General features: G+C 63.9%; 53 protein-coding genes (1 of these 53 only partly in view). 46 read left to right on the top strand and 7 right to left on the bottom strand.

What is annotated here, in order from left to right:
- From aceE to Q6D67_RS12675, 6 genes are all read left to right on the top strand, one after another.
- Window positions 1-1,686 carry the 3' portion of a pyruvate dehydrogenase (acetyl-transferring), homodimeric type gene (gene aceE, locus Q6D67_RS12700; RefSeq protein ID WP_304705991.1) on the top strand. 966 nt of this gene lie to the left of the window's left edge, so the window shows 1,686 of its 2,652 coding nt (coding positions 967-2,652); its start codon lies off the left edge, out of view; the stop codon is at window positions 1,684-1,686.
- A gap of 20 nt (window positions 1,687-1,706) precedes the next feature.
- A complete protein-coding gene (aceF, locus tag Q6D67_RS12695; RefSeq protein ID WP_304705990.1) occupies window positions 1,707-3,449 on the top strand; it encodes a dihydrolipoyllysine-residue acetyltransferase in 1,743 nt (580 codons plus the stop codon).
- Between the two features lie 119 nt (window positions 3,450-3,568).
- The gene (locus Q6D67_RS12690) at window positions 3,569-4,486 is read left to right on the top strand and encodes a hypothetical protein (protein ID WP_304705989.1); all 918 of its coding nucleotides are present in this window, start codon (window positions 3,569-3,571) and stop codon (window positions 4,484-4,486) included.
- Window positions 4,483-4,929: a mannosyl-3-phosphoglycerate phosphatase gene (locus Q6D67_RS12685; RefSeq protein ID WP_304705988.1), complete on the top strand. Its 447-nt coding sequence runs from the start codon at window positions 4,483-4,485 to the stop codon at window positions 4,927-4,929. The genes Q6D67_RS12690 and Q6D67_RS12685 overlap by 4 nt, the downstream gene beginning before the upstream one ends.
- 81 nt (window positions 4,930-5,010) lie before the next feature.
- Window positions 5,011-5,241 carry a hypothetical protein gene (locus Q6D67_RS12680; RefSeq protein ID WP_304705987.1) on the top strand — a complete coding sequence of 77 codons (231 nt, stop codon included), beginning with the start codon at window positions 5,011-5,013 and terminating at the stop codon, window positions 5,239-5,241.
- A complete protein-coding gene (locus Q6D67_RS12675) occupies window positions 5,208-5,888 on the top strand; it encodes a hypothetical protein (RefSeq protein WP_304705986.1) in 681 nt (226 codons plus the stop codon). The genes Q6D67_RS12680 and Q6D67_RS12675 overlap by 34 nt, the downstream gene beginning before the upstream one ends.
- Before the next feature lie 58 nt (window positions 5,889-5,946).
- Here Q6D67_RS12675 and Q6D67_RS12670 read toward each other — a convergent pair whose 3' ends face one another.
- Window positions 5,947-7,803 (bottom strand): choice-of-anchor I family protein, encoded by a 1,857-nt coding sequence (locus tag Q6D67_RS12670; RefSeq protein ID WP_304705985.1) that lies wholly within the window; start codon window positions 7,801-7,803, stop codon window positions 5,947-5,949.
- A gap of 229 nt (window positions 7,804-8,032) precedes the next feature.
- On the opposite strand from Q6D67_RS12670, the gene fabV reads away from it, so the two are divergent.
- From fabV to acs, 3 genes are all read left to right on the top strand, one after another.
- Window positions 8,033-9,223, top strand: coding sequence for an enoyl-ACP reductase FabV (gene fabV / locus Q6D67_RS12665; protein ID WP_304705984.1), 1,191 nt, complete (start codon window positions 8,033-8,035; stop codon window positions 9,221-9,223).
- 4 nt (window positions 9,224-9,227) lie between these two features.
- On the top strand, window positions 9,228-10,061 hold the full coding sequence (locus tag Q6D67_RS12660) for an MBL fold metallo-hydrolase (protein WP_304705983.1): 834 nt from the start codon (window positions 9,228-9,230) through the stop codon (window positions 10,059-10,061).
- Between the two features lie 108 nt (window positions 10,062-10,169).
- Window positions 10,170-12,110, top strand: coding sequence for an acetate--CoA ligase (gene acs, locus Q6D67_RS12655; protein ID WP_304705982.1), 1,941 nt, complete (start codon window positions 10,170-10,172; stop codon window positions 12,108-12,110).
- 9 nt (window positions 12,111-12,119) lie between these two features.
- Here the strand turns inward: acs and Q6D67_RS12650 are convergent, their stop codons facing one another.
- From Q6D67_RS12650 to Q6D67_RS12630, 5 genes are all read right to left on the bottom strand, one after another.
- A complete protein-coding gene (locus Q6D67_RS12650) occupies window positions 12,120-12,785 on the bottom strand; it encodes a 3'-5' exonuclease (RefSeq protein WP_304705981.1) in 666 nt (221 codons plus the stop codon).
- Window positions 12,785-14,665, bottom strand: coding sequence for a DUF294 nucleotidyltransferase-like domain-containing protein (locus tag Q6D67_RS12645; RefSeq protein ID WP_304705980.1), 1,881 nt, complete (start codon window positions 14,663-14,665; stop codon window positions 12,785-12,787). Before Q6D67_RS12645 ends, Q6D67_RS12650 begins: the two co-directional genes overlap by 1 nt.
- A 12-nt stretch (window positions 14,666-14,677) precedes the next feature.
- Window positions 14,678-16,408, bottom strand: a complete 1,731-nt coding sequence (locus tag Q6D67_RS12640; protein ID WP_304705979.1) for a sodium:solute symporter family protein — start codon at window positions 16,406-16,408, stop codon at window positions 14,678-14,680.
- 3 nt (window positions 16,409-16,411) lie between these two features.
- Window positions 16,412-16,678, bottom strand: a complete 267-nt coding sequence (locus Q6D67_RS12635; RefSeq protein WP_304705978.1) for a DUF4212 domain-containing protein — start codon at window positions 16,676-16,678, stop codon at window positions 16,412-16,414.
- 78 nt (window positions 16,679-16,756) lie between these two features.
- Window positions 16,757-18,238, bottom strand: a complete 1,482-nt coding sequence (locus Q6D67_RS12630; RefSeq protein ID WP_304705977.1) for a phospholipase D-like domain-containing protein — start codon at window positions 18,236-18,238, stop codon at window positions 16,757-16,759.
- A gap of 169 nt (window positions 18,239-18,407) precedes the next feature.
- Between Q6D67_RS12630 and Q6D67_RS12625 the strand changes: the two genes are divergently transcribed.
- The 34 genes from Q6D67_RS12625 (at window position 18,408) to Q6D67_RS12460 (ending at window position 53,858) form a co-directional block, all read left to right on the top strand.
- Complete coding sequence (locus Q6D67_RS12625) at window positions 18,408-20,036, top strand: long-chain-fatty-acid--CoA ligase (protein ID WP_304705976.1); 1,629 nt, start codon at window positions 18,408-18,410, stop codon at window positions 20,034-20,036.
- Between the two features lie 315 nt (window positions 20,037-20,351).
- Window positions 20,352-21,935: a FadD3 family acyl-CoA ligase gene (locus Q6D67_RS12620; protein WP_304705975.1), complete on the top strand. Its 1,584-nt coding sequence runs from the start codon at window positions 20,352-20,354 to the stop codon at window positions 21,933-21,935.
- Complete coding sequence (locus tag Q6D67_RS12615) at window positions 21,935-22,441, top strand: Lrp/AsnC family transcriptional regulator (protein ID WP_304705974.1); 507 nt, start codon at window positions 21,935-21,937, stop codon at window positions 22,439-22,441. The genes Q6D67_RS12620 and Q6D67_RS12615 overlap by 1 nt, the downstream gene beginning before the upstream one ends.
- Window positions 22,438-22,908 (top strand): Lrp/AsnC family transcriptional regulator, encoded by a 471-nt coding sequence (locus Q6D67_RS12610; protein ID WP_304705973.1) that lies wholly within the window; start codon window positions 22,438-22,440, stop codon window positions 22,906-22,908. The genes Q6D67_RS12615 and Q6D67_RS12610 overlap by 4 nt, the downstream gene beginning before the upstream one ends.
- Before the next feature lie 11 nt (window positions 22,909-22,919).
- Window positions 22,920-23,792 carry a CoA transferase subunit A gene (locus Q6D67_RS12605; protein ID WP_304705972.1) on the top strand — a complete coding sequence of 291 codons (873 nt, stop codon included), beginning with the start codon at window positions 22,920-22,922 and terminating at the stop codon, window positions 23,790-23,792.
- 21 nt (window positions 23,793-23,813) lie between these two features.
- A complete protein-coding gene (locus Q6D67_RS12600) occupies window positions 23,814-24,617 on the top strand; it encodes a CoA-transferase subunit beta (RefSeq protein ID WP_304705971.1) in 804 nt (267 codons plus the stop codon).
- A gap of 10 nt (window positions 24,618-24,627) precedes the next feature.
- Complete coding sequence (locus Q6D67_RS12595; protein ID WP_304705970.1) at window positions 24,628-25,713, top strand: nitronate monooxygenase family protein; 1,086 nt, start codon at window positions 24,628-24,630, stop codon at window positions 25,711-25,713.
- A gap of 1 nt (window position 25,714) precedes the next feature.
- Entirely contained in the window at window positions 25,715-26,467 is a 753-nt protein-coding gene (locus Q6D67_RS12590; RefSeq protein ID WP_304705969.1) for an enoyl-CoA hydratase family protein, read from the top strand.
- Between the two features lie 15 nt (window positions 26,468-26,482).
- Window positions 26,483-27,646 carry an acyl-CoA dehydrogenase family protein gene (locus tag Q6D67_RS12585; RefSeq protein ID WP_304705968.1) on the top strand — a complete coding sequence of 388 codons (1,164 nt, stop codon included), beginning with the start codon at window positions 26,483-26,485 and terminating at the stop codon, window positions 27,644-27,646.
- 2 nt (window positions 27,647-27,648) lie between these two features.
- A complete protein-coding gene (locus Q6D67_RS12580; RefSeq protein ID WP_304705967.1) occupies window positions 27,649-28,695 on the top strand; it encodes an acyl-CoA dehydrogenase family protein in 1,047 nt (348 codons plus the stop codon).
- A 21-nt stretch (window positions 28,696-28,716) separates the two neighbouring features.
- Entirely contained in the window at window positions 28,717-29,865 is a 1,149-nt protein-coding gene (locus Q6D67_RS12575; protein WP_304705966.1) for an acetyl-CoA C-acetyltransferase, read from the top strand.
- Between the two features lie 362 nt (window positions 29,866-30,227).
- The gene (locus tag Q6D67_RS12570) at window positions 30,228-31,115 is read left to right on the top strand and encodes an SDR family oxidoreductase (RefSeq protein ID WP_304705965.1); all 888 of its coding nucleotides are present in this window, start codon (window positions 30,228-30,230) and stop codon (window positions 31,113-31,115) included.
- 10 nt (window positions 31,116-31,125) lie between these two features.
- Window positions 31,126-32,292, top strand: coding sequence for an acyl-CoA dehydrogenase family protein (locus Q6D67_RS12565; protein ID WP_304705964.1), 1,167 nt, complete (start codon window positions 31,126-31,128; stop codon window positions 32,290-32,292).
- A complete protein-coding gene (locus Q6D67_RS12560) occupies window positions 32,289-33,479 on the top strand; it encodes an acyl-CoA dehydrogenase family protein (protein WP_304705963.1) in 1,191 nt (396 codons plus the stop codon). The genes Q6D67_RS12565 and Q6D67_RS12560 overlap by 4 nt, the downstream gene beginning before the upstream one ends.
- 12 nt (window positions 33,480-33,491) lie before the next feature.
- Entirely contained in the window at window positions 33,492-34,283 is a 792-nt protein-coding gene (locus tag Q6D67_RS12555; protein ID WP_304705962.1) for an SDR family oxidoreductase, read from the top strand.
- A 496-nt stretch (window positions 34,284-34,779) separates the two neighbouring features.
- On the top strand, window positions 34,780-35,982 hold the full coding sequence (locus tag Q6D67_RS12550) for an acetyl-CoA C-acyltransferase (RefSeq protein WP_304705961.1): 1,203 nt from the start codon (window positions 34,780-34,782) through the stop codon (window positions 35,980-35,982).
- An 86-nt stretch (window positions 35,983-36,068) separates the two neighbouring features.
- Window positions 36,069-36,722: a CmcI family methyltransferase gene (locus Q6D67_RS12545; RefSeq protein WP_304705960.1), complete on the top strand. Its 654-nt coding sequence runs from the start codon at window positions 36,069-36,071 to the stop codon at window positions 36,720-36,722.
- Between the two features lie 16 nt (window positions 36,723-36,738).
- Window positions 36,739-38,439 carry a GspE/PulE family protein gene (locus Q6D67_RS12540; protein ID WP_304705959.1) on the top strand — a complete coding sequence of 567 codons (1,701 nt, stop codon included), beginning with the start codon at window positions 36,739-36,741 and terminating at the stop codon, window positions 38,437-38,439.
- A 52-nt stretch (window positions 38,440-38,491) separates the two neighbouring features.
- Complete coding sequence (locus tag Q6D67_RS12535) at window positions 38,492-39,745, top strand: type II secretion system F family protein (protein WP_304705958.1); 1,254 nt, start codon at window positions 38,492-38,494, stop codon at window positions 39,743-39,745.
- A 39-nt stretch (window positions 39,746-39,784) separates the two neighbouring features.
- Entirely contained in the window at window positions 39,785-40,213 is a 429-nt protein-coding gene (gene gspG / locus Q6D67_RS12530; protein WP_304705957.1) for a type II secretion system major pseudopilin GspG, read from the top strand.
- Between the two features lie 44 nt (window positions 40,214-40,257).
- A complete protein-coding gene (locus Q6D67_RS12525; protein WP_304705956.1) occupies window positions 40,258-40,740 on the top strand; it encodes a GspH/FimT family pseudopilin in 483 nt (160 codons plus the stop codon).
- Window positions 40,737-41,129: a prepilin-type N-terminal cleavage/methylation domain-containing protein gene (locus Q6D67_RS12520; RefSeq protein WP_304705955.1), complete on the top strand. Its 393-nt coding sequence runs from the start codon at window positions 40,737-40,739 to the stop codon at window positions 41,127-41,129. The genes Q6D67_RS12525 and Q6D67_RS12520 overlap by 4 nt, the downstream gene beginning before the upstream one ends.
- On the top strand, window positions 41,122-41,706 hold the full coding sequence (locus Q6D67_RS12515; RefSeq protein WP_304705954.1) for a prepilin-type N-terminal cleavage/methylation domain-containing protein: 585 nt from the start codon (window positions 41,122-41,124) through the stop codon (window positions 41,704-41,706). The genes Q6D67_RS12520 and Q6D67_RS12515 overlap by 8 nt, the downstream gene beginning before the upstream one ends.
- Window positions 41,707-41,720: 14 nt before the next feature.
- On the top strand, window positions 41,721-42,623 hold the full coding sequence (locus Q6D67_RS12510; RefSeq protein ID WP_304705953.1) for a type II secretion system protein GspK: 903 nt from the start codon (window positions 41,721-41,723) through the stop codon (window positions 42,621-42,623).
- A 6-nt stretch (window positions 42,624-42,629) separates the two neighbouring features.
- Window positions 42,630-43,670 carry a PilN domain-containing protein gene (locus Q6D67_RS12505; RefSeq protein WP_304705952.1) on the top strand — a complete coding sequence of 347 codons (1,041 nt, stop codon included), beginning with the start codon at window positions 42,630-42,632 and terminating at the stop codon, window positions 43,668-43,670.
- The gene (gene gspM / locus Q6D67_RS12500) at window positions 43,670-44,239 is read left to right on the top strand and encodes a type II secretion system protein GspM (RefSeq protein WP_304705951.1); all 570 of its coding nucleotides are present in this window, start codon (window positions 43,670-43,672) and stop codon (window positions 44,237-44,239) included. The genes Q6D67_RS12505 and gspM overlap by 1 nt, the downstream gene beginning before the upstream one ends.
- Window positions 44,236-44,817, top strand: a complete 582-nt coding sequence (locus Q6D67_RS12495; RefSeq protein ID WP_304705950.1) for a hypothetical protein — start codon at window positions 44,236-44,238, stop codon at window positions 44,815-44,817. The genes gspM and Q6D67_RS12495 overlap by 4 nt, the downstream gene beginning before the upstream one ends.
- Window positions 44,818-44,837: 20 nt before the next feature.
- Window positions 44,838-47,018: a type II secretion system secretin GspD gene (gene gspD / locus Q6D67_RS12490; RefSeq protein ID WP_304705949.1), complete on the top strand. Its 2,181-nt coding sequence runs from the start codon at window positions 44,838-44,840 to the stop codon at window positions 47,016-47,018.
- A gap of 167 nt (window positions 47,019-47,185) precedes the next feature.
- Complete coding sequence (locus Q6D67_RS12485; protein WP_304705948.1) at window positions 47,186-47,515, top strand: hypothetical protein; 330 nt, start codon at window positions 47,186-47,188, stop codon at window positions 47,513-47,515.
- 258 nt (window positions 47,516-47,773) lie between these two features.
- Window positions 47,774-49,177: a hypothetical protein gene (locus Q6D67_RS12480; protein WP_304705947.1), complete on the top strand. Its 1,404-nt coding sequence runs from the start codon at window positions 47,774-47,776 to the stop codon at window positions 49,175-49,177.
- Window positions 49,178-49,458: 281 nt separating this feature from the next.
- On the top strand, window positions 49,459-50,127 hold the full coding sequence (locus tag Q6D67_RS12475; RefSeq protein ID WP_304705946.1) for a hypothetical protein: 669 nt from the start codon (window positions 49,459-49,461) through the stop codon (window positions 50,125-50,127).
- 100 nt (window positions 50,128-50,227) lie between these two features.
- The gene (locus Q6D67_RS12470) at window positions 50,228-51,145 is read left to right on the top strand and encodes a peptidylprolyl isomerase (protein WP_304705945.1); all 918 of its coding nucleotides are present in this window, start codon (window positions 50,228-50,230) and stop codon (window positions 51,143-51,145) included.
- A 38-nt stretch (window positions 51,146-51,183) separates the two neighbouring features.
- The gene (locus Q6D67_RS12465) at window positions 51,184-52,596 is read left to right on the top strand and encodes a bifunctional 2-polyprenyl-6-hydroxyphenol methylase/3-demethylubiquinol 3-O-methyltransferase UbiG (protein ID WP_304705944.1); all 1,413 of its coding nucleotides are present in this window, start codon (window positions 51,184-51,186) and stop codon (window positions 52,594-52,596) included.
- Complete coding sequence (locus Q6D67_RS12460; RefSeq protein ID WP_304705943.1) at window positions 52,593-53,858, top strand: glycosyltransferase family 2 protein; 1,266 nt, start codon at window positions 52,593-52,595, stop codon at window positions 53,856-53,858. Before Q6D67_RS12465 ends, Q6D67_RS12460 begins: the two co-directional genes overlap by 4 nt.
- Before the next feature lie 41 nt (window positions 53,859-53,899).
- Here the strand turns inward: Q6D67_RS12460 and Q6D67_RS12455 are convergent, their stop codons facing one another.
- Window positions 53,900-54,646: a hypothetical protein gene (locus Q6D67_RS12455; RefSeq protein WP_304705942.1), complete on the bottom strand. Its 747-nt coding sequence runs from the start codon at window positions 54,644-54,646 to the stop codon at window positions 53,900-53,902.
- 214 nt (window positions 54,647-54,860) lie between these two features.
- On the opposite strand from Q6D67_RS12455, the gene Q6D67_RS12450 reads away from it, so the two are divergent.
- The 3 genes from Q6D67_RS12450 to Q6D67_RS12440 form a co-directional block, all read left to right on the top strand.
- Window positions 54,861-56,072, top strand: coding sequence for a hypothetical protein (locus tag Q6D67_RS12450; protein ID WP_304705941.1), 1,212 nt, complete (start codon window positions 54,861-54,863; stop codon window positions 56,070-56,072).
- Window positions 56,072-57,052: a putative capsular polysaccharide synthesis family protein gene (locus Q6D67_RS12445; RefSeq protein WP_304705940.1), complete on the top strand. Its 981-nt coding sequence runs from the start codon at window positions 56,072-56,074 to the stop codon at window positions 57,050-57,052. The genes Q6D67_RS12450 and Q6D67_RS12445 overlap by 1 nt, the downstream gene beginning before the upstream one ends.
- 4 nt (window positions 57,053-57,056) lie before the next feature.
- A partial coding sequence (locus tag Q6D67_RS12440) for a hypothetical protein (protein ID WP_304705939.1) occupies window positions 57,057-57,338 on the top strand: 282 nt, incomplete at its 3' end.

The raw sequence follows: 57,338 nt of genomic DNA, 5'->3' as shown, positions 1-57,338 counted from the left end.
TACAACGGCGGCGCCTATACCCGCGAGCATTTCTTCGGCAAGTACCCGGAGCTGCTGGATCTGGTCAGCGACCTGTCCGACGATGACATCATGTACCTGAACCGCGGTGGCCACGACCCCTACAAGGTGTACGCGGCCTACGCCCAGGCGGTAGCCCAGCACGAGCGACCCACGGTGATCCTGGCGATGACGGTGAAGGGCTACGGGACCGGCGAGGCGGGGGAGGCGAACAACGAGACCCATTCGCTGAAAAAACTCGATCTGGACAGCCTCAAGGCCTTCCGCGACCGCTTTGCCATTCCCATCTCGGACTCCGAGCTGAAAGACGTGCCCTATTATCGTCCGGCACCGGACAGCCCGGAGATGCGCTATATGACGCAGCGCCGGGAGGAGCTGGGCGGTCTAATCCCGGCCCGGCGCAGGGACATGGAGCTGCTGGAGGCACCGTCACTGGCGGCCTTCGACAATCAGCTCAAGGGCAGCGGCAAGCGGGAAATCTCGACCACCATGGCCTTCGTGCGCATGCTGTCCACCCTGGTCAAGGACAAGCAGATCGGTGAGCGCGTGGTGCCCATCGTGCCGGATGAGGCGCGCACCTTCGGCATGGAAGGCATGTTCCGCCAGCTCGGAATCTACTCCTCCGTGGGTCAGCGCTACACGCCTCAGGATGCGGGCCAGATCATGTTCTACAAGGAGGACCAGAAGGGCCAGATACTGGAGGAAGGCATCAACGAGGCCGGCGCCTTCTCGGCCTGGCTCGCCGCGGCGACCTCCTACAGCACCAGTGGCTATTCCATGGTGCCGTTCTACATCTTCTACTCCATGTTCGGCTTCCAGCGCATTGGCGACCTGGCCTGGGCGGCCGGTGACAGCCAGGCGCGCGGTTTCCTGATCGGCGCCACCGCCGGCCGCACCACCCTGAACGGCGAGGGCCTGCAACACCAGGATGGCCACAGCCACCTGCTGGCCAGCACTATTCCCAATTGCGTCAGCTACGACCCGGCCTACGCCTATGAGCTGGCGGTGATCATCCAGGATGGCCTGCGGCGCATGTATCTGGAGGGTGAGAACAAGTTCTATTACATCACCACCATGAACGAGAACTACGTGCAGCCGGAGATGCCGCAGGGGGTGGAAGAAGGCATCGTCCGGGGCATGTACCAGCTGAAACGCTCCAGCCGCAAGAAAGGGCCGCGGGTCCAGCTGATGGGCGCGGGCACGATCCTGCGGGAAGTCGAGGCCGCGGCCGCAATGCTGGAGCAGGACTACGGCGTGGCCGCGGATATCTGGAGCCTGACCAGCATCAACGAGCTGCAGCGAGAGGGCAAGGCGGCGGCGCGCTGGAACCTGTTGCATCCGGGGGAAAAGCCCCGGGCAGCCTGGCTGACTGCTCAGCTCGAGGGTCACGATGGCCCTGTGGTGGTAGCCACGGATTACATGAAGGCCCATGCCGAGCAGCTGCGCCAGTTTATCCCGCGCCCGTTCATGGTACTTGGCACCGACGGCTACGGCCGCAGTGACACCCGCGAGCGGCTGCGCCGCTTCTTTGAGGTGAGCCGCGAGTATGTGGTGCTGGCTGCGCTCAGGGCGCTGGCCGATGAGGGCGCAGTGAAACCTGCTGTGGTAGTCGACGCGATGCAGGCTCTCGGAATTTCCCCCGACAAGATCGACCCGCTGACGGTATAACGGTACAGGATACGAAGCGCATGGCTAAGAAACAGGTAACGGTACCGGATATTGGCGGCGCCGAGGGCGCGGAAGTGATCGAGTTGCTGGTGGCGGTTGGCGACGAGATCGAACTGGAGCAGGGCCTGCTCGTGCTCGAGTCGGACAAGGCGTCGATGGAGATTCCCTCGGACGTGACCGGCAAGGTGCTGGAGGTATTGGTCAAGGTTGGCGATGAGCTGGCCGAGGGAGCCCCGATCCTGATGGTGGAGACGGCGGACAAAGAGGCCGGGGAGACCGAGCAACCAGAGGAGGCGGAAGAACCGAAGAAGGAACCGAAGAAAGAACCGAAGAAGGAACCGAAAGAGCCAGCCAAGCCCGCCGCTGCGCCCGCCGCCGACAAAGAGAAGGAGCAAGCGCCGGCCTCTGATGAAGCAAGTGAGGATGACAGCGCCTCCGCGGATGCGAAAGGCAGCGCTGTCGAGGAAATCACCATCACCGTGCCGGATATCGGCACCGAGGATGACGTGGACCTCATCGAACTCAGCGTCAAGGTGGGCGATGAGGTTGCCGAGGGCGACTCGCTGGTGGTGCTGGAGTCCGACAAGGCATCCATGGAGGTGCCCTCCACCCACGCCGGCACGGTGCTGAAGTGGCTGGTCAAGGAAGGTAGTGCGGTGCGCCAGGGCGATCCTCTGGTGGTGCTGGAGTCCGCGGCCGCGGGCGACGGCGGCAGCGAGCCCGAAGCAGAGAAAGACTCCACGCCGGCCACGTCGGACGAGAGCGACGGGCAGGCGGCAGCTGAACAGCCCGCCAGGCGCTCGGCAACGGACCGGGTGACCCCCGCGGAGGCGACTCAGCCCCGGGCAGCGGCGGACGATCAGCTGGTTTACGCGGGTCCGGCAGTGCGCAAGATGGCCCGGGAGCTGGGGGTGGAGCTCAGCAAGGTAACCGGCAGCGGCCCCCGTGAGCGGGTGCTCAAGGAAGATGTGCAGAGCTTTGTGCAGCGTGCATTGAGCGGCAAGTCGGCCGCGGTGACCTCGGGTTCGGGAATCCCCGCGGTGCCGGAAGTGGATTTCAGTGCGTTTGGCGACATCGAGGAGGTGCCCCGCACCAAGCTGGATAAACTCACCGCGGCGAACATGCACCGCAGCTGGCTCAACGTGCCCCATGTCACCCAGTTTGACGATGCCGACATCACCGAGCTGGAGGACTTCCGCAAGGGGCTCAAGGCCGAGGCGGAACAGCGCAACACCAAGCTCACGCCCATGCCTTTCCTGCTCAAGGCCTGTGCCATCGCCCTGCGCGACAACCCCAAGTTCAGCGCCTCCCTGTCAGCGGACGGCGAGAACCTGGTCTACAAGCGCTATATTCATATCGGCATGGCGGTGGATACCCCGGCGGGCCTGATGGTGCCGGTGATCCGCGACGTGGACCGGAAGACCCTCTGGCAACTCGCCGAGGAAGTGCTGGAAATGGCGGAGAAAGCCCGCGAGCGCAAGCTCAAGCCGGCAGACATGCAGGGTGGCTGTTTCACCATTTCCAGTCTCGGCGGTATCGGCGGCAACGGCTTCTCGCCCATCGTCAACACCCCGGAAGTGGGGATCCTCGGCGTGTCCCGGGCCAGCGTCAAGCCGGTCTGGGACGGGCAGGCCTTTCAGCCCCGCACCCTGCTGCCGCTGGCCCTGTCCTATGACCACCGGGTGATCAACGGCGGCGACGCCGGCCGCTTCTGCACCCAGCTGGTTGCTCTGCTCGGGGATATCCGTCGCCTGCTGCTGTAGGCGGCGTTCGTTCCCGGGATTGTCCCCCGCCCGCCCAGCATCTGTAGAGCATCGGGTGAAGGCTGGCACGCCACCTGCTAGTACACTGTAAACAGGCGGGTAGCCAGAAGAGGGAACTGATGGGGAAGGATTGCCCACTTGCGGGCTGGCAAGCACGGTTTACCGACCAGCGGGGGCTGTCGGTGGACTATCTTGACCAGGCCGAGCGCTGGTTCGACCCCGTCGCTGCGCAGCTGGCCGCGCACTGCTCCGGTGCAAGCCGCCCTCTGGTGGTGGGCATTAATGGTGCGCAGGGTTCGGGCAAAACCACCCTCAGCGACTATTTTTGCCAGTGGCTGGAGCACGAAGCCGGCCTGCGCGCCCTGTCCCTGTCCATCGACGACGTCTACCTGACCCGCACGGCGCGCCAGCATTTGGCCTCTGAGGTACACCCCCTGCTGCTTACCCGGGGCGTGCCCGGAACCCACGATATTCCCCTGTTACTGCGGACGCTTGAGGCACTGGGTGCCGCGGCCGGCACCTTGCCGGTGCCGGTGCCGCGCTTCGACAAGGCCCGTGACGATCGCCTGCCGTGCACGCACTGGCCGCGAGTGCAGCCGCCGCTGGATGTGATCCTGCTGGAAGGCTGGTGCCTGGGCGCGTCGCCCCAGCCGGAGGCGGCCCTCACCGAGCCCTGCAACACGCTCGAGCGAGAGGAGGACAGCGCCGGCCGCTGGCGCCGCTACGCCAACGCTTGCCTGGCGGGCGACTATGCCCGGCTGCACCAGCGGGTGGCTATCTGGCTGATGCTGCGGGCGCCGTCCTTTGACGAGGTCCTGCGCTGGCGCAGCGAGCAGGAACACAAACTGGCTGCGGGGCTGGGCCACGCGGCCGGCACCCGGGTGATGGACGCGCCCGCCCTGGCCCGCTTCGTCCAGCACTACGAGCGCCTGACGCGGCACTGCCTGGCCACCCTGCCGCCGTCGATGGGCCTGGTCTGGGAGCTGGACCGCGACCGGGTGATCCGCAGCTGGCACGGCCCGGAAGTGCCGGCGTGAGCCGCTTGTTGCTGGTGTTCAGCGACCTGGACGGATCGCTGCTGGACCACCGCGACTACAGCTTTCGGGCGGCCCTGCCCGGGCTGGAGGCCCTGCGCGAGCGCGAGATACCGCTGATCTTCTGCAGCAGCAAGACCCGCGCCGAGATCGAACCTCTGCGTGCCCGGTTGGACAATCGGGATCCGTTCATCGTTGAAAACGGCGCCGCGGTGTTCATCCCCCGCGGGAGCTTTGGGCAGACACCACCCGACTGCCGGCGCGAAGACGATGGCTGGGTCCGCGAGTTCGCGCCGCCCCGGCAGCGTTGGCTGGCCGGGGCCGGCGCCACTGTGCTCCAGGGGGGGGCGCTTTCTCAGCGTGGCGGGGGGCTGCGACAAAGGAACTGCACTGCGCTGGTTGCGCGACTGCTACCAGCGGCAAAATCCGGCACGGGATGTGCGTGACCTGGCCATAGGCGACAGTGCGAGGCTCCCGGGCGCGACTATTTTTTCACCGTTGCCCCCGACACCGACCTGTCGGCGGTCGTGCGCCCCCGTACCTCGCCCCTGCTGCGGGAGGTGGAAACGGCGCGGGGCACGCGCTACGTCTGGTGCACCTTCAGCCACGACCCGGTCGATCTCGATTTCCGCAATCCGGAGGTGCTGCTGCAGTTCGTCGCCATCCTGCGTCTGTACCTGGACCGGGGCGTGCGGCTCTTCCGCCTCGATGCCATTGCTTTTCTGTGGAACTCAGCGACGAGGAGTTATCGACACTGATCACTATCCTTGAGACATTTGGCGGGCGGGTGTCCTGGCGTGCGCTGGAGGGTGACGAGAAGCGTCCTTACGAGGTCAACATTGCCCTTTACGATGCGCTGCAGGGCACCGTTCGCGGCGCCGACACCTGGGGGCTGGAAAGGCTTGTCTGTGCCCACAGCATCATGTTTGCTCTCGAGGGAATTCCCGGCCTGTACATCCACAGCCTGCTGGGCACCCGCAATGACTACCAGCGGGTAGAGCACAGCGGCCACAGCCGGTGTATCAATCGCCACCAGTGGTCACTGGCAGCGCTGGAGGCGGAGCTCGCCGACCCTGCCAGTGATCATCACCAGGTACTGACGCGGCTGCAGGCTCTGCTACGCCTGCGGGCGGCACAGCCGGCGTTCCACCCCAATGCAACCCAGTTCACGCTGCAGCTGGGGGTGTCGTTGTTTGGCTTCTGGCGCCAGAGCATGGATGGTAAGCAGAGCAGCTTCTGCATCAGCAATATCACCGATCAACCGCAACCGCTGAACCTGCTGGATATCAACCTGGTGGGCAACGCTGGCTGGCGCGACCTGATCGGCGATGAGCATTACGCGAGTCGCGAGCAGCAGCTACTGCTGCAGCCCTACCAGACGCTCTGGATCAGCAAGCTGCCCTGAACGAAAAAAACCCCGGCGCGCGGTGTGCGGGCCGGGGTAGATGGCTGGTGCTGTAGAATCAGTCGTTGCTCACCAGGTTGACGCCGAACAGCGCGGTGGTGCCGCTGACTTCGTTGCCGACAACCAGCAGTGCTTCGCCGGTGGGGCTGTCGCCTGCGGCAATGAACTTGATGGACTCCGGTCCCAGGTCGCCAACGGCGGAGAAATCCCCGGCATCGACAAGCTCTTCAATGTCCACGCTGAAATCGCGCGTGTTGATGTATTGCAGGAATTCCGCGCTCTCGGGGTTAGTGATGTCATACACCATGATGCCGCCAACCCGCTCCAGACCGATAAAGGCGTAGACCTTGCCATCGATACGGGCAATCTCGATTGCTTCCGGTTCCGGACCCTTGTCGTCCGAGCGGTCATCGCCGTCGTTCTCGTCATTGGTGGCGTTGAAGTCGGCGCCGAGACGCTGGGCGGTGATGGTCTCGAAGTCACTGCCGCTGTCAAAGACCAGTTCACCGGTGTCGCCATTGAAGATGCTGAAGGAGCGGCCGCCGTAGCTGTACAGCTGCTCGTAGACACAACCCGCAGTCGGCTGGCCGCTGACTTCCAGGCTGCCCGCGGGGCAGTCGCGAACCCCCAGGGTGGTAATCACCTTGATCCGTCCCAGGTTGGCATTGTCGCTCAGGGTGTCCAGGTCCGGGGCGAAGCGCTCCAGGTTGGCGAGCTCAATGCTGGCACCGCTGTCGAGGATGTCCCCGACCCGGATTTCGTCCAGATAATGGAAGCAGTCGCCGTCGTCGAAATCAAAACCACCCTGGGCGGTGCAGTCCTCGGCGCTGTCCGCATCGGTCAGGTATTCCCGGCCATCGCCTTCGTTGGCGGTAACCAGGTAGGTGATGCCGTTGTACTCATAGCTGTCGATGGTGTCGGGCATGTACACGCCCAGCAGGGGCCACTGGCGAATGTTGATGCCACCATCGCGGTTGCTGGCATCCAGTTCGTTGCCGATCAGGCCGTGGTCCTTGAAGCCGAGACCACGCACTGCGCTGATCTCTCTGGCGCTTACATCAATGACCGCGATGGCGTTGTTTTCCTGCAGCGCAACCCAGGCAGTGCTGCTGTCCGCCGACACGGCGATGTACTCGGGCTCCAGGTCCTGGGCCACGCTGGCGCTCTTGGGTGAAGTGCGGACGTCGCTGCCCAGGGACTTGGCGCCGCCGGCATTGAAGGCCGTGAAGCGCAGCTGGGTGACGTTGGCCGAAGTAACAGTGCCGGCACCGCCGGAGATGTCGATCAGCGTGATGCTGCCTTCAGGGTCCACGCTGTAGTCGCCGTTGGGTTCCCCCTCATTGGCCACCAGCGCCGTGTTGCCGTCCGGCGTGATGGCGACCATGTCCGGCAGCGCGCCGGCCTCGACCGCGGCGAGGAAAGTGCCGTCGGTCTGGTAGAACGCGACATAGCCGTTGTCCTGTTTCACCGCGGCCTCGACAGCAACCGCGAGTGTATTCCCGGATACGGCCACACTGTTGGCGGCGCCGAGGTCGGCGGCACTGGCGACGGCGGGGACAGCGCTGGCAATATCTGCAGCCACGTCGAGCGAGTCGGTCAGAGTTGGCATTTCCGGGGCGCTGATGTCGAGGATATCGATCCGGCCCGAGTTCGCGTTGACCACGAAAACCTGGCGCGTGGCCGGGTCATAGTCCACGATCTCGGCTGCGCTTTCATCAAATTCGCCGGTCTCGTAGCGGCCCAGAAAGCTGAGGGCGATGGTGCTGGCGGTGGCGTCCTGCCCCGGCGCCCCGGGTGCTCCGGGTGCGCCAGCGGGGCCCGCCGCACCGTCACTGCCGTCATCGCCTTCGCAGCCGGCCAGTACCAGCGGCAGGGAAAGGCAGGTAGCCATTAACCAAAGTTTCGGGGTACGCATGCATTCGTCTCCATGATTGTGTTTTGGTTTCAGCGCTAAAGCGTGGAGGCTTTCTGTGACAGGTTAATGGCGGTTGGGTGACCGATATGTGACGCCAATATGGCGGTGATGTGGGCGTCGCACGCTCCCGAGGTCAGGCACTACCGGGTAGCCACCCTGTGATACACTCGCGATCTGCGCCCCTGGCGGGGTCTGACAGTTATTCACAGAACCAGGAAAGCGACCAATCATGATCATCAAGCCCCGCGTACGCGGCTTTCTTTGTACCACCACCCACCCGGTTGGCTGTGCCGCCAACGTCCGCCACCAGATCGACTACGTGAAGTCCCACGGCCGCATCGAGAATGGTCCGAAACGGGTGCTGGTGATCGGCGCCTCTACCGGCTACGGCCTCGCCTCGCGGATCACCGCGGCCTTCGGGGCCGGTGCTGCCACCCTGGGTATATTCTTCGAGAAGGAAGGTACCGAAACCAAGCCGGGTAGCGCCGGCTGGTACAACAGCGCTGCCTTCCACAGCGCCGCCGAGTCCGAAGGCCTGTACGCGAAGAGCATTAACGGCGACGCCTTCAGCGACGAAATCAAGCAGAAGGCCATCGCCACCATCCGCGCGGACCTGGGCCAGGTCGACCTGGTGGTCTACAGCCTGGCGGCGCCCCGGCGCCAGCACCCGGTCACCGGCGTTGTCCACACTTCCACCCTCAAGCCGATCGGCAAGCCGACGGTGCAAAAGGGCGTCAACACGGACAAGCAGGAAGTGCAGGACTTCCACCTGGAGCCCGCCACCCAGGAGGAGATCGACAATACCGTCGCGGTCATGGGCGGCGAAGACTGGCAGATGTGGATCGAGGCCCTGGATGAGGCCGGCGTATTGGCCGAGGGCGCCAAGACCACCGCCTACACCTACATCGGCGAGAAAATGACCTGGGACATTTACTGGCACGGCACAATAGGTGCGGCCAAGCAGGACCTGGACCGCCGCGTGACGGGCATCCGCGAACGGCTGGCGGCGAAGGGCGGTGACGCCCGGGTGTCGGTGCTGAAGGCCGTGGTTACCCAGGCCAGCGCGGCGATACCCGCGATGCCGATCTACCTGGCGATCCTGTTCAAGGTGATGAAGGCCCGCGGCAGCCACGAGGGCTGTATCGAGCAGATTGACGGCCTGTTCCGTGACTCGCTCTACAACCCCGCCCCGCAGCTGGACGATGAGGGGCGGCTGCGCGCCGACAGCAAGGAGCTGGACCCGGCGGTGCAGGCGGAAGTGGCGCAGCTGTGGGAACAGATCGATACCGACAACCTGCACCAGCTGTCGGATTTCGCCGGCTATCGCCGGGAGTTCCTGCAGCTGTTCGGCTTCGAAGTGGACGGGGTCGACTACGAGGCGGACGTCAGTCCGCTGGTACCCATCCGCGATATGGTCTGAGACGATGTTTGAACACGATATACCCTTCACCCTGAACAGCCGCGTGCGGCGCCTGGTGGCACCGAACCCCGGGATGATGACCGGGCCCGGCACCAACACCTATCTGCTGGGCCAGGAGCAGGTCGCGGTGCTCGACCCGGGCCCGGCGATCCCTGCGCATGTCGACGCCATTCTGGCGGCTGCGGAAGGCAAGATTCGCTGGATTGTCTGCACCCACACCCATCCGGATCACTCCCCGGCCTGGCAGGCGGTGGCCGCTGCCACGGGCGCCGAGGTGATCGGTGCCCTGCCGGCGGACGACCGCTTCCAGGACGACACTTTCCAGCCCACCCTGGAGCTGTCCCACGACTGGGTGTTGCGGGCACCGGAGTTCACCCTGCGCGCGCTGCACACCCCCGGTCACGTCAACAACCACTACTGCTTCCTGCTGGAAGAGGACGGCATGCTCTTCGCCGGGGATCACATCATGAACGGCTCCACCGTGGTGATTGTGCCACCGGGTGGCGACATGAAGGCCTACATTGAGTCCCTGCGCCTGCTGCTGGACTATCCGCTGCAGAGCATTGCCCCCGGCCACGGCGACCTTATCCATACGCCTCGTGAGGAAGTCACCGGCCTGGTGGAACACCGGCTGGCGCGCGAGCGCAAGGTGGCCGCCGGGCTTTCCACTCTGGGCCAGGCGGACATGGACGCGCTGGTCAAGGTTGTGTATGACGATGTCGACCCGGCGCGCCACGAATGGGCCAAACTGTCCCTGGCCGCACACCTGATCAAGCTGGCCGCGGAAGGTCGCGCCAGGCAGGAAGAGGCAGGCGCTCACTGGGTCTGGCTGGGCTGAGCTGGCGGGTGCAGGAAGCAGGTGCCAATACGGGCGGGTGTGCTGGTTGCACCGCGCTGAGCAGGCAGTATCATCAGAGCTCCACTTTCTCAAAAGCGATCCCATAACATGTCAAAGTTTCCTCTTCACCCGGTTCCCGAGAACTTCCGCGACGCCCACATCACGCCTGAGCGCTATCGTGAAATGTATCTGCGCTCGGTGGAGGATCCGGCGGGTTTCTGGGACGAACAGGCCCGGGAGTTCCTGCGCTGGGACCAGCCCTGGCACACCGTGGTCGACTACGACTTCAGCGATGGGCGGGCCAGCTGGTTTGCCGGCGGCAAGCTCAATGTCAGCGTCAACTGCATTGATCGCCACCTGGCTACCCGCGCCGACCAGACCGCGCTGATCTGGGAGGGTGATGACCCGGCCGCCAGCGAGAACATTACTTACCGGGAGTTGCACGAGCAGGTCTGTCGCCTGGCCAACGTGCTCCGGGCGCGGGGAGTGAAAAAGGGCGACCGGGTCTGCATCTACATGCCCATGGTGCCGGAAGCGGCCTATGCCATGCTCGCCTGCACCCGCATCGGTGCCATTCACTCCGTGGTGTTCGGCGGCTTCTCTCCCACCGCGATTGTGGACCGGGTCCAGGATGCGGACTGCCAGACAGTCATCACCGCTGACGAGGGCCGCCGCGGCGGCAAGACCATTGCCCTGAAAGCCAATGTCGACAAGGCGCTGGAGTCCTGCCCCAACGTGCACACCTGCATCGTGGCGCGGGTAACGGATGCGGAAGTCGACTGGCAGGAAGGCCGCGACGTCTGCTACCGGGAGGCTACCGCCGCTGCGGCTCGCGAGTGTGAGCCCGAGAGCATGGACGCGGAAGACCCGCTGTTTATCCTCTATACCTCAGGCTCCACCGGCAAGCCCAAGGGCGTGCTGCACACCACCGGGGGCTACCTGCTGCAGGCAGCCATGACCTTCAAGTACACCTTCGACTATCGTGAGGGCGAGGTGTTCTGGTGTACCGCCGACGTTGGCTGGGTGACCGGCCATACCTACATCCTCTACGGCCCGCTGGCCAACGGTGCCACTACCCTGATGTTCGAGGGGGTGCCCACCTACCCGGATTCCGGCCGCTGCTGGGAAGTGGTGGACAAGCACCAGGTCAACACCTTCTATACCGCGCCGACGGCGATCCGCTCCCTGCACGCCCACGGCGACGAGCCGGTGAAGCGCAGCTCCCGGGCCAGCCTGCGGCTGCTGGGTTCGGTTGGCGAGCCGATCAACCCCGAGGCCTGGGAGTGGTACTACCGCATCGTGGGCGACTCCCGTTGCCCGATCGTCGATACCTGGTGGCAGACCGAGACCGGCGCGCAAATGATCACCCCCTTGCCCGGGGCCACGGACCTCAAGCCCGGCGCCGCCAGCATGCCTTTCTTTGGCGTACAGCTGGCCCTGCTGAACGAAGATGGCAGCGAAATCGAAGGGCCCGGTGCCGGCTACCTGGTGATCAAGGCTTCCTGGCCCAGCCAGATCCGCACCATTTACGGTGATCACCAGCGCATGGTCGACACCTACTTCAGCCACTACCCCGGCTACTACTTCACTGGCGACGGTGCCTCCCGCGACGCGGACGGCTACTACTGGATCACCGGGCGGGTGGACGACGTGCTCAACGTCTCCGGCCACCGCATGGGTACCGCGGAAGTCGAAAGCGCCCTGGTGCTACACGAGGATATTGCCGAAGCCGCGGTGGTGGGTTATCCCCACGATATCAAGGGCCAGGGCATTTACTGCTTTGTCACGCCCATGGACGGCGTGGAGCCCAGCGAGGAGTTGCGCAAGGAGCTGGTGGCCCTGTGCGCCGAGGAGATCGGCGCCATTGCCAAACCGGATGTCATCCAGTGGGCGCCGGGGTTGCCCAAGACCCGCTCCGGCAAGATCATGCGCCGTATCCTGCGCAAGATTGCCGAAAACGAGGTCGGCAACCTGGGCGATACCAGCACTCTGGCGGACCCGTCAGTGGTCGACCACCTGGTGGCCAATCGGGCGCACCCGGACGTCTGACCGTTCTGCCTAACGCAGGTCGCCCAGGGTAAACCTGCCACCGGCGCTGCGGCGGGCAATCTGCGCCAGCAGCAACTCCGCGGTGGCAAGCGCATCCTGCAGTGCATTGTGTGCGCCGTGGTCTGGCAAGCCGTAATGGGCACGGCAGGCCTGCAGGGTGAGCGCGCCGGGCGTGAGGGGGCTGCCGCGGCGCTCGCGCTGGGCCCGTTCCAGCGCCAGGGTATCCACTACCGGCAGCAGCAGTGACGCGCCGTAGAGCTGGCGGCTGAGCCGGTTCAGGTAGGCGAGGTCCAGCGGCGCATGGTGCAGGACCAGCACCTTGCCCGCCGCGGCCTGCAACAGAGCGGCCATTGCCGCCGCGGGTGGCGAAGCTGCGGCAAGTTCGCGGTCGTGTATCTGGTGGATAGTGGCGCTCTGGCCGACGCCGTGTTCGCTGGCGATCAGCTGGTGGCGGGCAGTGCCCAGCTGCACGGCGCCCTCGGCCACGGTGACCCAGCCCAGGCTCAACAGCTCCCCCTGGCGCGGATCCAGCGAGGACATTTCCGCATCGCAGACCAGGAACGACAGCGCGCGCCAGTCGCAGCGGCGCCCCGGCAGCGGTTCGCGCCAGCATGCCTGCAGGGGACTTGCCGCTACCCGCCGCGCCCAGCGCAACCGCCGCAGCGCAAGCCACATCAGTCCAGGCCCGCCCGGTAGGTCAGGCGCAGCGCGGCCTGGGCCTGGTCAATGATGGTGAAGGCGTCGCGCAGCTGCTCCCGCGCCATGGTCGGCAGCCCGCGCGGGTTGAGAAAGTTGTCGGGCTCCGCCCCGCGCAGCACCTGCTGACACTGTTGCTGCAGGCGCTGTTGCTGGATGCAATGCAGGGCGTCGGCCAGGTTGCGACTGTCGCCGATGGTCAGGTGCCGTTCACTTGCCAGAGTCTGCAGCCGCTCTTCCGTGTTCACCGCGGTCACGCAGTGGGCGAGGGCGTGCAGGCGCACAATGTCGGTCAGCGGCATCACGCCGCGTTTTTTCAGGTCGGCGGCGTCCCGGTGTTCGCCGTCGCGCTCGATCACGAAGCGGCGGAAAATCCCCAGTGGCGGCCTGCGGTCGAGGGCGTTGGCCGCCAGTGCCGCCAAAAAAATCGAGTTGCGCGAGGCCCGGTGCAGCATCTCGTCCTGCAGCGCCGCGCAGAGGCCTGCATCGCCGTAGACTGCGCGCAGGTCGAAAAAGATACTCACGCGCATCACCGCCGCCGGGGTCGGGGTGTCGGTCCAGCGGCGCACGGTTTCCCGCCACTGGGCCAGCGGCTGGCGCCAGCTGTCCGTGGTCGCCATCACTTCGCCTTGGCAATAGGGGTAGCCGCACAGGTCGAGCCCATCGCACACCTTGTGGGCGAGCGCGGCGAACCAGGGTGCGTGCTCCGGCCTGGCGTCATCGGCCAGGATCATGCCGTTGTCCTGGTCGGCGCCCAGCAGCTGCTCGGCGCGGCCCTGGGAACCAAACGCGGTCCAGCACCAGGCCGCGGGTGCCGGTCCAAGTTCCGCTTCCGCGAGCTGGATCAGGCGCACGGTGACGGCATCGGTAATGGCGGTGAGTATCCGGCCAACTTGTTGTGCGCGCATGCCGGCCTGGTGCCACTGCAATACCAGTTGCGGCAGGCCGGCCAGCAGGTCGCGGATGCCTTCCGCGCCGTCCTGGCGCGAAATATGCTGGACCAGATAAACCGGGTCGTCCTGGCGCGCCAGGATCAGGTCGGAGCTGGTAATCATTCCAGTCAGGCGGCCGTCCTCGGTCACCGGTAAATGGTGGTAGCCGCGGCGGGTCATCTGCAGGGTTGCGTCAAACAGGGTGCTGTCGGCGTCAATAGTCTCCGGCGCCGGGGTCATGACCGCTGCTATCGAGGTGCTGACCGGCAGCGCCTCGGCCACGCAGCGTGTGCGCAGGTCGCGGTCGGTGACGATGCCCTGGAGCCTGTCCCCCTCGAGAACCAGGGCGGAGGAGACCCGGCGTGCGGTCATGGCTCTGGCCACGGTCTGCAGGCTGTCGCCGGGGGTGACGGTCAGCAGGTCTGTACTCATGCAGCCGCGCAGGTCCTGCAGCAAGGTGTTGGGCGCGGGCTGGTAGCGGGCAGCCCGCCGCAGGCGTCGGCTGCGCTGACTGCTGAAGTAGCGGTCGAATGGCCGGTTGCGCTGACGCAGACGCTGGTAGGCCGCGTCCGGCAGCAGATAGAGCAGGGCGTCCTCGATCACGATGGCGCGAACTTCATCCCCACCGGCGTTCAGGCCGCCGAGGTGGAAGCTCTCGCCTTCACCCAGGCGATCCAGCAAAGTATTGTCGCGGTCGCGCAGGTCCACCGCACCGCTGCGGAGGATGCGCAGGCCCTGCTCCGGTGCATCGGCGAGCAGGGTGCTGCCATGGACATGGTAGCTGATGCGGAGCGCGGCCAGCACCTGTTCCAACTCGGCCGCGGGCAGGTCCTGGAAGGGCAGGGTTCGGCGCAGAAAATCCGCCACCGGCGCCAGATCCACGAGCGGGCGCAAGGCGTCGGGCTGGTCCTCGGGGCGGCGGTTCATTCCGCTCTCAGCTTAGTGGTCCTGCGCCGCACTGGCGCCGGCCGGAACCCGGATATGCTCAACCAGTTCCCGTACCGAAGCCGGCGGCGGGGCGGTGAAGCGGCTCACCAGCAGGGCGACGGCGAAGTTCACCAGGGCGCCCACGGCGCCAAAGGCATTGGGCTCAATGCCCAGGAACCAGTTTGGCGACATATCGCCAAGGAAAGCGGTGGAGGGTATGAACATGATGCCCATGTGCTGGAACACGTAGCACAGGGTGACGCCAATCCCCGCCACCATGCCCGCGACAGCGCCCTCCTTGCTCACCCGGCTGGAGAAGATGCCCATCATCAGGGCCGGGAAAATGGACGAGGCGGCGAGCCCGAAGGCCAGCGCAACCGTGCCGGCGGCAAAGCCCGGCGGATTGAAGCCAAGGTAGCCCGCACCGATGATCGCCGCGGCCATGGCCAGCCGGCTGGCGCGCAGCTCCGAGCGCTCGGAAATGTTTGGCCTGATCATGCCCTTGAGCAGGTCGTGGGAGATGGCGGAGGCGATCGCCAGCAGCAGGCCGGCCGCGGTGGACAGCGCCGCGGCCAGGCCGCCGGCGGCGACCAGGGCAATCACCCAGTTCGGCAACTGGGCGATCTCCGGGTTGGCCAGCACCATGATGTCGTTGTCGATGGTGACCATTTCATTCACCGCGGGGTCGGCGTTGTACTGGATGCGGCCGTCACCATTCTTGTCCTCGAACTCCAGCAACCCGGTCTTCTCCCAGTTGCGGAACCACTGCGGCCGCTCCTCGTAGACCAGGTATTCCCCGGCGGTTGGCTCAATGGTCTGCATCAGGTTCAGCCGCGCCATGCCCGCAACCGCCGGTGCCGTGGTATAGAGAATCGCGATAAACAGCAGCGCCCAGCCCGCCGAGCTGCGCGCATCGCGCACCTTGGGCACGGTGAAGAAACGGATGATGACGTGGGGCAGGCCCGCGGTACCGATCATCAGCGACGCGGTATAGGCAAACATATTGAGCCCGCTGAGGCGGAAATCGGTGGTGTACTCGTGGAAACCGAGGTCCTGCACGATCAGGTCCAGCTTGTCCAGCAGATAGGTGTCGGACCCCGTCAGGGTGCTGCCCAGGCCCAGTTGCGGTATCGGGTTGGCGGTGAGCTGCAGGCTGATGAAAATGGCCGGGATGGTATAGGCCATGATCAGCACGCAAAACTGGGCGATCTGGGTATAGGTAATCCCCTTCATGCCGCCGAGCACGGCATAGAAGAATACGATGCACATGCCGACCAGCAGGCCGGTGCCATAGTCCACTTCCAGGAAGCGGGAGAAGGCGACGCCAATACCTTTCATCTGGCCGATAACATAGGTCACCGAACAGATGATAAGGCAGATTACCGCTACCACCCGCGCGGTGCGCGAGTAGAAGCGGTCGCCGATGAACTCGGGCACGGTGAACTTGCCGTACTTGCGCAGGTAGGGGGCCAGCAGCAGAGCCAGGATCACGAAACCGCCGGTCCAGCCCATCAGGAATACCGAGCCGCCATAGCCCATGAAGGCAATCATGCCGGCCATGGAGATGAACGAGGCGGCGGACATCCAGTCCGCCGCCGTGGCCATGCCGTTGGCTATCGGATGTACGCCACCGCCGGCGACATAGAAATCCCGGGTCGATCCGGCCCGGGACCAGATCGCGATACCGATATACAGAGCGAAGCTGGCGCCGACCACCAGGTAGGTCAGGGTTTTCAGCTCCATGCGCTAGTTCTCTTCGACGCCGAATTCGCGATCCAGCGCCGCCATCCTGCGGCTGTAATAGAAGATCAGCAGCACGAAGACATAGATGGAACCCTGTTGCGCGAACCAGAAGCCGAGCTTGTAGCCGCCGATCTGGATCTGGTTCAGCTGTTCCACGAACAGGATGCCGCAGCCGAAGCTGACTACAAACCAGATCAGCAGCAGTTTTGCCATCAGGTTAAGGTTGCGACGCCAGTAGGCGCGCGCCTGGTCTGCGCTCAAGCGGGGCATGTTGGGTTCTCCCGGTTTGTTATTGGTGAGTTTTGCGGGACTATAGCATCGGTCCCCCGGCTCGCGGTATCACGGCCTTCAGAGATAGGGCTGGAACAGCCAGAAAAAGGCGTCCCGCAGCCGTACCGGCAGAGAGCGTTGGTCGATCTCCTTGAGGGTGACGGGTGTCGACAGCGGGTAGCGGCTGTGTATCTCCCGGGCCAGTTGCAGCACGCTATCGCCGGAAAACAGCTCCAGATTGAGCTCGAAATTCAGCCGCAGGCTGCGCGGGTCCAGGTTGGCGGAACCCACCTGGGCGTAGCACCGATCCACAACGAACAATTTGGCGTGGGAGAAGGGCGCCGGTTGATAGCGGATTTCGACATCGTAGAGCAGCAGTTCCCACAGCATGTTGCGGGATGCCCAGTGCACGAACGGCAAGTTATTCTGCGCCGGCAGCAGAATTATCACCCGCACTCCGCGCAGCGTCGCGGATTGCAGGCTGGCGACCATTTCCCGCGACGGCAGGAAATAGGGGGTGAGGATCAGGATTTCTTCCCGGGCGCAGGAGATGGCGCCCAGCAACGTCATTGAGATCTTGTCCAGGTCATCGCCGGGGCCATCGCTGATGCAGCGACAGAAGACCTCACCGTCTGCAAGCGGCTGGATATCACCGCACAGGGGCGCAAGTTGTTTCCCCGAAGCAACCCGCCAGTCACCGAGGAACACCTTCTCAAGCTGGGCGAGAATCGGCCCCCGGACGCGGAAATGCAGGTCGGCGGCGCGCTTGCGGGAGCTCGAAGTCAGCATGTGGCGGTCGCCGATATTCATGCCGCCGGTAAACCCTTCCCGGTCGTCCACCAGCATGATCTTGCGGTGGTTGCGCAGGTTGAGGGACAGGGACGGCGGCAGCAGGCGTGGCGGCAGAAAGCGCGCCGTCGGCAGCTCCGCCCGGCGCAGCAGACGCCCGATCCGCGGCCAGGAATACAGCTCGCCAAAGCCGTCGACCAGTACCCGCACTTCGACGCCGCGCTCTTGGGCGGCTGCCAGCGCCGCGACGAACTCGCGGCCCGTGTGGTCGGATTCGAAAATATAGCTGCACAGGAGAACGCGCCGCTGGGCGCCGGCGATGGCCGCGAGCATGGCAGGGTAGGCTTCCTCGCCATTGTGCAGGGTTAGCACCTGGTTGCCGGCGACCAGGGGCTGGGGTGTCATGCGGCCCGATACCTGGGCGAAGGGCCGCAGTTCGCGGTCCAGACCCACGGGAATCGCGGTGTTATCCGCGGTCATCAGGCCGCGCTCGTGACCGACCTGCAGCAACGGCAGCCGTTGCCCACTGAGCTTGTGGGCCTGGCTGCGCACGCGGTTGATGCCGAACAGGTAATACAGTGCCGGGCCCAGCAGGGGAAACAGCAGGGTCACCGCAATCCAGCTCATGGCGGCGCGGGAATCCCGCTTGTAGAGCATGGCGTGGACCACGGCAAGCAGGGCAATCGCCAGGTACAGCGCGCCCAGCACCAGCTGCCAGAATGGCTCCGCCAGCAGCCGCAGCAAGTCCATTACTATTCTATCGACATCCATTGCCCTGCTCTGGTGTTGTGGCCCCGGCTGATTGTAGCCCGGAGCGGCCGTGGCGGCGAACCGAAAAGACAAGCGCCGTGGGCCCGGGAGCCGCGCTGGCGATAGTAAATGCCGGTCAAGCCGTTACAATGCGATGGACAATAACGGGCAACCAGAACAGGAGTACGCCATGCAAGGCTTGATGATGGATATGCCGCTGCTGATCACCGAGATCATGCGCCACGCCGAGCGCGTGAACGGCAACCAGGAAATTGTGTCTGTCACCCGCGATAATCCCCGCCATCGCTACACCTACCGCGAAGCCTTTGTGCGCACCCGCAAGCTGGCCAGCGCCATGGCGGACTGGGGCCTGGCCCGTGGGGATCGCATCGGCACCCTGGCCTGGAATGACCACCGCCACCTGGAGACCTACTACGGCTCCGCCTGCAGCGGCTATGTCTGCCACACCATCAACCCGCGTCTGTTTCCGGAGCAGCTGGTCTACATCATCAATCACGCCGAGGACCGTTACATCTTCCTGGATCCGGATTTCCTGCCGCTGGCGGAAAAGCTGGCACCGGAGTGTCCCGACGTGGCGGGCTGGGTGGTGCTGACTGCCGAGGACTACATGCCGGAAACCGGGCTGGCCAACGCAATCTGTTACGAAACCCTGGTCGCAGGCGGCAGCGAGGACTTCGACTGGCCGGAGCTGGACGAGCGCGATGCCTGCGCCCTGTGCTACACCTCCGGCACCACGGGCCACCCCAAGGGGGTGTTGTACTCCCACCGCTCCACCATGTTGCATGCCTACGCCACCATGATGCCCGATGCCATGGGCCTGTCAGCCAGTGATGTGGTGCTGCCCATCGTGCCCATGTTCCACGTCAATGCCTGGGGCAATCCCTACTCCTGCCCCATGGCGGGCTCCAAGGTGGTATTCCCCGGGAACAAGATGGGGGATGGCGAAACCCTGGCGAGCCTGATCAACGAGGAGGGCGTGACCCTGTCGGCCGGGGTGCCGACGATATGGCTGGCGCTGCTGGCCTACCTCAAGTCCTCGGGGAAAACGGTCGAATCCCTGAAGCGGGTGGTCGTTGGCGGCGCCGCCTGCCCACTGGCCATTGCCGAGGGGTTCGACGCCTACGGCGTCGAGAGCCGCATCGGCTGGGGCATGACCGAGATGAGCCCGCTGGGCAGCATCAATGCCAGTGCCGACCAGAAAGACGACTACACCGAGGAGGAATACCGCAAGCTGCGCCTGAAGGCAGGGCGTCCCATCTTCGGCGTGGAAATGAAGATCGTCGACGACGAGGGCGTGGAACTGCCCTGGGACGGCAAGGCCTACGGCTCGCTCAAGGTGCGCGGCCCCTGGATCTGTTCCGGCTACTTCAAGCGCGAGGCGGATGGCGCTCACTCAGAGCCGGGCTGGTTCGAAACCGGTGACGTGGCGACCATCGACCCCGAGGGTTATATGGCGATCACCGACCGCACCAAGGACGTGATCAAGTCCGGCGGTGAGTGGATCTCCTCCATCGAGCTGGAAAACGTCGCCATGAGCCACCCCAAGGTGGCCGAGGCGGCGGTGATCGGCCACTACCACCCCACGTGGAGCGAGCGGCCCCTGCTGATCGTGGTGCGCAAGGGCGACGGCGCGGACCTGACCGCGGAGGAGATGCTGGCCTGGTTCGAGGGCAAGGTAGCCACCTGGTGGAAGCCGGATGCGGTCGAATTTGTGGACGAACTGCCCCACGGCGCTACCGGCAAGCTCCACAAGGTTTCCCTGCGCGAGCAGTTCAAGGACTACAGCTTCCCAACCTGACCAGCGGCTGCGTAGGAGCCCGCTCTGCGGGCGATCGCGCGCAGAGCGCGCTCCTGCCCTATTCGTCCGCCCTTGAGGGAGCCCCGGTTGAGGCTGCGTAGGAGCCCGCTCTGCGGGCGAAACCATCGCGTGGAGACCGCGCTCCTACAGAGAAGCACTGTGGGAGCCCGCTCTGCGGGGCGATCGCGCGCGGAGCGCGCTCCTACCTTATTTCGTTTTCGTAGTGATAAGGCCGATTATTTACGAATTACGGTTGTTATTCCCGGGTTCACTGACTACCATGCAGGTCAATGATCAGTTATTGCGCCTGCAGCCATGTCCGACACTGAATCGCCACAGCGTACCCTGCCCCAAGTAGTCGCCGCCACTGCGGCGGCGCTACCCGGGCACATCGCCATGATCGACGGCGATATCACCCTTACCTACACCGAACTGGACGCAGCCCGCGTCGAGGCGGCGCGCGCGTTTCTGGCGGCTGGCCTCAAACAGGGCGACCGCATTGCCATCTGGGCCCCCAATATCTGGCAATGGGTGGTCGCCGCAATAGGCGCGCAGAGCATCGGCGGCGTGCTGGTGCCCCTGAATACCCGGCTCAAGGGTGCCGAAGCCGGCTTCATCCTGCGCCGCAGCGGCGCCCGCTGGCTGTTTACCGTCGGCGAATTCCTGGGTATGCGCTACCCACAGATGGTGCAGGACGAGGATCTGCCGGCTCTGGAGGAGATTGTCCTGTTTGAGGGCGAAGCCCCGGGTGCCCGTTCCTGGGCTGACTTTGTGGCAGGTGGCGCCCGGGTGAGCGCGGCGCAGGTCCAGGCCCGTTCCGATCAGCTCACCCCTGCCGATACGCTGGATATCCTGTTCACCTCGGGTACCACCGGCCAGCCCAAGGGCGTGGTCACCAGTCACGGCCAGAATATCCGCGCCTTCGAGACCTGGAGCGCCACGGTGGGCCTGACCGGGCAGGACAACTACCTGATTATAAACCCGTTTTTCCACTCCTTTGGCTACAAGGCCGGGTGGCTGGCGGCGATTATCCGCGGCGCGCGCATGTTGCCGGTGAAGCAGTTCGATCTCGATGCGGTACTGGCCCAGATCCACCGCGAGCGGGTATCGGTGATTCCCGGCCCGCCGACCATTTACCAATCCATGCTGACCCACCCCAACCGCAAGGACTACGACCTCTCCAGCCTGCGTCTCGCCGTGACCGGCGCCGCGCCGGTGCCGGTGTCCCTGATCGAGAAGATGCACGGTGAGCTGGGCTTCAAGGTGGTGGTGACCGCCTACGGGCTCACCGAGTCCTGCGGCGTGATTTCCATCTGCCGCCCGGAGGACAGCGCCGAGCGCATCTCCCACAGCTCGGGCCGCGCCATGGCCGGGGTGGAGATGAAGTGCGTGGACGCGGATGGCAACACTGTCCCCGCCGGCACTGAGGGTGAGATCTGGTGTCGCGGCTACAATGTCATGCAGGGCTATCTGGACGACCCGGCGGAAACCGCCCGCACCATTACCGCGGACGGCTGGCTGCAGACCGGGGACGTGGGGGTGATGGACGAGGACGGCTATGTCCGCATCACCGACCGGATCAAGGACATGTTCATCGTCGGCGGCTTCAATTGCTACCCGGCGGAAATCGAGAACAGCCTGCACAGCATGCCCGGCGTGGCGCGGGCGGCGGTGATCGGGGTGCCGGACCAGCGCCTGGGCGAAGTCGCCTGCGCCTGGATCGTGCCTGAGCCTGACAAGGAGTTGGACGAACAGGCAGTGATTACCTGGTCGCGGGAGCACATGGCCAACTACAAGGTTCCCCGGCAGGTGCGCTTTGTAAGCGAGCTGCCGATGAACGCCGGCGGCAAGGTGCTGAAAAACGAGCTGCGCCAGCGCGCGGCGGCGGAGCGCGGCTAGTGGCCCTGAGCTCTCAGCGCCAGACCGGTGCCGCCCAGATCGAACTGGACGACACCGACCACCGCATCATTGCCCTGCTGCGGGCTGACGGTCGGCTGCCCTACCGCTCCATCGCGCGGGAACTGGGCCTGACCGAGGCCACGGTCCGCGCCCGGGTGCGCCGGCTGGAGGACTCCCGCACCATGCGCGTGGTGGCGGTGACGGATATCGAGGCCGCGGGCTACGGCATGCTGCTGGCCATCGGTGTGCAGGTGGAAAACCGCTCGCCGGAGGACGTGGCCCGGGAGCTGGCGACCATTCCCGAGGTGTTCTCGGTGAACGTGGTGGTGGGCGCCCAGGATCTGGAGATCCTGATGGTGGCGGAGGACCAGGCCGCCCTGCACCGGCTGCTGCAGCAGCGTATCGCCAACATGGCCGGGGTGCGGCGGCTGACGCCGTCGCTGGCAGTCAATGTGCTGAAGAACCAGCCGGACTGGGTACCGTTCCACGACGCGGAGTCACCGTGAGCAACGGACGCAAGCTGGACGAGATGGACCGCCAGATCGTGGCGCGGCTGTCCCGGGACGCACGCATCAGCAACCGCCAGATCGCGTCCGAGCTCGGTGTGACTGAAGGCACGGTACGCGCCCGGGTCAAGCGCATGGAAGCGGAGAAACAGATTCGCATTACCGCGATCACCAATATCGACCGGTTTCGCAACGGCGCCCTGGCCTGGATCTGGATCGAGGTCGAGCGCAGCCATCAGGTGCAGGAAGTGGCGCGGACCCTGGCGGCAATCACCGAGCTGGGTTTTGTCGGCGAAATGCTGGGTCGCTCGGACATCCTCGCCATCACCATGGTGCGCAGCAACGAGCACCTGGCGGAGTTCGTGCACCAGCGCATCAGCGGCATCCCCGGCGTGCGCCGTACGGAGAGCACTCTGGGAGTCAATTTTGTCAAACACGATTACCGCATGGCGCGGATCGTCAGCTGAAGGAAGGCAACATGGATAAACGGCTCAGTGCCCGCGACGCGGTGGCACAAATCGAAGACGGCATGACCATCGGCATTGGTGGTTGGGGCCCCCGGCGCAAGCCCATGGCACTGGTGCGGGAGATCCTGCGCTCGGACCTGAAGGACCTGACCGTGGTCGCCTACGGCGGCGCCGATGTCGGCATGCTGTGTGCGGCCGGCAAGGTGAAAAAGCTGGTGTTCGCCTTTGTGTCCCTGGATTTCATTCCGCTGGAACCCTATTTCCGCCAGGCCCGCCAGAGCGGCGCCATCGAGGTGATGGAGGTCGACGAGGGCATGATGTTGCTGGGGCTGCGTGCCGCGGCCTGGGGTTTGCCGTTCATTCCCACCGCAGTTGGCCTGGGCACCGACGTGCTGACCCACAACCCGGAGATCAAGCTGGTCGACAGCCCCTACGATGACAAGGAGTGGGTGGCCATGCCGGCGCTGAAGCTGGACGTGTCACTGTTGCACGTCGACCGGGCGGATTTCCGCGGCGTCTGCCAGATAGCCGGCCCCGACCACTACCTGGATGACTGGTTTGCCCGCGCCGCGATCACCACCATCGTCTCCTGTGACGAGCTGGTGGACAGCGAGTTCTTCCATGACCCGGCCCGCGCCCGGGAAGTGTTCTGGGAGCGCGCCGCGACCAGCGCCGTGGTGGAGATTCCGGGCGGTGCCCACCCCAGCTCCTGCAATCCCCTGTACGGCTTCGACGTGGCGCACTTCAAGGCCTATGCCGCTTCGGTGAAGGACGGCGGCATTGCAGGCTACCTGCAGCAATACCTGGGGGCCGACGAAGCGGAGTACCAGCGCAACGTCGGCGGGCTCGACGCCATCAAGGCGCTCGAGCTGCCCACTTACTGATTGGCTAGGGAGAAACACTACATGTCTACAGCAGCAACCGACTACACCCTGGCCGAACTGTGCATCGTCGCCGCGGCCGAGGCCTTTCGCCACGACGGCGAGGTGCTGGCCACCGGTATCGGCGTGATTCCGCGCCTGGCCGCCAGCCTGGCGATGAAAACCTTCAACCCGGACCTGATGATGACGGACTCCGAGTCCTTCCTGCTCAGCGAGCCCAACCCCATCGGCAAGCGGCCGGCAGATTTCCACCAGGCCAATGAAACCTGGATGGGTTTTTCCCGCATCTTCGACAATGTCTGGAGCGGCAAGCGCCACGCCATGTTGGGCCCGACCCAGATCGACCGCTACGGCCAGACCAATACCTCGGCCCTGGGGGGCACCTATCGGCAGCCCAAGGTGATGATGCTGGGGGCCCGCGGCTTCCCCGGGAACTCCATTTCCCATGCCAACAGCTTCTTTGTACCGGGGCACAACAGCCGCGTCTTCATTGATGGCGAGTGCGACTACGTGTCCTCCATCGGCTACAACCCGGCACGGCTGCCGCGGGGTCGCTCGCTGGATGATGTGGATATCCGCCGCGTGGTCACCGACCTCTGTGTACTGGATTTCGGCGGCCCCGACCACCAGCTGCGCCTGCTGTCCCTGCACCCGGGTATCACCGCGGAGCAGGTACAGGAGAACACCGGCTTTGCGCTCAGCATTCCCGCCACGGTTCCGACCACGCCGGCGCCGACGCAGGATCAGCTGGCGATTATCGCCGCGCTGGACCCACACAACCAGCGCGCGGCCCAGATCGCCGACAACCCGCCGGGCAACCGCGGCTGAGGCTCATAAGATGTTAACGACACGACTCACGGAATTGCTTGGCTGCCGCTATCCCATCGTGCAGACGGCGATGGGCTGGGTGGCGGACCCGAACCTGGTGGCCGGCAGTTGCAACGCCGGCGCGTTCGGCTTCCTCGCCGGCGCCACCATCCCCCCGGCGGAGATGGAGCGCGATATCCTGCGGGTGAAGGAACTCACCGATAAACCCTTTGGCGTCAACTTCCATATGTACCAGCCCAACGCGGCGGATATCGTGGATATGGTGATCCGTCACGGGGTGAGAGCGGTGAGCTATTCCCGGTCACCGGGCCCGGACATGATTCGCAAGCTCAAGGACGCGGGTGTGGTCTGCATGCCCACCGTCGGCTTGCCCAAGCACGCCCTCAAGGCGGTGGAGCTGGGCGCGGATGCGGTCACCGTGCAGGGCGGGGAGGGTGGCGGCCATACCGGCGCGGTGCCCACTACCCTGCTGATCCCGCAGGTGATTGACGCGGTGGGTGAGAAGATACCCGTAGTGGCCGCCGGTGGCTTCAAGGACGGCCGCGGCCTGGTGGCCGCGATGGCCTGGGGCGCGGACGGCATCGCCATGGGCACCCGGTTCCTGCTGACCCGGGAATCCCCGGTGCCGGACGCGACCCTGCAGCGCTACCTGGACTGCAAGAACCCGGGAGAAATCATCGTCTCCCGGGCCATGGATGGCCTGCCCCAGCGCATGATCATGAACGAGCTGCTGGGCGAGCTGGAGCGTGCGGGCACCCTGCGCAAGCTGCTTATCGCCATTCGCAACGGCCTGGCTTTCCGCCAGCACACCGGCGCCAGCCTGGTCGGTCTGCTAAAGTCTGCATTCGCCATGACCCGCAGCGACGACATGACCGCGGCCCAGGCCATCATGTCCGCCAACGCGCCGATGATCATCCAGAAGGCCATGGTCGATGGTGAGCCTTCCCGGGGCGTGCTGCCCAGCGGCCAGGTGGCGGGCGTCATCGACAGCCTGCTGAGCTGCGAGGAGCTGGTGCGGGCCATCGTCGCGGAAGCCGAACAACGCCTGACTGCACTGGCGCAGCGGGCCAATCCAGGCACACAGGCAGGTAGCTGACATGAACAAACCCTTTAGCACCACCATCAGCGACGGCATCGCCGAGATGATCCTCAATCAGCCGCCGGTCAACGCCTTCAACAGCGCCGGCTGGTTTGCCATCGCCCGGGAAATCGACGAGCTGGGCGCAAACGACGAAGTGCGCGTCATTCTGATTGCCGCCGAGGGCAGGGGCTTCTGCGCCGGCGTGGACATCAAGGAGCTGGCCGCCGATCCCCAGTGCATCGTCGCGGTGAACAAGGGGAACTACGAGACCTTTCGCGCCATCCACCGCAACCCGAAGCCGGTGGTCATTGCCCTGCACGGTTTTGTCCTCGGTGGCGGTATCGGCATGGCCGGCGCGGCGGATGTGCTGTTGGCTTCCGACTGTGCCCGCTTCGGGGTGCCGGAGATCGACCGCGGCGCCATGGGCGGCGGCGCCCACCTGCAGCGCATGTTCCCGGTACAGAAGGTGCGCTACATGTACTTCACCGGCGAATTTATCGATGCCGCTGAAGCCTATCGTCTGGGTGCCATCGAGAAAGTGGTGCCCAGGGACGAACTGCTGCCGACGGCGCGCGGGATTGCCGCGAAGATCGCGGAGAAATCCCCGGCCATGGTGAAGCTGGCCAAGGAGGCCCTGAACGGTATTGAGGACGGCAATCTGGAAGACAAATACCGCTCCGAGCAGGGCTTTACCCTGGAAGCCTACACCATGGGCGACTCCCAGGAATCCCGCGACGCCTTCGTGCAGAAACGCGACGCCAAGTTTTAAGCGCAGGAATCATTGATGAATCTGTCCTACACCGAACAGCAGCAGGCCTTCCGCGAAGAAGTGCGCGCCTGGCTGGCGGAGCATGTTCCCGCCGAGCCGCTGCAGAGCTTTGACACCGCCGAAGGCTTCCGGCAGCACCGCGACTGGGAGGCGACCCTGAACCAGGGCCGCTGGGGCATGGTTACCTGGCCCGAGACACTCGGCGGCCGCGGCTGCGACCTGATCGAGTGGCTGATCTTCGAGGAGGAGTACTACCGCGCTCGCGCGCCCCTGCGGGTCAACCAGAACGGTATTTTCCTGCTCGGCCCCACCCTGATGGAGTATGGCACCGACGAGCAAAAGGAGCGATTCCTGCCGGCGATGGCCGAGGGCCGCGACATCTGGGCCCAGGGCTGGTCCGAGCCCGGTGCCGGTTCCGACATGGCGGCGATCCGCTCCAGCGCCCGCCGCGAGGGCGACAAGTACATCATCAATGGCCAGAAGACCTGGTCCACCCGCGCGGTGTGGGCGGACTGGCTGTTCGGCATGTTCCGCACCGACCCGGAGTCCGAGCGCCACCGCGGCCTCACCTTTATCCTGGTGCCGCTGCAAACCCCGGGCATCACCGTGCGCCCGATCCCGCAGCTGGACGGCCTGCCCGGTTTCGCCGAGATCTTCTTCGACAATGTGGAAGTGGATGTCAACAACCGCCTCGGTGACGAGGGTGCCGGCTGGGCCGTGGCCATGGCCACCGCCGGCTTCGAGCGCGGCCTGATGCTGCGTTCACCCGCGCGCTTCCAGGAAACCGCCCGCCGGCTGGTGCAGCTGTATCTGGAGAACGAGGCCACCGCGAGCCAGGATCCCGCCATCAAGGAGGCGGTGATCCGCGCCTGGCTGGATGCGGAGAGCTATTGCCTGAGTACCTACCAGACTGCCTGCCGCCTGAGCCAGGGCGGCAAGATCGGCGCCGAGTCCTCCACCAACAAGATCTTCTGGTCGGAGCTGGACCAGAACATGCACGCCACTGCCATGAGCATTCTCGGTGCCCGGGCCGAATTGCTGTCCCACGCGCCCGCGGCGCAGGGTGTGGGCAAGTGGCTGGACGGCTGGCTGTTCTCCCAGTCCGGCCCCATCTACGCCGGCACCAACGAGATCCAGCGGAACATCATTGCAGAACGCATGCTGGGCATGCCGAGGTAACCATGGACTTTACATTCAGCGAAGACCAGCTCCTGTTCCAGGACTCCGTGCGCGATTTTTTGGTCAACGAAATTACCCCCGAGCGCCTGCGCGCGGGCTGGGATACGGACAGCGGCCGCGAGCCGGCCCTGTGGCAGCAGCTGGCCGAGCTTGGCCTCACCGGCATGACGGTGCCCGAGGAGCACGATGGTCTGGGCATGACCGCCCTGGATTTTGTCCTGCTGGCGCAGGAGTGTGGCTATGTGGCCCTGCCGGAGTCGCTGGTGAACCACGCGCTGGTGGGCGTGCCCCTGCTGCGGGATATCGGTGGTGAGCTGGCCGCAAGCTGGCTGCCGCGGGCCGCGTCCGGTGAGGCCCGCATTGTCGTCGCCCTGGAACAGAATCTGCTGGCGGAGGACGCCCACGTCGCGGACCTGCTGCTGCTGGAACAGGGTGGCCAGTTGTACGCCCTGGAGCAGGGCCAGTTTGCCTGCGAACACAACCAGAGCATCGACCCCGGCCGGCGCCTGTTCACGGTGACTGTGAACGAGGGCGTGGCGCCAGTACTGACGGGCGAGCGGGCGGCGGAACTGCGCAGCGCCAGCCTGAACCGCGGTGCCCTGGGCTGTGCGGCCCAGGCCCTGGGCCTGGCCCAGCGCATGGTGGATCTCTCCGTGGCCTACACCACCGACCGCAAGCAGTTCGGCAAACCCATCGGCTCCTTCCAGGCGGTCAAGCATCACCTGGCCAATGTGGCGGTGAAACTGGAATATGCGAAAGCGCCTGTGTACCGCGCCGCCTATGCAGTGGCGGAGGACGCCACCTCTGCTGCAGGCCATGTGGCCCATGCCAAGCTGGCGGCCTGCGAGGCGGCGAACCTGGCGGCAAAAAACAGCATTCAGGTCCACGGCGCCATGGGTTACACCTGGGAAGTGGATCTGCATATTTTCATGAAGAAAGCCTGGGCCCTGGCCAACACCTGGGGCGATGCCGGCTTCCACAAGCAACAGGTCGCGCAGGCGATTTTTGCCGAGGACGCCGTCCTCGGCGCCGGCGCCACCTTTCAGTAATCCAGACAAGGAACCAGAACCATGGCAGATGCCTATATCGTAGATGCAGTGCGCAGCCCCACCGGCCGGCGCAAGGGCGGCCTGGCCGGCATCCACGGCGCCGACCTCGGCGCCCACGTATTGAAGACCCTGGTGGAACGCAACGGCATTCCCGACGGTGACTATGACGATGTGATCTTCGGCTGCGTCGATACCATCGGCCCCCTGGCCGGCGACATCGCCCGCACCGCCTGGCTGGCGGCGGGCCTCGACGAAGCCGTGCCCGGCACTACTGTGGACCGCCAGTGCGGCTCCTCCCAGCAGGCCGTGCACTTTGCGGCCCAGGCGATCATGGCGGGCGTCAACGACGTGGTCATCGCCGGCGGCGTGCAGACCATGACCCAGATACCGATTTCCTCGGCCATGCTGGCGGCGCAGCCAATGGGCTTCAGCGACCCCTTCTCGGGTAGCGAAGGCTGGGTCAAGCGCTACGGCAACGTGCCCGTGTCCCAGTTCAACTCCGCGCAGATGATCGCCGACAAGTGGGGCTTCTCCCGGCAGGACATGGAAGCCTTCGCCCTGGAATCCCACAGCCGCGCCCTGCGCGCAATTGACGAGGGCCGCTTCAGCCGCGAAATCGCACCGCTGGCCGGCGTGGCAATGGACGAAACCCCGCGCCAGACCACCATGGAAAAAATGGCGGAACTGCAGCCGCTGCAGGAAGGCGGCAGTATCACCGCGGCCGTCTCCAGCCAGACCTGTGACGCCTCCTCCGCGATGCTGATCGTCTCCGAGGCCGCATTGAAGCGCTACAAGCTCACCCCTCGCGCCCGCATCGCCCACATGAGCGTGCGCGCTGCCGACCCGATCTGGATGCTGACCGCGCCCATCCCCGCCACCGAGTACGCATTGAAGCGCGCGGGCATGACCCTGGCGGATATCGACCTGGTGGAAATCAACGAAGCCTTCGCCTCCGTGGCCATGGCCTGGCTGGCGGACACCGGCTACGACCACGCCCGCACCAACGTCAACGGCGGTGCCATCGCCCTGGGCCACCCCTTGGGTGCTACGGGCACGAAGTTGATGACGACCTTGTTGCATGAGCTGGAGCGGACGGGGGGGCGGTATGGGTTGCAGACCATGTGTGAGGGAGGTGGGCAGGCTAACGTCACCATCATTGAGCGGTTGTAGCCTTCGGTAGCTTGCAGGTACTCCGTAGCTCGGCGCATCGCCCTGCTGGGGCCTGCCGGGACACGCCGTGAACCCGTCCATGGGGGCTTGTGTTCGACATCCATGTCTCACACAGTCCCGGCAGGCCCCACCAGGGCAATCCGCCTTGATCTGTGCCGGACTGCTAGATGGCACCGAAGGTAGCAGCGCAGGGGAGGGGCAGAGGGTTCCGGGACCGTTGAGCGCATGGATGCGCGATACGAGCCTACATGGACGTATTTACGGCGTGTCCCGGAACCCTCTGCCGCTCACCTGTGCAGCGGATCTCACACCGCCTGACCACTTAGAATGAACTCGACGAATAGACAGACAGGAAGAACGCAATGAGCAGAACATGTGAAGGACGAATAGTGATCATCACCGGCGCCGGCGGCGGCCTCGGCGCGGCGCACGCGCGGGTGCTGGCGAGCGAAGGTGCCAAGGTGGTTGTCAACGACATCAACGAGCCCGCCGCCCAGGCGGTGGTGGATGAGATCACCGCCGCGGGCGGTGAGGCGGTGGTGAACACATCGGACATCACCAACTACGACGACAGCCTGAATGCCGTGAAGCAGGCCATCGACACGTTCGGTGACTTGCACGCGGTGGTCAACAACGCCGGCATCAATCGCGATCGCATGTTTGCGTCCATGACCGAGTCGGACTGGGACGCGATCATGGCGGTGCATCTGAAGGGGCATTTCTGTATCAGCTCCCACGCGGTGCACTACTGGCGCGGGCTGTCGAAGGAGGGCAGGGCGGTGGATGCGCGAATTATCAATACCAGCTCCGGTGCCGGGCTGCAGGGCTCGGTGGGACAGTCGAACTATGCGGCGGCGAAGGCGGGTATTGCGGCGCTGACGCTGACCCAGGCCGCGGAGCTGGGCCGTTACGGGATTACCGTCAATGGGCTGGTACCGGTGGCGCGCACGGGGATGACTACCGCGGTGGAAGCCATGGCCCAGCGCATGGCGAAGCCGGAGGATGGCAGCTTCGATTATTTTGCGCCGGAGAATGTCTCCTCGCTGGTGGCCTGGCTGGTGTCGCCGCTGTCGGCGCATGTGACCGGGCGTCTGTTCGAGGCCGAGGGCGGCAAGGTCGCCATCGCCGATGGCTGGCGCTCGACCGAGCCGGTGGACAAGGGCGAGCGCTGGGATCCGGCGGAGCTGACGGATGCGGTTGCGCAGTTGCTGGCCCGGGAAGTGCCGGCGCAAAAAGTGTTCGGCAGCTGAGGCAGGGCCCATGGAATTTCGCTTTACCGAAGAACAGCAGATGATCCGCGACACAGCGGGGGCCTTCCTCGCGGAGGTCTCCACCGCTGCCGCGGTACGCGCGGCCATGGCCACCGAGCGCGGCTATGACGAGGCCCTGTGGCGGCAGATCAGCGAGGAAATGATGTGGCCGGCCCTGCACATCCCCGAAGCCTACGGCGGCCTCGGGCTGGGCTTTGTGGAGCTGGCCGCCATGCAGGAACAGATGGGCCGGGTGCTGCTGTGCGCGCCGTTCCTGGCCACGGTCGGCCTGGGCGTCAATGCCCTGCTGGTGGCTGGCACTGAAGCGCAGAAGCAGCAGTACCTGGCGGCGATCGCCACGGGCAGCACCGCGACCCTGGCCTTTATGGCCCCGGGCAGTCGCCCGGATGCCCACGCGGTGCAGGCTACCTGGGCAGCGGATGGCGACGGCGGTGTGCTCAATGGCGAGTACCGTTATGTGCTCGACGGCCACACTGCTGAGACCCTGATTGTCGCCGCGCGTGAGGCGGGCAGCGACGGTGAGGAGGGCATCAGCCTGTTCGTCCTGCCCGCGGATACTGCCGGGGTCAGCCGCGAGTGGTTGCCCACCATGGACCAGACCCGCAAGCAGGCCAGCATCACCCTGCGAGATGTGAAGCTCGGCGCCGACGCCCTGATGGGGGAGGCCGGCTGCGCCTGGCCGGCGCTGGCGAAGATCCTGGATCTGGCCACCGTGGCGGTGGCCGCCGAGCAGGTAGGCGTCGCCCAGCAGGCCCTGGACAGTTCCGTGGCCTATACCATGGAGCGGGTGCAGTTCGGCCGCACTATCGCCTCCTACCAGGCCATCAAGCACAAGGCCGCGGACATGATGCTGAAAGTCGAGGCCGCGCGGTCCGCCGCCTATTACGCCGCCTGCATCGCCGACGAGGCGCTGGCCGGAAACCCGCTGGGCGCGGGCCTGGCGGAAGCCGCCAGCATCGCCAAGGCCTACTGCTCCGACGCCGCGTTTTTCAATGCCGGCTGCGGCATCCAGCTGCACGGCGGCGTCGGCATTACTGCGGAGTACGATATTCAACTGTATTTCAAGCGCGCGAAGTCCACTGAGACTCTGCTGGGCGATGCCGCCTGGCACCGGGAGCGGCTCGCGCGCCAGTTACTGGATGGAGAGGCGGCATGAAGCTCAGTTTCAGCCCCGCAGACGAGCAGTTCCGGGAAGAAGTCACCAGCTGGCTGGCGGCCAATCTGGGCGGCGAATTCGAAGTTATCCGCGGCCGCGGCGGCCCGGGCGACGAGCACTCCTTTGTCGAGGAGCGCAAGGCCTGGGAGCGGAAGCTGGCCGAGGGCGGCTGGACCTGCGTCGGCTGGCCAAAGCAGTACGGCGGCCGCGGCGCCAGCATCGAGCAGCAGGTCATCTTCAATGAGGAGTACGCCCGCGCCGGCGGCCCCGGCCGCATGGGCCATATCGGCGAGACCCTCACCGGCCCGACCCTGATCGCCTTCGGCAGCGAAGCGCAGAAGGAACGCTACCTGCCCGGTATCCGTGCGGGCAAGGAATTCTGGTGCCAGGGCTATTCCGAGCCCTCCGCGGGTTCCGACCTGGCCAATGTGAAGACCAGGGCGCGCCTGGACGAGGCCAATGACCAGTGGTTGATCAATGGCCAGAAGGTGTGGACCTCCCTGGCCCATGAATCCCAGTATGTATTCGTGATTGCCCGCACCGACCCTGACTCGGTGGCGCACAAGGGCCTGGGCTTTTTCCTGCTGGCGATGGACCAGCCCGGGATCACCGTGCGCCCCATCGAACAGCTCACCGGCACCAGCGAGTTCAATGAAGTCTTTTTCGACGATGCGGTCTGCGCCGCCGACGACATCGTCGGCGCCCCCGGCGAAGGCTGGAAAGTGGCCATGGGCCTGCTCGGCTTCGAGCGCGGCGTCTCCACCCTGGGCCAGCAGATGCTGTTCCAGAACGAGTTCGACGAGATTATCAGGATCGCCAAAGCCAACGGTGCCGCCCGCGACCCGGCCCTGCGCCAGCGCATCGCCGACGCCCACGTCGGCCTGCGCATCCTGCGCTTCAACAGCATGCGCATGCTCTCCGGCGGCGGTGACGATGGCAGCCTGCAGAAGGAGGCCATGATCTACAAGCTGTACTGGTCGACCTGGCACCGCAACCTGGGCAAGCTGGCCATGGACGTGCTCGGCGCCGAGAGCGAGATCATCGCTGCAGCGCCCTATGAACTGACCCGGCTGCAGTCCCTGTACCTGTTCACCCGCGCCGATACCATCTACGGCGGTACCAACCAGATCCAGCGCAACATCATCGCCGAGCGTGCGCTGGGCATGCCCCGCGAACCGCGCGGTTAGAGGAGAATTCGAATGGCACTGAAAGAACCACCACCCTACGTCGCCGGCCACAACCTGCTGGCCGGCAAGTCCGTCCTCATCACCGCCGCTGCCGGCGCCGGCATCGGCTTTGCCGCCGCCACCCGCGCCGCGGAAGAGGGCGCCCGCGCGGTGATGATCAGCGACATCCACGAGGGCCGCCTGGCCAAGGCCGTGGAGCAGCTCAAGGCCGATACCGGGCTGGAGGCAATATATGGCAAGCTGGCCAACGTCACCGTGGAAGCAGAAGTGCAGGCGCTGATCGACGAGGCCGAGGAAAAAATGGATGGTGTTGACGTGCTGATCAACAACGCCGGCCTCGGCGGCACCAAACTGCTGGTGGACATGACCGACGAGGAGTGGAGCCGCGTGCTCGACATCACCCTCACCGGCACCATGCGCATGACCCGGGCCATGCTGCGCAAAATGCAGCCCCGCGGCGCCGGCGTGATCGTCAACAACGCCTCCGTCCTCGGCTGGCGCGCGCAGAAAGAACAGTGCCACTACGCCGCCGCCAAGGCCGGCGTCATGGCCCTGACCCGCTGCTCCGCCCTGGAAGCCGCCGACCACGGCGTGCGGATCAACGCCGTCTCCCCCTCTATTGCCTTTCACGAGTTCCTGAAGAAGACCACGCCGATGGAACTGCTGGAAGAGCTGGCGGCCAAGGAGGCCTTTGGGCGCGCGGCGGAAGTCTGGGAAGTCGCCAATGTTATGATGTTTTTGGCGTCGGACTATTCGGGCTACATGACCGGGGAGATCGTTTCCTGCTCCAGTCAGCGTTCGTAGCTTGGTCATTTCCCCCGGGATACTGTTGGCCAGGTGCAAGCGTTCCGGAAAACTGTGGGACGGTAGTTATGAGCCGGGGCCGCCATGGTCGGGCGGCATCGGGAACACGCCGTAAATACGTCCATGTAGGCTCGTATCGCGCATCCATGCGCTCAACGGTCCCCGATGCCGCCCGACCATGACAGCCCCTCCCTGCGTTGCCAGTTGCCGCCTTACAGTGGCACTTTTGATACAGTTCGCCCATGTTTTGCTTTGAAACGTGTCAAGGTTTTCGAGACATCGGCCCAAAGTGCGATGTTGGAGTCCAGCTCAGAACGAGGAGTCTACGCCGGGAGCCGCTTCCTGAAACTCTTGCTCGCATGGACGCGAGCAAGAAGCCCCCAGGGACGGGTTCACGGCGGGTTTCAGGGAGCGGATCGCGGCGTGGGCTCCGGCACTACAGGGCTACTCACTAGATAGCTTTGCTTTTGATCATCAGTTCAACCAGGAGACAACAATGAGAGACGCAGTCATCGTCAGCACCGCAAGAACCCCCATCGGTAAAGCCTTCCGCGGCGCCTTCAACGACACCGAGGCGCCCGCGCTGGGCGGCCATGCCGTGCGCGCCGCGGTGGCGCGTGCGGGGATTGATCCCGCCATGGTAGAGGATTGCATCATGGGCGCGGCCGCGCAGCAGGGCACGCAGGCCTACAACCTGGGGCGCCTGTGCGGGGTGGCGGGTGGTCTGCCCGACAGCACCGCCGGCATGACCATGGACCGCCAATGCTCCTCGGGGCTGATGACCATCGCCACCGCGGCCAAGTCCATCATGTGCAACGAGTACGACGTGGCGGTGGCGGGCGGCCTGGAGTCGATCTCGCTGGTGCAGACCAAGCACAAGAACAGCTACCGCAATGTCTCGCAGACGGTGCTGGATATCTCGCCGAAAGCCTATATCCAGATGATCGAGACCGCGGAGATTGTGGCGGAGCGCTACGGTGTCTCCCGCGAAGCCCAGGACGAGTACAGTTACCAGAGCCAGATGCGCACGGCGGCGGCACAGGAGGCCGGAGCCTTCGACGACGAGATCGTACCCATGGCCAGCCGCATGGCGGTATTCAACAAGGAGACCAAGGAGACCACGTATAAGGAAGTAACGCTGGAAAAGGACGAGGGCAATCGCCCGTCCACGACCCTGGAGGGCCTGCAGTCCCTGGAACCGGTGTTCAAGGATGGCCAGTTCGTCAAGGAAGGCCGCTTTATCACCGCCGGCAATGCCTCGCAGCTGTCCGATGGCGCCTCTGCCTGTGTGTTGATGGACGGTGCGCTGGCGGCGCAGCAGGGCCTGCAGCCGCTGGGTATCTACCGTGGTCTGGCGGTGGCGGGTTGCAGCCCCGACGAGATGGGGATCGGGCCGGTGTTCGCTATTCCCAAGCTGCTCAAGCGCCACGGCCTGAAGATCGACGACATCGGCCTGTGGGAGCTGAACGAGGCCTTTGCCTGCCAGGTGCTGTACTGCCGCGACCAGCTTGGCATCGACAACGACAGGCTGAACGTGAACGGTGGGGCCATTTCCATTGGCCACCCCTTCGGCATGAGCGGTGCGCGCATGGTCGGCCACGCCCTGATCGAGGGCAAGCGCCGCGGTGTGAAGTACGTGGTCATCACCATGTGCATCGGCGGCGGCATGGGTGCAGCGGGGCTGTTTGAGGTGGCCTGAACACCGGGCTGACCGCGTTCCCATCCGAGGCTGTCTCTCCAGTACTCCCCGCTGTTAGAATGGCGGCAGTCTGGAGGGTACCCGCAGTGTCATCAAGTCCTGTCAGTGATGTGTTCGATGCCTATCACCGCTGGTATTACGATACCGAGGTGTGGGAGACCGTGGAGTTCCTCGGCGTTCCCTGCCTGAAGTCGGTCGCCGACATGTGGAACTATCAGGAGATCCTCGCGGCTCTGAAGCCCGCACTGGTGGTGGAGTTCGGTACCCGCTTTGGCGGTGCGGCGCTGTACTTCAGTGTTATCGGCCGCGCCCTGAACCCCGACTTGCGCGTCATCAGTGTGGACATCACCCATGTGGACGTGGATCCAGTGGTTCGCACGCATCAGGGCATTCACCTGATGACCTGCTCTTCCACCGATCCCGGTATTGCAGCCCACCTTCTGGCCTACCGCAAGGCGATGCCGGGGCCGGCATTCTTTATCCTCGACTCGGATCACCGCAAGGCGCACGTGCTGGCGGAGATGGAGCTGCTGCGCGGGGTGACCCGCAGCGGCGATTACCTGGTGGTAGAGGACGGCAATATCAACGGCAACCCGGTACTGCCCGGCTGGGGCGAAGGTCCCTACGAGGCGGTAGCGGCATACCGGGAAAAGTATCCGCAGGATTACCAGCACGACCAGGCCCGCGAAGCGAAGTTCGGCTTCACCTTCGCCCCGGGCGGATTCCTGGTCAGGCAATGAGCGCAGGACAATGGTTATGAAACTCGGAGAGCTGCTGGTCAACCGCAACAAGGTCAGCTTGCGGGACATTGAGCGCGCGCTCATGGCCCAGCAGGAAATGGGCGGTTACATCGGCCAGGTGCTGGTGCAACTGGGCCTGGTGTCGGAACTGGATGTCGCCGAGGCCCTGAGTGAACAGCTTGGGTTGACGCTGGTTGCCGCGGCCGACTACCCGGAGGAGGCGCTGGAGATCAGGGGGCTGGCAACGGATTTCCTGTTCAACCGGCAGGTGGCGCCGTTGGCGCAAGCAGAGGATGTGCTCCGTTTCGCCGCTGTATTGCCTCAGGATCCGTTCATTCGCAAAGCCCTGCAGCTCGCGACCGGCTGCCAGGTAGAGCTGTGTCTCGGTCTGGAATCCGATATCAACGCTGCCCTGCAGCACTATCTGGGCAAGGAGGACGACGAAGAGGTTGGGCCCGGCGACCAGTACGCGGGCGATGAAGAGTTTATCGAACACCTGCGGGACCTGGCCAGTGAGGCACCCGTTATCCGCCTGGTCAACCAGATCATCCACCGCGCGCTGGATCTCGGCGCCTCCGATGTGCATGTGGAACCGTTCGAGGATGGCCTGCATTTGCGCTATCGCGTGGACGGTGTCATCCAGTTGGCGCAGGATCCGCCCCCCGCCAGCCTTGCCCCGGCCATCGCCTCGCGGATCAAGCTGCTGGCCAACCTGAACATTGCCGAGCGGCGCCTGCCGCAGGATGGGCGCATCATGACCCGGGTCAAGGGGCACGAGCTGGACCTGCGGGTCTCCACCATCCCGACCGTGCATGGCGAGAGCATCGTGATGCGGGTACTGGATCGCCAGAGTATACGCCAGAGTCTGGAGAGCATGGGCTTCAGCAAAGATACCCTGCAGCGGTACACTGACCTGCTGCACCGGCCCCACGGGGTTCTGCTGCTGACCGGGCCGACCGGCTCCGGCAAGACCACCACGCTGTATGCATCGCTGTCGACCCTGGACTCCACGACCCTGAAAATCATCACCGTGGAGGACCCGGTCGAGTACCAGCTGAACGGCGTCAACCAGATCCAGGTCCAGCCCCAGATCGAGCTGACCTTTGCCCGCGCCCTGCGCTCCATCCTGCGCCAGGATCCTGATATCATCATGATCGGCGAGATGCGTGATACCGAAACGGCGCAGATCGCCGTGCAGTCCGCGCTCACCGGTCATCTGGTACTGTCCACGCTACACACCAACACCGCCGCCGGTGCCATTACCCGGCTGGAGGACATGGGTATCGAGCGCTTCCTTATTACCTCCGCGGTCAATGGCGTACTCGCCCAGCGTCTGGTGCGCACGCTCTGCCGCCATTGTCGCCGGGAGGTAGAACTGACCCCGCGCGCCATTGAAAACGCCGGTTTGCGGCGCTGGCTCACTGACGGCCACAACTGTATTTATTCCGGCGAGGGCTGCGAGCACTGCAAGTTTACCGGCTATACCGGGCGTACCGCGATCCACGAGCTGTTTCTGCTCGACAGCGAGATGCACAAGGCCATTCTCTCGGGCGCGGACGCCACCACCCTGCACGCTGCCTCGCGCCAGCGTGGTATGCTGACGCTCTATGAAGACGGGCTGCGCAAGGTTGCGGCCGGCATCACCTCGCTCGAAGAGGTATTGCGGGTAACCCAGGACCAGAGCGAGGAAGTGGAATTGCTCGACCAGGTTTCCTGACCCGGTCGCGCCACCTTTCCACCCGTTCAGCTACCGGGGTCAACAGCCAGCCATGCCACAGTTCAGCTACAAGGCCGCACAGAAGGACGGCTCCATCACCCAGGGCTCCCTGGTTGCATTGAGCCAGGCGGCAGCGCTGCGCCAATTGCGCGGGCAGGGTCTGACCCCGGTCCGTCTGTGGCCGGTCGCCGGTGATGTGGTATCTATGCCCGCCGCCAGCGAAGCTGCGCCCGCGGCGCGCCCATCCTGGCTGCAGCGGAACGCGGCTGCGGTGGTCAGCCGCGACGAGGTGCTGGCGCTGACCTCGGAGCTGGCGGTACTACTGCGCGCGGGCCTGCCCATTGACCGCGCCCTCAAGGTGCAGATCGACATGAGCAGCAAGGAAGGTTATACCGGCCTGCTGCGACATTTGCTGGAGACGGTCAAGGGCGGCAAGCCCCTCAGCCACGGCCTGGAGAGGCGCCCCGAACTATTCGGCAATTTTTATGTCAACATGGTGCGCTCCGGGGAGGCCAGTGGCCAGCTGGGCACGGTGTTTGATCGTCTCGCCGAGTACCTGCACCGCTCCAAAGAGGTGCGCAGCACGGTGGTTTCGGCACTGATCTATCCCGCCATCCTCGCTGTGGTGGCTCTGCTGTCGCTGGCGGTTATGCTGGGGTTTGTTGTGCCCCAGTTCGAGGCGCTGTTTGCCGACATGGGCGACGGCTTGCCGGGTCTGACCCGCGCGGTGATCGCGCTGGGCGACGGAGTCAAGGCCTGGGGCTGGCTGATGCTGCTGCTGTCGATTGCGGCCTGGTACAGTGCTCGGGCCTGGCTCGCCAGGCCCGAGGGCAGCAGTTGGAAGGATCGCAAGATGCTGCGACTGCCCCTGCTCGGTGCGGTACTGTTCAAGTATGAACTGGCGCGCTTTGCCCGCACCCTGGGCACCCTGCTGGGCAATGGCGTATCCCTGTTGCAGGCAATCAACATTGCCCTGAGCACGGTGGAAAATTCGGTGGTCCGGGAGGCGCTGGCCATCCTGCCGCCAGCGGTCAAGGCGGGCCGCCGGATGTCGGATGCGCTGGCCGAGCCGGGCACCTTTACCCCCATGGTTATCCAGATGGTGCGGGTGGGGGAGGAGTCCGGGCGGCTGGATGAAATGATGCTGGAACTGGCGCGCGTGTACGAACGTGATGTCGAGTCGGGCATCAAGCGAGGTTTGACCGTACTGGAGCCCGTGCTGATCCTTGGCATGGGCGGGATGATTGCCGTGATTATCGTGTCCATTCTCATGGGCATCCTCTCGGTGAACGACCTGGCGATGTAAAAACCAATGAATGGCAACGAGCTGTTGCAGGAGTAGGCAATGTCAAAACTCTCGCGTCGACCCAGTCGCGGTTTTACCCTGGTCGAGTTGCTGGTAGTGCTGGCCATTCTGGCCATGCTCGCCGGCCTGGTCGGTCCGCAGGTACTCAATCAGCTGGGGGGGGCCAAGTCGAAGACCGCCACAGTGCAGATTCGCGATCTGGAACAGGCGCTGGAAATGTACAAGCTGGACGTCGGACGCTTCCCCTCCACGGAGCTGGGCCTGGAAGCCCTGGTACGCCAGCCCGGGGGAGTCAAGGGCTGGAACGGCCCCTATCTGCGTGGCTCCAGCGTGCCTCAGGATCCCTGGGGCAACGGTTACAACTACCGCCACCCAGGGCAGCACTCGGCCTACGACCTGGTGTCCTACGGCGCCGACGGGGCGCCCGGCGGAACGGGTGAGGATGTCGATGTTACCAATTGGGAATGATCGCTGAGACGCCGCTGCCGCCGTCTGGACCGCCACGTCGGGGTGTGGCGGCTGCAAGCCGCGGCCAGGGTTTTACCCTGATCGAATTGATGGTGGCGCTGGGTATTGCCGCGCTGCTGGCCGGTCTGGCGACGCCGATGGCGGTAAAAATGTATGCCACCATGCAGTATCGGGATGCGGTCCGGAGTGTGACTGGTGCCGCCACATCGGCCCGCTACCAGGCAATCAACAGCGGCAGGGCACACGATTTGCTGGTGGCGCCGGACAGCCACCGCTATGGCGTGCAGCTGGCCGAATCCCGCTTTGATGAGGAGCGCGCGTCGACGCTCTCGGATGCGTTGTCGGTAAAGGTGGACGTCGCCCGGGATCTGGTAACCGAACGCGGTGTCGGCGTTATCCGCTTCTATCCCGATGGCACTTCCACCGGCGGCAGTATCACTATCACCCGCGCCAATGGTGCTGGCCAGCGGGTTCGGGTGGATTGGCTGCTGGGGCGGGTCACTCATGAGCAGCCGGGATCTTCATGAGCAGGGTCTGCCGCCGCTCCCAGAAAGGTTTCTCCCTGATCGAAATGATCGTGGCGATGGTGATCCTGTCCCTGTCGCTGGGGATGCTGTACCAGGCCGCGGCCGGCGCGACGCGCAATGTGCGTATAGACGAACGCTACAGCTACGCTGTCCTCCTGGCCCAGTCCCTGCTGGCCGAACACAGTGTGCTGGCGGCACCCGGGGTCAGCGCCGGGGATGACATTGAGGATTACCGCTGGCGTCTCTCCAGTACCCTGTTGCCCGACGAGCAGGGCATCGGGCAGATTCCGCTGTATCAGTTGACGGCCACTGTCGAGTGGAGCGACGGCGCCAAGACCAGGCAGGTAGTGCTGGTCACCGCGGTTCCCGAGGCGCCCAGCGGTGGGTGAGCAGCGCGGGTTTACCCTGGTTGAAGTGGTGGTGGCGCTGACCGTGATGTCGCTGCTGGTGCTGGCGACGCTCACCGCAGTGCGGACCCTGGGAGACACCCACGCGCGGGTGGAGGCGACCACCCAGCGCCTGGATGAAATGCGCCTGGTGAGCCAGTTTTTACGCAACAGCTTGCGCCAGGCAGTACCGGTAAGGACACAGGCCCGGCCCGGCGGCTATTTTGTCGGCGGCCGGAATGAGTTGAGCTGGATCGCGCCCCTGCAGGGAGTGGAGGGGGTTGCGGGCCTGCAATACAAGCGCCTGTTTCTGGATGGCGAGACCCTGAAGATACAGTTTGTGCCGTTCCATCCCGCGCTGGAGTCGCCGGACTGGACAGCGGCGGAGGCACACCCGCTATTGGACGAAGTCAGCGGGTTCACCCTGTCATTCCGGGAAAATGCGCAGCAAACCTGGCTCGAGCAATGGGACGAGCAGGAGGTTCTGGTGCCGCAAGTGCTCAAGCTGCAATTGCGGGTGCGCGAGCGCTACTGGCCCGACCTCGTCATTGCCCCCGATCTGTTCCAGGCAGCCTTCTAGTTATGCGGCTGGCAATGAACACATTGGCGGCGCGTAGGCAGCGGGGTGTGGCCCTGGCCTTCATATTGTGGATGCTGGCAGGTCTGTCCCTGCTGGTCGCGGGCGTGGTGTCGCTGTCGCTGAGTGATGTCAAGGCCACTGGCCTGCAACTGGATCAGGCCCGGGCCGAGGCCGCCGCCGCCGGTGCGGCCCATTTGGCGCTGCGGGATATGCGCACCGCGCAGGCAGAAAGTGGATTTAATCCACGCGCCGTATTCACCCGACAGTACCGGCTGGGAGAGGCTGCGGTTACCGTGCGCGCCCTGCCAATCGCAGGGTTTGTCGGTCTCAACCAGGCGTCCGCTGGATTGCTGCAGGCTTTGTTCCAGTACGCTGGCGGTCTCGCTGCCGGTGACGCCGAGGCGCTTGCCCAGAGCGTGCTCGAACAGCGGAGCGTACAGCCGGGGCTGGATCAAAACCCCGATGATTACGCTGAAACTGAATCGCCAGCTCCGTTCATGGTGGTGGAAGACCTGCTGCGAGTTCCCGGAATGACCCGCAGCGTGTATGATCGCGTCCGTCACGCTGTGCATGCCCAAGCCGCTGGTGGCCCGGGGGTGGACCCGCTTGCGGCACAGGCGGCGGTATTGCAGGCACTGGCCCAGGGCGACCCTGCGCTGGTTGATTTTGTCCTGGATCGGCGTCAGGATGATTCGCCGGTTGATCTGGTCCTGCCTGCGGGCTTCAATCAGGAGTTCATGGCCAGTGGCGGCAGCGGCATGTATTCCTTGGAGATCGATGTGCGGATAACAGAAGGCAGACTGCTGCGGCAGCGTATCTGGGTGGACATGGGTGGGCGCAGCGGCGTTGCGCCCTGGCGCTTCACCCGGGTATTCCCGGTGGAAACGACCACTGTCGCTGTTGGCAAGAGTCAGTAGAGCAGAATGCAAGCCGATTCCCAACGCTGGTCCCTGTTTGGCCTCGACCTCGACCCCTGGATACAGGCCTGGCGCGCGGGTTGGCACGAGCTGTTCTGGGGGCGCGCCGCCGGTATCCGGCGGCGCCTGGAAGCGCCGGTTGCACTGCGGGTAGCGGGCGAGTCCGGTCCGGACTATTTTGTCGCCGAGGAGCCGATGGCTGCTGCGCAGGCGCCGGAGTTCGTATGTGATGCCCGTCTGTTGCCCGCGGAACTGGTGCTCCTGCGGCAAATCGAATTGCCGGCGGCGGTGGAGGCGGACCTCGCAAATGCCGTGATGCTTGAAGTACAGGCCAGCAGTCCCTTTGTCCTCGATGATACCTGCTACGGTTGGGCACTGCGCCGGCGCGCGGGTGGCAAGCTGCACATCACCCTGGCGATCACCGCCTATAGCGAGGCGATGGCCTGCCTGCACGCCCAGGGTGTGACTACGGACAGCAAGGAGCAGCTGCCGGAAGTCTGGTGCCTGGACGGGGACCAGCGCCCGGTGGTTTTCCAGGGTTTTGGCGAGCGCCGGCGGGCGGCCAACTATCGCCAGCGCCTGGCGTTGCTGGGGGGGCTGTTGGCTACGCTGCTGTTGCTGTTACTCGCCCTGCTCGCCGTGCCGGGGCTGGTCCGCAGCATGCAGGCCGACAACATGGAGCATCACCTCGCCGTGGCGGAGCGCAACGCGGTCGAGGCCATGCAACTGCGGGAGCAACTGGCGGTGGACAACGAGCGCGCCCAGGCGGTGCAGGGGCTGGTCGATCGTCAGCTCGACAGCCATTCCCTGCTGGATCGCCTCGCTGCGCAGACACCCGACAGTGTCTATTTCGAACAGCTGATCATCGAAGGTCAGCAAATTCGCATCCGTGGCTGGGCCGTCAATGCCGCCCGCTTCCTGCAGTCCCTGACCGAGGATCCGTTTTACGCCGAGGTCAGCGCTCCCGGTGGCATCCGCCGCCACGGGCGCACCAATCTTGAACAGTTTACGCTGCAGTTGCGCCTGGCCGAAGCGAATCCAGACTGATGAACAAAATCCTGCACTCAGTGGCTGCACTCCCCGCGCACGCGAAGTTTGTTGCCGGCGTGCTGCTGGCCTTTTTGCTCGTGCTGCTGTTGCTGGCGGCTGGCCGCATGCTGTCCTGGTACGCCGAAGGGAGCCAGCGTCTGCAGTATGCGGAACCGCGTATTGCACGCCTGCTCGGTTTTGCCGAGAGTGTCGAGACCCTGCGCGAGAGTAGCGAGCACATTGGTCAACGTCTGGAAGCCCTGGCCTTTCCCCCGACCATGGACCTGGCGTCTACGGGTGCCACCGCCCAGCAGCAGGTGCGCAGGCTGGCCGAGGCGGCTGGCCTGGGGGTAACGGGCAGCCAGGTGCTGGGGCCCACGGGGCATGAAGGGTTTCAGGAAATCCGCATTGACGTTACTGCGAGCGGCACCATGGAGGGTGTGGAGCAGGTGCTGCTGGGACTGCGGGAGGCGCGGCCGCTGATCCTGGTGCGCAGTGTTGAAGTGACCCCGGTGCTTAACCGGCGCCAGCCGACGGCGCAGAATGTTGCCTTGTCGCTGCGTGTCAGTGTGTTGAAGCTGCAATGATTGCGCTGCCACCTGCTTTACAGTCCGGGCTTTTGCGTCAGCTTTTGCTGCTGTCCGGGCTCCTGCTCGCCGCGCTCGCTGTGGCCGTCCTGCTGGGCGCCATCCTGGTGATCACCCGGCATCCGCCGCCAGCGATTCCGCCTGCGCCTTCCACCCTGGCCGAGGGATCGATAGAATTGCCGGCCCCAACCCCGTCGGAGGACGCGGGTGAAATGCTGGTGCGGCCGCTGTTCTGGAATACCCGAAGGCCGGAGCCTGAAGCCGGCCCCGCGGAGGAGCCGGCGCCGGTATTGGGCCCCGACATCCTGGATAACGTTCGCCTGCTGGGCGTGTTTGCCGCAGGTGACAGTGCGGGCATCATCATTAACGTTGCCGGGCAGAGGCAGCGCCTCATGGTAGGGGAGCAGCTGCAGCAGTGGACATTGCAGGGTTTGTCAGCCGCGGGGGCGAACTTTGTGGCCTCTGATGATGCGTCCATGGAGCGCCTGCTGCCGCTGGAACATGCGCGGGTGAAACCGGAGCGTCGCCCCCCGGGGCAAATACAGGAGCCAGCCACAGCCGATGACTCCCCAGAATGATTTATCAAGGCGGTCGAGTAATGAATAAACAGTTAATGCCGGTCATTCTGCTGCTGTCAGGCTTGAGCGCCTGTAGCACGCTGGCACCCCAGAAAGATCAGCCCGTGAGAGCGCGGACGACCGCCAGCGTGCCCGCGGTGGTCCAACCGGCCCCGCCCGCCGACGCTGAAATCCTCGACACAGAGCCGGAAGCCGTGGTTTACCAGGGCAATGACCGCGTGATCAGGGTCCCGCCCGCGCGGCCACCGGTGCGCCTCGACGGCGAAGCGGTGAGCCTGAATTTCGAGCAGGCACCGGTCACCGAGGTAGTGCACTCGATGCTTGGGGACATACTCGGGCTGGACTACGTGATCGAACACCCGCTGAAGGGCGAGATCACCCTGCGCACCCGTACTCCGGTGCCCCGGGATCAGCTATTGGCGATTCTCGAGTCGCTGCTGCAATCCAACGGCATCACCATGGTGCGCGATCCCAACGATCGCTATTTTGTCAGTGCTTCGAAAAACCTGCCGAGCCTGATGCCGGCCTTTGGTAGCGCCGACTCTGTTGGCGCCGGGTTTCGCAACATCATCGTGCCGCTCAGTTACATCAGTGCCTCGGGCATGGCCGAGATCCTGGCCCCGGTAGCGCCGGAAACAGCCTTTGTCCGGGTCGACAATACCCGCAATCTGTTGGTGTTGGCCGGGACCAGTAACCAGATAGAAGGCTGGCTGGACATTATCGCCACCTTTGACGTCGACCAGTTGCAGGGGATGTCGGTGGGCATTTTCCCGCTCAAGCACAGTACCGTGGAGGATATCAATGCAGCGCTGGCCCACCTCCTGGGCGGCGATGGCGCCGACGGTGGCGCCGGCAATCTGGCGCAAGTGGTTCGGGTGATGCCGCTGGAGCGCCTGAACAGTATTCTGGTGGTCACCCCGCGCGCCCACTATATCGACCAGATCCGCACCTGGATCAACCGCCTGGATCAGTCCCAGGATGCCGATGGTGAACCGTCCCTGTATGTGTTCAATGTCCAGAACGGTTCCGCCACGCACCTGGCCGAGATGCTCAGCAGCATTTTCGGCGGTGGCGGCGGTGGTGGCAGCAAGCGCGGCGCGGACAGCGGCGTGGCGCCGGGTCTGGACTCCCTGAGCATCGGCAATGGCTCAGGCGGTGGCGGAAGCTCGGGCAACTTCAATGCTCCGGATACTGGCGGCAGCACACCCACGGGCGGCAGTTTTGACCTCGGAGAAAATGTCCGCATCGTCGCGGATGAATACAACAACGCACTGCTGGTCTATGCACCCCGCCGCGAGTACCTCAAGGTGGAGTCTGCCCTCCGGCAGCTGGATGTGATCGCCAACCAGGTATTGATAGAGGCCAGTATTCTGGAAGTGACCCTGTCCGACGATCTCGAGTACGGGGTGGAGTGGTTCCTGCAGAACAGCCTGGGGGGAGGACGCACCGGCAATGCCCTGCTCGCCCTCGGCGACAGCGCAAACCTCGGCGGCCGGGTGCCGGGCTTTTCCTATACCATTGCCAACTCGGCGGGTACGATTCGCGGCGTGATCAATGCGCTGGCGGAAAAGACCCTGGTCAACGTCCTCTCCGCGCCGTCGGTGATGGTGCTGGACAACCATACCGCCGCCATCCACGTGGGTGACCAGCAACCGGTGCGGTCCGCGCAGACGATTACCGACGGCGGCACCTCGACCACATCGATCCAGTACGTGGACACCGGGGTCAAGCTGGAGGTTACGCCCTCGGTGAACGCCGGCGGCCTGGTGACCATGGATATCCAACAGTCGGTGACCGATGTCGGCCCGGTGGACACTGCCACGGATCAGCGCAGCTTCCTCGAGCGGAATGTGAGCAGTCGGGTGGCGGTGCGCTCCGGTGAGTCGGTGGTCCTCGGGGGCTTGATCCGCGACAATCAGAGCAGCGGCAAGCTGGGCCTGCCTTTCCTGCACAGCATTCCGATCATCGGCAACCTGTTCGGGCGCACCTCGATAGCGGCTACCCGCACGGAGTTGCTGGTCTTCATTACTCCCCGGGTGCTGCGTAGTGAGCAGGATCTTCGCGATATCACTCTGGAGATGCGCTCGCGGATGAAGGGGCTGCATCATTTTGATGACCTCCCGCATGGCGCCGATACCGGGGCCGCTGCCGGGTACTCGGGTAGCACCGGGAACGCTCCAGCGGTGCAGGGAGAACAGTAGCCTTGCTCCAGGCCACAGTGCCCGGGGCCATTCAATATGTTGCAAGGAGTCGTTATATGGAAAACAGCGCCGTTCGCCCCGGGTCAGTATCACCAGGGCGCACATCCCGGTTGTGGAAACGCGCCGCCCTGATGGCCACTTGTGCGCTGCTGGCAGCGTGCGCGGGTATGGGTACCCCCAAAACCTCGGAACAGGTGGTCGCCCAGCGCGCCCAGGCCCACATGGATCTGTTGCTGGCCGGCAACTTCGAGAAGGCGCTGAACTACACAACGCCGGCCTATCGCACCGGTCGCGGTTTAAAGACTTATACCAGGAGTCATGTCGGCGTCACGTCCTGGAATAAAGCGGAAGTCTCAAGCGTCGTGTGTGAGGGTGATCGCTGTGAAGTTGCGATAGAGGTGACCTACCAGACTTTCGGTTCCGGTTTTGAGAACACGCGTTCCAGGGAAGAACGCTGGATCAGGGTCGACGGAAGCTGGTATCTCTACCTCAAGTAGTACTTGACAGCTTGGAGCTTATTTAGTGATTTTTAACAAAAAAATCACAGCTTTAAAGCCATTTTGGAGGGGGAAAGCTGTTGTTGGGCATGGATGCCTATGCTAACCTCGCTTCTACCGGTCGGGGGTACACCCTGGGCCAGGTGGTGGTCACCGTAGGGTGTATGCCCAAAAAGTGCGTCACAGTAGTTCGCTGCTGCGGCTCACGAGTAAACAATTGTTTCATTAGAACGTTCTATATCCATCAAGGAGAAACACATGAAAAAGAACATTATTTCTGCAGCGGTAGCAGCGACCCTTCTGGGTGCGAGTGCTGCCAATGCCGTGTTCGTAAACACTGAGGGCCACGGTCAGGCGCTCATCTATCCGTATTACACCGTCGAAGGCGGCCACGATACCTACATCAACCTGGTCAACACCACCAACGACACCAAGGCCGTCAAGGTGCGTTTCGTCGAGGCCATGAACAGCCAGGAAGTGCTCGACTTCAACCTGTACCTGTCTCCGCAGGATCATTGGTCCGCTGTGATCTTCGCTGATGGCTCCGGCGCGTCCATCCGCACCGCTGACACTTCCTGCACCGTGCCCAATGGTCTGGCCGCTACCACTGAAGGCGTACCCGGTCCAGTAGTGGAGTTCCGGGATTTGGCATACGCGGCTGACAGTGCGCCATTCAATGGTCTTGACCGTACCCGTGAGGGCTACGTAGAAATTATTGAAATGGGTGTGCTGACGGATGCTGGCGATGTGACGGCAGCCACGCACGTTGCTGGCGTTCCCCCAGGCTGTGCCGCTCTGTCTGCCAACTGGGCTGGCTCTGGCAAGTGGAATGCCAATGGCAACACCGATATTGATGTGCCCACCGGCGGTCTGTATGGCTACGGTGTGCTGATCAACGTCAACGAAGGTACCAATGCGACTTATGACGCCGTGGCGCTGGACGACTTTGTCAGCTCTCTGGATACGGGTGCGATTCCGATTCACTTTGCGCCCAATACTGTTGATCCCGGTATGGTCGATGCAACCCCGATCGCTCAGGTGCTTGACTCGAGTGCGAATTTGACTGTAGTTCAGTCCTCTTTTGGTAGCGGGATTGATGCGGTCAGCGCTGTTCTGATGCACAGCGCCATCATGAACGACTACGTTCTTGAGCCTAGCATTGCTGCAGGCACTGACTGGGTTATTACCTTCCCAACCAAGAAGAACTACGTAAACGGCGCCACTCCGGTTGCACCGTTCACCAATGTTTGGGATTCAGATTTTGGGACAGCTTGTGAAGCGATGGCCATCACCTACTATGATCGCGAAGAGCGGACCATCACTCCGGACCCGCTGGACTTCTCTCCGGCTCCTGTTGATGAAACGTTTGCACTGTGCCGTGAGGCCAACGTGCTGACCTTCAACGACAGCAATGTTCTGGCCGGCTCCACCCGCGTCAACCAGAACCTGGACGTTGATTACAACAACGGTTGGCTGGAATTGGGCTTCACTGGTCCCGCGGCGCGTGTCCTGACGTCCGACGAAGGCCACACTTATGAAGGTCTGCCCACTGTTGGTTTCGCGGTACAGAAGTACGTCAACGGCACTCTGCCGGGCGGCGTCCTGTCCAACTATGCCGGCGTGGTTCAGCACAAGAACCGTCGTCTGGTTACAGCTAGCTGATGATAGTTCGGGTACTTGGCTGCTGTCGCAGTCAGTGCCCATTGCCAACTCAAAAGGCGCGGCTTCGGCCGCGCTTTTTTTTGGCAAAAATATACAGACTCCGGGATAAATCTGGAGTTTTCTCCAATCTCTTCCGGGATTGCTCTTGTTTCAAGGGAAAAGTACGCACTAAAATAGCAACACTTTATGAACGCTGAGGTGGAAGTCGTTGCCCTATTAGGGGTAATTACTGATCTGGTGGGATGGCTCCCAGGTCGCCTGTAGCAACGCGAGGTAGATGTATGCACAAGTTATTATTAGGTATGATCGTGGTGCTGGGGTGGCTTGGCGCCTCCATGGCTCATGCCATCACTGTTACTTTCAACGGGACTAACTATACTGTTGATTCATTCACCATCAGTCAAAATCCTACTGGAGTTGTGATTACCACCGCAGGGGATGGCGGTAGCGGCGATCCAGTCCCAGACCCGGATCCAATTCCAGATCCGGACCCAACCCCAACCCCAGACCCGGATCCTGCCCCAGTCCCCAATGGCAGTTGCGTCGAATCCTCGACCCAAGAGTGCGGCGTCATCAATTGGGCAGCTCCCGGTCCGCGGATTACAACTTCCGTGTCGGGAACCAACTCGACGATATCCTGGCAGTTTATTACTACCAGTAATCCGGATTATTCCGGGGATATCAATGTCTCGGAAACTGTCGGCAATGAGTTTGTGAGCCGCCGCCTGTGGATTTCCACGGAGCCTGGTGGCGCAGCGCTAGCTTCCTCACGCTGTTCGACGGAAGGTACCAGTGCGCGTAAGATAAACTGGGCTCAGAGATCAAACTTTCTTCGCTGTACTTTGACTCCTAATACTACCTACTTTGTCAATGTGAAGAATGTCAGTGGCTGTTCTGCGGGGAGGAGCTGCGGCTTTTACCGCAACATGAATAATAGCGGCAATCCCTGAGTCTGCTTGATAAACCCCGGCGTCGTTAACCGACGCCGGGGTTTTGTTGTTTACGCCGATCCCTTTTGGAATTGGCATCTTTGTCCGATGAACTATCTGAATGAGAACCCTGTTTATGTTGCGAGTCATTGTTCTTGCCGCACTTGGCTGTTGTGGCGCGGGCCTGGTACAGGCCGAGGAGCCCTCTGATATTGCCCTGAAGCGCGGGCAGATTGAAATTAGCGCCGACGACATGCGCTACTACGCGAAGGACAGAGTGCCCGACACTCGTCGCGAGGAGTTTTTTCGGCGCGATGATGCCGTCAGGCAACTGGCCGACAGTTTGGTGTCCATTCGTGCACTGGCAGACGAAGCGGAGGAATCCGGGGTGGTGGATGCGGACCTGATTGAGTGGCAGCTGGCCCTGCATCGTGAACGCCTGATGATGGAGCAGTACCTGAATGCACTGGTCGCCAGCCAGACCGCGAGCATCGACTGGGAATCCACGGCACAGGATGTCTACACGGCCGAAGCAGACGCGTTCCAGCAGCCCGAGCGCGTGCGTGCGTCTCACATCCTGATCAAGACCGAGGAACGAAGCGAGGAAGAGGCACTTGCATTGGCGGAAGAGGTTCTACAGAAGGTCGAGGCTGGAGAAGATTTCAAGATGCTGGCCCTGAAGTACTCCGAGGACGCTTCTGCGAAAACCAACCTCGGCTCCCTGGGTGCCTTTGCCCGGGGTCAGATGGTGCCAGAGTTCGAGCAGGCAGCTTTTGCCCTGCGCAAGCCAGGCGAACTGGCTGGTCCGGTAAAGACCGATTTTGGTTACCATATCATCAAACTGGAAGAGTATCTTCCGGCGCGGAAGTCGACGTTTGACGAAGTGAAGGCCGAAATAATCAGCAAACTGAAGTCGGAGATTCCCGCCAATATTCGCCAGAACAAGCTGATCGAAATACGTTCTGCTGAACCTCTGGAATTTGATGAAGACGTGATGCAGAAGTTGCTGCAGGAATTCCGCAAGGAAAGCGCCAACTAGAATCGCGAGCAGAGCGAAGGCTCAGCGCAGGTGCAATGATGGCTGGAGGTGATGTATTCGAAGCCGCAGTTGTCGTTGTGCAAGCTGCGGATCGCGGGAATATCGTCCTGTCAGTGCCCAGCCGGGTGCTGCTGTATCAGCTTGTGTCAGAGCCGTTGCCTGGTGGTGTCTCCTGCAGGATGGTCGCGGAGACGCCGGACACGGTAAGCTGCGAGGTAGAAGCTGCCTGTGGTGGGTTGGAGGGCGGGTTTCGTCTGCATGCCCTGAACCGCTTTCTGGCACGAGAGCTGGTGCGTCTGCGGCCGCGGGCAGTGTTGCTGCGGGGACTCGATGGCTGCGTGCTGGATCTGGTTCGAGTGGCCAGCTTCTTTCGGGTTCCAGTCCTGCTGGAGGTGGCAGCGGGGATGGATATCGAGCCCTCGCCCTGGCTATTGGATTGTATGGGTCGGTTAACCGCTTTGGTGCATCAGGAATCACTGCCCCCGGCCATGGCGCAAATGGCGCCACAGGCCCGTCATCTTCAACACGGCGATCTCAATACGGTGCTTGAGGAATGGTGCACAAGCGCCGCCCCGCTCGCCGCCGTGTCCTTCGATTATTCCCTTTACGAATTCCTGCTGCGGGACCCGCCGCTGCTGATGCGCATGCAGGCGCCTCATGCCCGGCTGTTTTCTGGCTGCCACCGGGTGCTGGATGTTGGCTGTGGTGCGGGCCTTTTTCTGCAATTGCTCGGAGAGGCGGGGATTCCCGCCTCTGGTGTCGAGCGCAATCCGGTGATTGCGGAGTACGGTCGCGGCATGGGCCTGGATATCACCACTGCCGATGCGCTGGAGTTTCTCGAGGGGGATGCCCGTTTTGATGGCGTTTATTGCTCGCACTTTGTCGAGCACCTGCCCATCGACGGCGTGGAGCGCCTGCTGCAGGGTATTGCCCGGGCATTGCTGCCAGGTGGCGTAGCGGTGCTGGTCTTTCCCGACCCCGAATCGATCCGTTCGCAATTGTTGGGGTTCTGGCGCGACCCGGAACACGTCCGCTTTTACCACCCTGAACTGGTTGAGACCCTGGCCATGCTGTTCGGGCTGGAGCTGGAGTGGAGCAGTTACCATGCGCAGCCCCACGACGTGGTGCCGTTTGCCCTGGAGCCGCAGGCGCTGCCCCGCGCAGAAGCGCAGCCGCTCGCGCCATCGTCATCGTTACCGGCGCAGGGCTGGTGGTCTCGGGCAATGACGAGGCTGGGTTTTGTGCCCGGGTCGCGGGTAGCGGAACTGGAGGGGCGCCTGGCGAACATGGAGAGCCTGCTGACCAGTGTCATGCAGGATAACAATCAGACCGTGGCGGCACTGGATGAGCGCACAAGGCACCTGTGGGCGGTCAACCGTACCTGGGCATGGTCGGATAATGCAGTGCTGAAATTGCGCAAGCGTCCGTCGCCTGAGGTTGATAACGCATGACGCGCGAGGGAGCGCTGGCGCCAGATCCCGTGGCTATCGTTATCCCGGTGTACCGCGATCTCGCCGCCACCCGGCGTTGTCTGGAGTCGGTGCTGGCACACAGCAGTGCGGGTCAGGCCCGCATCATCCTGATCGACGACGCCTCGCCGGAGCCGGAGTTGGCGGCCTGGTGTGACGAGCAGGCCGCGACGGACCGTGTGGAGCTGCTGCGCAATGACAGCAACCTGGGCTTCGTGGCGTCCGTCAATCGCGGGATGCGCCATGCTGCGGAGCTCGATGTGGTGTTGCTGAACAGCGACACGGAAGTCCCTCCCGGCTGGCTGCAGCGATTGCAGCATTGTGCGACAGGTTCCGGGCAGATCGCCACAGTCACCCCCTTTTCCAATAATGCGACTATCTGCTCCTATCCCCTGTTTTGCCAGTCATCTGGCTTGCCCGAGGGGCTGTCCCTGGAGCAATTGGACGCTCTGTTCGCCAGGGCCAACCCGGGGTTGAGTTGCGAACTGCCGACAGCGGTGGGCTTTTGTGTCTACATTCCGCGGGCGGCCCTGAATGCCCTGGGCCTGTTTGACGAGGCAGCCTTCGGGCGCGGCTATGGCGAGGAGAATGACTTCTCCCGCCGTGCTGTGGCGGCGGGCTGGAGCAACCTGCTCTGCGCCGACCTGTTTGTCTACCATCAGGGAGGAGCGAGTTTTGGTGACGACAGCCGCGAGCTGATGGCCGCGGGCAATACCCAGCTACTGGCGCGCTTCCCCGACTACGCCGACACCATAGCGGGCTTTGTGGCGGAGGACCCCCTCCGCGACTTCCGCCATCGGGTTGATGAGCTGAGGCTGGCACTGCCAGGGCAGGCCGCTGTAATGGGCGCGGAGTGGCGGCTGGAGCGCGAGCGTCTGCAGGCCCTGGCCGTCCAGCGCCACGAGCTGGAACTGCTGTGCCGCAACCTCGGTGTGGAAATCGAGCAGTTGCGGCAGAGTATCGGCCGGTTGGAGCAGCGCTGCCGCGACTACGAGCAGCGCTGTGAGAATTACGATGCCCGTTGTGTTGAATACCAGCAGTATCTGGACGAAACCAGGCAGCAGGCGGCGCTCACAGACGCGGCATTAACGCAATTACAGGGGGACTATCGGGACAGCCTGCAAGCGCGGGAACAGCTCACGGCAGACTTGACGCTGGCAAATGAAACCCTGCAGCAAATCTATAACAGCCGCGTCTGGCGCTACAGCAGCTGGCTGCGGAAATGGTTTGGCAGCAAGGGGTAGGGCAAGACCAGACCGCTACCCGGGGGCAGACCCGGGCAGAGTTACCGCAATGACCTGCCGCGGCGGCGCGCGACCAGTGTCATCAGACCGCCCAGCAGTAGCAGTGACCACAAAGTGGATGACGGCACCGCATTGGGTTCAAGGGCGGGGCGCAGGGCCACGCCGGCCAGATACACCCCACCGGTGAGAATATTCAGGTTGCCCGGGTCCACCACGGCAATGGTGAGCTCGCCGCTGGCGTTCGCCTGGCCGGTCACTGCGTAGTTGGCGAGATCGACGGCCGCCGCTCCCACCTGGCCGTTGACCACCAGCTCCCGGTCTGCGCCGACCTGTACGAAGCTTGCCCCCCCGCTGATGCTCACCGCCTGCTCAAATGCCGGGCCCGGATCACCCAGGATGTCTCTTGCACCGAAAACCCAGATATCGTAGCGGGCGTCCGGTTGCAGTCCGGTAAAAGAGAGGTCCACTCGATCTTCGAACGTGAAGACGGAGCCACTCAGGTTAGCAAGGCCGGTACTGTGTGTTGGGATAGTGGCCGCCAGGAGACTGACGTTGAAATTGTCGATGCCGGGGCCGGTAAGAGTGATGGCGATGGGCGTTGGGTCGCCGGTCTCGTTGACCAGGCCAGTAAAAACTCCGGGTCCTGTGACCAGGTTCCAGTTGCTTGGCGTGGAGGATGCCGGCGGGCCGAAATCAACCCCAACGATACTGGCGCCGGCCTGCATGCCAAAGCCGGCACAAAGAAGTAAGCACGACGCTCCCAGCAGACGTTTTAACTTGCGGTTCATGTTGCCCAGTTTCCGATGGTAGTGCAGGTGTATGATTATCTCGCGAACAGTCACTGGAAACAAGGTTCGTGGAATGGTCGGATTACGCAATGGCCGGGTCCGTGCCCCCCGCGGGCAGAGGTGATAATATGCGCCTCCTCCGCGAGATCCAGCAGCCAAATCGCACCTGATTATCGTCAATCCAGGGGTGCCCGGAAAGGATATTTGGGAAGCAATGACTTCGAGTGTTCATGTTTTTACCAGCATCACGGCCAACTACCTGCCCAAGGCGCGTGTGCTCGCGGGCTCGCTCAAGGCGGTGGCCCCGGCAGCGAGCTTCCATCTGCTGCTGTCCGACGACCTGCCGGCGGGGTTCGACCTGGCTGCCGAACCGTTTGACTCGGTGATCACGGCGGAAGAGCTGCCGCTGGCCAACAAATCCGGCTGGTTTTTCTCGCACACGGTGGTCGAGCTGTGCACCGCGGTCAAAGGTCTTGCGTTTGAGTATATTTTCGACCATTTCGGTGCCGACAAGGTGTTCTTCTTTGACCCGGACATGGTTATCTTCGATCGCTTCGATGAACTGGTTGCGGCGTTGGACAGCTGCAGCATCCTCCTTACCCCGCACCAGACTGAGCCGGAGACCGAGGAGGAGGCGATCATGGACAATGAGATGGCGAGCCTGATTTTCGGTGTGTTCAATCTGGGTTTCCTGGGTGTCCGCAATGATGCGGAGGGGCGCCGTTTCTCTGCCTGGTGGCGCGATCGCCTGCTGCGCTATTGCCACGACGACAGGCCGCGCGGCCTGTTTACCGACCAGAAGTGGGTTAACCTGGCTCCCTGCTTTTTCGACCGGATTCGCGTCCTGCGTTCACCGGCGTTCAATGTCGCCACCTGGAACATCAGTAAACGCCGCGCTGCCGGCTCCATCGCCGAGGGCATAACGATCAACGGCGAACCCCTGGGCTTCTACCACTTCTCCGGCTTCGACAGCGGGGCGCAGGAGATCATGCTGCACAAGTATGGCGCCGACAGTCCGGTGCTGTTTGACCTGCGCAACTGGTACGTGGATGCCTGCGAGCAGCACGGGCAGGCCGCACTCGGCACCTTGCCGTCGCGGTATGCACACTACGCTGATGGCACTCCGATCACCCTGCCGGAGCGGGTGCTCTACCGCCAGCGGGTGGACCTGCAGGCTGCGTTCCCGAACCCCTTCGCGAGCGATAGCGACGGCGGCTACAGGGCCTGGTTTGCGGCCAATGCCCCGACGATGACTGTGGCCGACAGCACTGTCAGGCTGGACCCCGCGGGTCCGCTGGCGGACCTTCTCAACGGTGTCGGTTATTGTTTCGCGGCGCGCTCGGCGCTGGTGGCAAGCCCACTGAAGCGGGCGGTGTTGCGCGTTGCGGAATGGTTGCTGCGGACAGTGGCGCGGGTGGCTGGCTGATGGAAATACTCATTGTGCAGATGGGCAAAGTGGCCTCGACAGCGATCGCGGAGGCCTTGCGGCGGGACAACATCGAGGTGCTGCAGGCCCATATTGCCTCGCCGGCGCGTTTACAGGAGAAGCTAAGGACCATGACCGGCCCGGTAGTCTCCGACGAGGTCGCCAGCCGCATGTACCAGGACTACCTGCAGGAGCTCCGGGTGACATTCCTGCTGGCTCGCCAGTTGGTGGCCGGTGCTGGCGGCGGGCAGCAGACCCGGGTGATTTCCCTGACCCGGGACCCCCTGAGCTGGTACTGGTCACACTTTGCCCAGAACTATGACCACTACCAGACACTGTTGCAGAAATTTTTCCGCTTTCACTACCCGCAGGACGCCAGCTTTGATCCCGGTGAGGTGTTTGCCGAGGTCCAGGGCAGGATGTTCGCCGTGCTGGAGCAGACGGCGGCGCCGCTGGATGACGCCGGTGCGTTGATGCAGTTGATGGCGGAAGCCGATGCGATAGACCCGACGGGCGTGGTCTTCAGCCAGCTGAACCGCTTCCTGGTGCCTCTGCGCTGGTTCGATGAGGATTTTCTGCCGGGTACCGGGCTTGATGTATACGACTTCAGCTTTGACCGTGAAACGGGCAGTGCGCTCATTGAGTCAGGCGGATTTTCCCTGCTGCTGTTGCGCTATGAAAACCTGCTGGAACTCGCCCCCAGGATTGCGCAGTTCGCCGGCGTTGAAGAACTCCAACTGGCGCGAGCCAATATCAGTGAAGACAAGCATATTCCATTCAGCATCAAGACGATGCAAAAAAATGGCCAGGCCATGATTCCGGCACCGTTGGCAGAGCGGATCTACGCGACGCGCTACGCCAGGCATTTTGGCTACAGCTTTGATGCCTCCTGGCGTAGCCTGGAGCAAACGGCCGCCGGTGCCGGTGCTGCGGAAGGTCCAACGGGGAAGTCGGCGCTGGATGATGTCGCGGACCGGTAGCAGCATGGACCGCCTGCCGCTGTGCCTGGTCGCCTTTAGCGGGGAAGCGGGGGAACTGGCGCGGGCGCTGGAGATCTTGCCGCGCGGGCCGCAGTGGGAGGCCACCGTTCTCTGCAGCGCTGACCCCGAGCTGGAACGGCTGGCGGCCGGGGCGGGGGTGCGCTGTCTGCCATCCCTGCCTGCTGCCCATGGTCCTGGGCGCTACTGGTGCCTGGTGAGCAGTGCCCTGCGCGGCGCGCTCGGGCGTTGCATCGTGTTGCGCGCGGGCAGTGTGCCCGCGCGCGGC

It is taken from the genome of Haliea sp. E1-2-M8 (assembly GCF_030649675.1).
Classification (GTDB): Bacteria; Pseudomonadota; Gammaproteobacteria; order Pseudomonadales; family Halieaceae; genus Haliea.
The sequence above is the reverse complement of the archived record's forward strand: the minus strand, read 5'-3'. Positions and strand labels throughout refer to the sequence as shown.

What these genes read in the sequence shown, in the direction of transcription:
- Q6D67_RS12625 (WP_304705976.1), top strand. Translation starts at nt 18,408, where the DNA reads ATGCAAGGCTTGATGATGGATATGCCGCTGCTGATCACCGAGATCATG.
- Q6D67_RS12645 (WP_304705980.1), bottom strand. Translation starts at nt 14,665, where the DNA reads ATGAACCGCCGCCCCGAGGACCAGCCCGACGCCTTGCGCCCGCTCGTG.
- Q6D67_RS12485 (WP_304705948.1), top strand. Translation starts at nt 47,186, where the DNA reads ATGGGTACCCCCAAAACCTCGGAACAGGTGGTCGCCCAGCGCGCCCAG.
- Q6D67_RS12630 (WP_304705977.1), bottom strand. Translation starts at nt 18,238, where the DNA reads ATGGATGTCGATAGAATAGTAATGGACTTGCTGCGGCTGCTGGCGGAG.
- Q6D67_RS12590 (WP_304705969.1), top strand. Translation starts at nt 25,715, where the DNA reads ATGAACAAACCCTTTAGCACCACCATCAGCGACGGCATCGCCGAGATG.
- Q6D67_RS12650 (WP_304705981.1), bottom strand. Translation starts at nt 12,785, where the DNA reads ATGTGGCTTGCGCTGCGGCGGTTGCGCTGGGCGCGGCGGGTAGCGGCA.
- Q6D67_RS12640 (WP_304705979.1), bottom strand. Translation starts at nt 16,408, where the DNA reads ATGGAGCTGAAAACCCTGACCTACCTGGTGGTCGGCGCCAGCTTCGCT.
- Q6D67_RS12575 (WP_304705966.1), top strand. Translation starts at nt 28,717, where the DNA reads ATGGCAGATGCCTATATCGTAGATGCAGTGCGCAGCCCCACCGGCCGG.
- Q6D67_RS12605 (WP_304705972.1), top strand. Translation starts at nt 22,920, where the DNA reads ATGGATAAACGGCTCAGTGCCCGCGACGCGGTGGCACAAATCGAAGAC.
- Q6D67_RS12465 (WP_304705944.1), top strand. Translation starts at nt 51,184, where the DNA reads ATGGCTGGAGGTGATGTATTCGAAGCCGCAGTTGTCGTTGTGCAAGCT.
- Q6D67_RS12635 (WP_304705978.1), bottom strand. Translation starts at nt 16,678, where the DNA reads ATGCCCCGCTTGAGCGCAGACCAGGCGCGCGCCTACTGGCGTCGCAAC.
- Q6D67_RS12505 (WP_304705952.1), top strand. Translation starts at nt 42,630, where the DNA reads ATGCAAGCCGATTCCCAACGCTGGTCCCTGTTTGGCCTCGACCTCGAC.
- gspM (WP_304705951.1), top strand. Translation starts at nt 43,670, where the DNA reads ATGAACAAAATCCTGCACTCAGTGGCTGCACTCCCCGCGCACGCGAAG.
- Q6D67_RS12555 (WP_304705962.1), top strand. Translation starts at nt 33,492, where the DNA reads ATGGCACTGAAAGAACCACCACCCTACGTCGCCGGCCACAACCTGCTG.
- Q6D67_RS12670 (WP_304705985.1), bottom strand. Translation starts at nt 7,803, where the DNA reads ATGCGTACCCCGAAACTTTGGTTAATGGCTACCTGCCTTTCCCTGCCG.
- Q6D67_RS12470 (WP_304705945.1), top strand. Translation starts at nt 50,228, where the DNA reads ATGAGAACCCTGTTTATGTTGCGAGTCATTGTTCTTGCCGCACTTGGC.
- Q6D67_RS12540 (WP_304705959.1), top strand. Translation starts at nt 36,739, where the DNA reads ATGAAACTCGGAGAGCTGCTGGTCAACCGCAACAAGGTCAGCTTGCGG.
- Q6D67_RS12585 (WP_304705968.1), top strand. Translation starts at nt 26,483, where the DNA reads ATGAATCTGTCCTACACCGAACAGCAGCAGGCCTTCCGCGAAGAAGTG.
- Q6D67_RS12660 (WP_304705983.1), top strand. Translation starts at nt 9,228, where the DNA reads ATGTTTGAACACGATATACCCTTCACCCTGAACAGCCGCGTGCGGCGC.
- Q6D67_RS12565 (WP_304705964.1), top strand. Translation starts at nt 31,126, where the DNA reads ATGGAATTTCGCTTTACCGAAGAACAGCAGATGATCCGCGACACAGCG.
- Q6D67_RS12445 (WP_304705940.1), top strand. Translation starts at nt 56,072, where the DNA reads ATGGAAATACTCATTGTGCAGATGGGCAAAGTGGCCTCGACAGCGATC.
- Q6D67_RS12690 (WP_304705989.1), top strand. Translation starts at nt 3,569, where the DNA reads ATGGGGAAGGATTGCCCACTTGCGGGCTGGCAAGCACGGTTTACCGAC.
- Q6D67_RS12580 (WP_304705967.1), top strand. Translation starts at nt 27,649, where the DNA reads ATGGACTTTACATTCAGCGAAGACCAGCTCCTGTTCCAGGACTCCGTG.
- Q6D67_RS12510 (WP_304705953.1), top strand. Translation starts at nt 41,721, where the DNA reads ATGAACACATTGGCGGCGCGTAGGCAGCGGGGTGTGGCCCTGGCCTTC.
- Q6D67_RS12450 (WP_304705941.1), top strand. Translation starts at nt 54,861, where the DNA reads ATGACTTCGAGTGTTCATGTTTTTACCAGCATCACGGCCAACTACCTG.
- Q6D67_RS12495 (WP_304705950.1), top strand. Translation starts at nt 44,236, where the DNA reads ATGATTGCGCTGCCACCTGCTTTACAGTCCGGGCTTTTGCGTCAGCTT.
- Q6D67_RS12460 (WP_304705943.1), top strand. Translation starts at nt 52,593, where the DNA reads ATGACGCGCGAGGGAGCGCTGGCGCCAGATCCCGTGGCTATCGTTATC.
- Q6D67_RS12535 (WP_304705958.1), top strand. Translation starts at nt 38,492, where the DNA reads ATGCCACAGTTCAGCTACAAGGCCGCACAGAAGGACGGCTCCATCACC.
- Q6D67_RS12560 (WP_304705963.1), top strand. Translation starts at nt 32,289, where the DNA reads ATGAAGCTCAGTTTCAGCCCCGCAGACGAGCAGTTCCGGGAAGAAGTC.
- Q6D67_RS12600 (WP_304705971.1), top strand. Translation starts at nt 23,814, where the DNA reads ATGTCTACAGCAGCAACCGACTACACCCTGGCCGAACTGTGCATCGTC.
- Q6D67_RS12520 (WP_304705955.1), top strand. Translation starts at nt 40,737, where the DNA reads ATGAGCAGGGTCTGCCGCCGCTCCCAGAAAGGTTTCTCCCTGATCGAA.
- Q6D67_RS12620 (WP_304705975.1), top strand. Translation starts at nt 20,352, where the DNA reads ATGTCCGACACTGAATCGCCACAGCGTACCCTGCCCCAAGTAGTCGCC.
- aceF (WP_304705990.1), top strand. Translation starts at nt 1,707, where the DNA reads ATGGCTAAGAAACAGGTAACGGTACCGGATATTGGCGGCGCCGAGGGC.
- Q6D67_RS12475 (WP_304705946.1), top strand. Translation starts at nt 49,459, where the DNA reads ATGCACAAGTTATTATTAGGTATGATCGTGGTGCTGGGGTGGCTTGGC.
- Q6D67_RS12570 (WP_304705965.1), top strand. Translation starts at nt 30,228, where the DNA reads ATGAGCAGAACATGTGAAGGACGAATAGTGATCATCACCGGCGCCGGC.
- Q6D67_RS12455 (WP_304705942.1), bottom strand. Translation starts at nt 54,646, where the DNA reads ATGAACCGCAAGTTAAAACGTCTGCTGGGAGCGTCGTGCTTACTTCTT.
- acs (WP_304705982.1), top strand. Translation starts at nt 10,170, where the DNA reads ATGTCAAAGTTTCCTCTTCACCCGGTTCCCGAGAACTTCCGCGACGCC.
- Q6D67_RS12595 (WP_304705970.1), top strand. Translation starts at nt 24,628, where the DNA reads ATGTTAACGACACGACTCACGGAATTGCTTGGCTGCCGCTATCCCATC.
- fabV (WP_304705984.1), top strand. Translation starts at nt 8,033, where the DNA reads ATGATCATCAAGCCCCGCGTACGCGGCTTTCTTTGTACCACCACCCAC.
- gspD (WP_304705949.1), top strand. Translation starts at nt 44,838, where the DNA reads ATGAATAAACAGTTAATGCCGGTCATTCTGCTGCTGTCAGGCTTGAGC.
- Q6D67_RS12480 (WP_304705947.1), top strand. Translation starts at nt 47,774, where the DNA reads ATGAAAAAGAACATTATTTCTGCAGCGGTAGCAGCGACCCTTCTGGGT.
- gspG (WP_304705957.1), top strand. Translation starts at nt 39,785, where the DNA reads ATGTCAAAACTCTCGCGTCGACCCAGTCGCGGTTTTACCCTGGTCGAG.
- Q6D67_RS12550 (WP_304705961.1), top strand. Translation starts at nt 34,780, where the DNA reads ATGAGAGACGCAGTCATCGTCAGCACCGCAAGAACCCCCATCGGTAAA.